The 57,671-nt window shown below is 68.3% G+C and carries 52 protein-coding genes and 1 pseudogene (2 of these 53 running past the window's edge); 40 read left to right on the forward strand and 13 right to left on the reverse strand.

Going from position 1 to position 57,671, the window contains the following annotated elements; translation table 11 throughout:
* A protein-coding gene (locus RPX00_RS23400) for a hypothetical protein (protein WP_406642457.1) crosses the window boundary here: on the forward strand, positions 1-285 show its 3' portion. Its footprint begins 93 nt before the window's first position; the window shows 285 of its 378 coding nt (coding positions 94-378); its start codon lies off the left edge, out of view; the stop codon is at positions 283-285.
* A 198-nt stretch (positions 286-483) separates the two neighbouring features.
* On the opposite strand, the gene RPX00_RS23405 is transcribed toward RPX00_RS23400, so the two are convergent.
* On the reverse strand, positions 484-924 hold the full coding sequence (locus RPX00_RS23405; RefSeq protein ID WP_406642459.1) for a MarR family winged helix-turn-helix transcriptional regulator: 441 nt from the start codon (positions 922-924) through the stop codon (positions 484-486).
* A 291-nt stretch (positions 925-1,215) separates the two neighbouring features.
* Here RPX00_RS23405 and ffh point away from each other — a divergent pair, with 291 nt between their 5' ends.
* From ffh to RPX00_RS23500, 19 genes are all read left to right on the forward strand, one after another.
* A complete protein-coding gene (gene ffh / locus RPX00_RS23410) occupies positions 1,216-2,757 on the forward strand; it encodes a signal recognition particle protein (RefSeq protein ID WP_406642460.1) in 1,542 nt (513 codons plus the stop codon).
* Positions 2,754-3,827: an amidohydrolase family protein gene (locus tag RPX00_RS23415; protein WP_406642462.1), complete on the forward strand. Its 1,074-nt coding sequence runs from the start codon at positions 2,754-2,756 to the stop codon at positions 3,825-3,827. The genes ffh and RPX00_RS23415 overlap by 4 nt, the downstream gene beginning before the upstream one ends.
* Positions 3,828-3,871: 44 nt before the next feature.
* Positions 3,872-4,594, forward strand: coding sequence for a lysostaphin resistance A-like protein (locus RPX00_RS23420; RefSeq protein ID WP_406642463.1), 723 nt, complete (start codon positions 3,872-3,874; stop codon positions 4,592-4,594).
* Between the two features lie 107 nt (positions 4,595-4,701).
* The gene (locus RPX00_RS23425) at positions 4,702-5,493 is read left to right on the forward strand and encodes a lysostaphin resistance A-like protein (protein WP_406642465.1); all 792 of its coding nucleotides are present in this window, start codon (positions 4,702-4,704) and stop codon (positions 5,491-5,493) included.
* Between the two features lie 177 nt (positions 5,494-5,670).
* Entirely contained in the window at positions 5,671-6,114 is a 444-nt protein-coding gene (rpsP, locus tag RPX00_RS23430) for a 30S ribosomal protein S16 (RefSeq protein ID WP_406642466.1), read from the forward strand.
* The gene (locus RPX00_RS23435) at positions 6,111-6,350 is read left to right on the forward strand and encodes an RNA-binding protein (protein WP_003103110.1); all 240 of its coding nucleotides are present in this window, start codon (positions 6,111-6,113) and stop codon (positions 6,348-6,350) included. The genes rpsP and RPX00_RS23435 overlap by 4 nt, the downstream gene beginning before the upstream one ends.
* A 27-nt stretch (positions 6,351-6,377) precedes the next feature.
* Positions 6,378-6,893, forward strand: a complete 516-nt coding sequence (rimM, locus tag RPX00_RS23440; RefSeq protein WP_406642468.1) for a ribosome maturation factor RimM — start codon at positions 6,378-6,380, stop codon at positions 6,891-6,893.
* A 10-nt stretch (positions 6,894-6,903) separates the two neighbouring features.
* Positions 6,904-7,611 carry a hypothetical protein gene (locus tag RPX00_RS23445; RefSeq protein WP_406642470.1) on the forward strand — a complete coding sequence of 236 codons (708 nt, stop codon included), beginning with the start codon at positions 6,904-6,906 and terminating at the stop codon, positions 7,609-7,611.
* Between the two features lie 5 nt (positions 7,612-7,616).
* On the forward strand, positions 7,617-8,363 hold the full coding sequence (gene trmD / locus RPX00_RS23450; protein WP_406643054.1) for a tRNA (guanosine(37)-N1)-methyltransferase TrmD: 747 nt from the start codon (positions 7,617-7,619) through the stop codon (positions 8,361-8,363).
* A 196-nt stretch (positions 8,364-8,559) separates the two neighbouring features.
* The gene (rplS, locus tag RPX00_RS23455; protein ID WP_009074470.1) at positions 8,560-8,928 is read left to right on the forward strand and encodes a 50S ribosomal protein L19; all 369 of its coding nucleotides are present in this window, start codon (positions 8,560-8,562) and stop codon (positions 8,926-8,928) included.
* A 31-nt stretch (positions 8,929-8,959) separates the two neighbouring features.
* Positions 8,960-9,886, forward strand: a complete 927-nt coding sequence (lepB, locus tag RPX00_RS23460) for a signal peptidase I (RefSeq protein WP_406642472.1) — start codon at positions 8,960-8,962, stop codon at positions 9,884-9,886.
* Between the two features lie 92 nt (positions 9,887-9,978).
* A complete protein-coding gene (locus RPX00_RS23465; protein WP_406643055.1) occupies positions 9,979-10,767 on the forward strand; it encodes a ribonuclease HII in 789 nt (262 codons plus the stop codon).
* Positions 10,764-11,087, forward strand: a complete 324-nt coding sequence (locus tag RPX00_RS23470) for a DUF2469 domain-containing protein (RefSeq protein ID WP_003096226.1) — start codon at positions 10,764-10,766, stop codon at positions 11,085-11,087. The genes RPX00_RS23465 and RPX00_RS23470 overlap by 4 nt, the downstream gene beginning before the upstream one ends.
* Before the next feature lie 241 nt (positions 11,088-11,328).
* Complete coding sequence (locus RPX00_RS23475; protein WP_406642474.1) at positions 11,329-11,709, forward strand: YraN family protein; 381 nt, start codon at positions 11,329-11,331, stop codon at positions 11,707-11,709.
* The gene (locus tag RPX00_RS23480; RefSeq protein ID WP_406642476.1) at positions 11,709-13,220 is read left to right on the forward strand and encodes a YifB family Mg chelatase-like AAA ATPase; all 1,512 of its coding nucleotides are present in this window, start codon (positions 11,709-11,711) and stop codon (positions 13,218-13,220) included. Before RPX00_RS23475 ends, RPX00_RS23480 begins: the two co-directional genes overlap by 1 nt.
* Positions 13,221-13,409: 189 nt before the next feature.
* On the forward strand, positions 13,410-13,628 hold the full coding sequence (locus RPX00_RS23485; protein WP_406642478.1) for a hypothetical protein: 219 nt from the start codon (positions 13,410-13,412) through the stop codon (positions 13,626-13,628).
* Entirely contained in the window at positions 13,625-14,797 is a 1,173-nt protein-coding gene (gene dprA / locus RPX00_RS23490; protein ID WP_406642480.1) for a DNA-processing protein DprA, read from the forward strand. The genes RPX00_RS23485 and dprA overlap by 4 nt, the downstream gene beginning before the upstream one ends.
* A gap of 51 nt (positions 14,798-14,848) precedes the next feature.
* Positions 14,849-15,868, forward strand: a complete 1,020-nt coding sequence (locus tag RPX00_RS23495; protein WP_406642481.1) for a tyrosine recombinase XerC — start codon at positions 14,849-14,851, stop codon at positions 15,866-15,868.
* 109 nt (positions 15,869-15,977) lie between these two features.
* Positions 15,978-16,826, forward strand: coding sequence for a FliA/WhiG family RNA polymerase sigma factor (locus RPX00_RS23500; protein WP_406643057.1), 849 nt, complete (start codon positions 15,978-15,980; stop codon positions 16,824-16,826).
* A gap of 559 nt (positions 16,827-17,385) precedes the next feature.
* Here RPX00_RS23500 and RPX00_RS23505 read toward each other — a convergent pair.
* Positions 17,386-17,883, reverse strand: coding sequence for a murein hydrolase activator EnvC family protein (locus RPX00_RS23505; protein ID WP_406642483.1), 498 nt, complete (start codon positions 17,881-17,883; stop codon positions 17,386-17,388).
* 1,097 nt (positions 17,884-18,980) lie between these two features.
* Here RPX00_RS23505 and rpsB point away from each other — a divergent pair.
* The 5 genes from rpsB to RPX00_RS23530 all read left to right on the forward strand — a co-directional run bounded on the left by rpsB (position 18,981) and on the right by RPX00_RS23530 (position 23,480).
* Positions 18,981-19,871 (forward strand): 30S ribosomal protein S2, encoded by an 891-nt coding sequence (rpsB, locus tag RPX00_RS23510; RefSeq protein ID WP_406642486.1) that lies wholly within the window; start codon positions 18,981-18,983, stop codon positions 19,869-19,871.
* 82 nt (positions 19,872-19,953) lie between these two features.
* On the forward strand, positions 19,954-20,769 hold the full coding sequence (gene tsf, locus RPX00_RS23515) for a translation elongation factor Ts (protein WP_406642488.1): 816 nt from the start codon (positions 19,954-19,956) through the stop codon (positions 20,767-20,769).
* 96 nt (positions 20,770-20,865) lie between these two features.
* Positions 20,866-21,612, forward strand: coding sequence for a UMP kinase (gene pyrH, locus RPX00_RS23520; RefSeq protein WP_101435129.1), 747 nt, complete (start codon positions 20,866-20,868; stop codon positions 21,610-21,612).
* A 48-nt stretch (positions 21,613-21,660) separates the two neighbouring features.
* The gene (gene frr / locus RPX00_RS23525) at positions 21,661-22,218 is read left to right on the forward strand and encodes a ribosome recycling factor (protein WP_037810317.1); all 558 of its coding nucleotides are present in this window, start codon (positions 21,661-21,663) and stop codon (positions 22,216-22,218) included.
* Between the two features lie 296 nt (positions 22,219-22,514).
* Entirely contained in the window at positions 22,515-23,480 is a 966-nt protein-coding gene (locus tag RPX00_RS23530; protein WP_406643059.1) for a phosphatidate cytidylyltransferase, read from the forward strand.
* A gap of 4 nt (positions 23,481-23,484) precedes the next feature.
* On the opposite strand, the gene RPX00_RS23535 is transcribed toward RPX00_RS23530, so the two are convergent.
* The gene (locus RPX00_RS23535; RefSeq protein WP_406642490.1) at positions 23,485-24,327 is read right to left on the reverse strand and encodes a VOC family protein; all 843 of its coding nucleotides are present in this window, start codon (positions 24,325-24,327) and stop codon (positions 23,485-23,487) included.
* Positions 24,328-24,439: 112 nt separating this feature from the next.
* On the opposite strand from RPX00_RS23535, the gene RPX00_RS23540 reads away from it, so the two are divergent.
* A complete protein-coding gene (locus RPX00_RS23540; protein WP_406642491.1) occupies positions 24,440-25,264 on the forward strand; it encodes a class I SAM-dependent methyltransferase in 825 nt (274 codons plus the stop codon).
* Here the strand turns inward: RPX00_RS23540 and RPX00_RS23545 are convergent.
* Complete coding sequence (locus RPX00_RS23545; RefSeq protein ID WP_406642492.1) at positions 25,198-25,866, reverse strand: PadR family transcriptional regulator; 669 nt, start codon at positions 25,864-25,866, stop codon at positions 25,198-25,200. The genes RPX00_RS23540 and RPX00_RS23545 overlap by 67 nt on opposite strands.
* Positions 25,867-26,036: 170 nt before the next feature.
* Between RPX00_RS23545 and RPX00_RS23550 the strand changes: the two genes are divergently transcribed.
* On the forward strand, positions 26,037-27,689 hold the full coding sequence (locus tag RPX00_RS23550; RefSeq protein ID WP_406642494.1) for a glutamate--tRNA ligase: 1,653 nt from the start codon (positions 26,037-26,039) through the stop codon (positions 27,687-27,689).
* 17 nt (positions 27,690-27,706) lie between these two features.
* On the opposite strand, the gene RPX00_RS23555 is transcribed toward RPX00_RS23550, so the two are convergent.
* Positions 27,707-28,351, reverse strand: coding sequence for a response regulator (locus RPX00_RS23555; protein ID WP_406642496.1), 645 nt, complete (start codon positions 28,349-28,351; stop codon positions 27,707-27,709).
* Entirely contained in the window at positions 28,336-29,580 is a 1,245-nt protein-coding gene (locus RPX00_RS23560) for a sensor histidine kinase (protein ID WP_406642498.1), read from the reverse strand. Before RPX00_RS23560 ends, RPX00_RS23555 begins: the two co-directional genes overlap by 16 nt.
* A gap of 182 nt (positions 29,581-29,762) precedes the next feature.
* Here RPX00_RS23560 and RPX00_RS23565 point away from each other — a divergent pair, with 182 nt between their 5' ends.
* On the forward strand, positions 29,763-30,161 hold the full coding sequence (locus RPX00_RS23565; protein WP_406642500.1) for a hypothetical protein: 399 nt from the start codon (positions 29,763-29,765) through the stop codon (positions 30,159-30,161).
* Here the strand turns inward: RPX00_RS23565 and RPX00_RS23570 are convergent.
* A complete protein-coding gene (locus RPX00_RS23570) occupies positions 30,145-32,508 on the reverse strand; it encodes a penicillin acylase family protein (RefSeq protein WP_406642502.1) in 2,364 nt (787 codons plus the stop codon). The genes RPX00_RS23565 and RPX00_RS23570 overlap by 17 nt on opposite strands.
* A gap of 96 nt (positions 32,509-32,604) precedes the next feature.
* Positions 32,605-33,870 (reverse strand): aspartate aminotransferase family protein, encoded by a 1,266-nt coding sequence (locus tag RPX00_RS23575; RefSeq protein ID WP_406642504.1) that lies wholly within the window; start codon positions 33,868-33,870, stop codon positions 32,605-32,607.
* 87 nt (positions 33,871-33,957) lie between these two features.
* Here RPX00_RS23575 and RPX00_RS23580 point away from each other — a divergent pair, with 87 nt between their 5' ends.
* On the forward strand, positions 33,958-34,860 hold the full coding sequence (locus RPX00_RS23580) for a LysR family transcriptional regulator (RefSeq protein ID WP_406642506.1): 903 nt from the start codon (positions 33,958-33,960) through the stop codon (positions 34,858-34,860).
* On the opposite strand, the gene RPX00_RS23585 is transcribed toward RPX00_RS23580, so the two are convergent.
* Positions 34,857-35,810, reverse strand: a complete 954-nt coding sequence (locus RPX00_RS23585) for an NAD(P)H-dependent flavin oxidoreductase (RefSeq protein ID WP_406642508.1) — start codon at positions 35,808-35,810, stop codon at positions 34,857-34,859. The two genes, RPX00_RS23580 and RPX00_RS23585, sit on opposite strands and share 4 nt — an antisense overlap.
* Positions 35,811-35,856: 46 nt before the next feature.
* Between RPX00_RS23585 and RPX00_RS23590 the strand changes: the two genes are divergently transcribed.
* Entirely contained in the window at positions 35,857-36,189 is a 333-nt protein-coding gene (locus RPX00_RS23590; protein WP_406642510.1) for a winged helix-turn-helix transcriptional regulator, read from the forward strand.
* A 36-nt stretch (positions 36,190-36,225) separates the two neighbouring features.
* On the opposite strand, the gene RPX00_RS23595 is transcribed toward RPX00_RS23590, so the two are convergent.
* Entirely contained in the window at positions 36,226-36,978 is a 753-nt protein-coding gene (locus RPX00_RS23595) for an LPXTG cell wall anchor domain-containing protein (protein ID WP_406642511.1), read from the reverse strand.
* A gap of 3 nt (positions 36,979-36,981) precedes the next feature.
* A complete protein-coding gene (locus tag RPX00_RS23600; RefSeq protein ID WP_406642513.1) occupies positions 36,982-37,557 on the reverse strand; it encodes a papain-like cysteine protease family protein in 576 nt (191 codons plus the stop codon).
* A gap of 264 nt (positions 37,558-37,821) precedes the next feature.
* On the opposite strand from RPX00_RS23600, the gene rlmN reads away from it, so the two are divergent.
* Together rlmN and RPX00_RS23610 are read left to right on the forward strand one after the other, a co-directional pair.
* Positions 37,822-38,928, forward strand: coding sequence for a 23S rRNA (adenine(2503)-C(2))-methyltransferase RlmN (gene rlmN, locus RPX00_RS23605; protein WP_134733182.1), 1,107 nt, complete (start codon positions 37,822-37,824; stop codon positions 38,926-38,928).
* Positions 38,929-38,958: 30 nt separating this feature from the next.
* A complete protein-coding gene (locus tag RPX00_RS23610) occupies positions 38,959-39,234 on the forward strand; it encodes a hypothetical protein (RefSeq protein WP_406642515.1) in 276 nt (91 codons plus the stop codon).
* 385 nt (positions 39,235-39,619) lie between these two features.
* On the opposite strand, the gene RPX00_RS23615 is transcribed toward RPX00_RS23610, so the two are convergent.
* Positions 39,620-40,141 (reverse strand): hypothetical protein, encoded by a 522-nt coding sequence (locus RPX00_RS23615; protein ID WP_406642517.1) that lies wholly within the window; start codon positions 40,139-40,141, stop codon positions 39,620-39,622.
* A 349-nt stretch (positions 40,142-40,490) separates the two neighbouring features.
* On the opposite strand from RPX00_RS23615, the gene RPX00_RS23620 reads away from it, so the two are divergent.
* The 6 genes from RPX00_RS23620 (at position 40,491) to RPX00_RS23645 (ending at position 54,650) form a co-directional block, all read left to right on the forward strand.
* Positions 40,491-50,285 carry a DNRLRE domain-containing protein gene (locus RPX00_RS23620; RefSeq protein ID WP_406642519.1) on the forward strand — a complete coding sequence of 3,265 codons (9,795 nt, stop codon included), beginning with the start codon at positions 40,491-40,493 and terminating at the stop codon, positions 50,283-50,285.
* Positions 50,285-50,704, forward strand: coding sequence for a toxin-antitoxin system YwqK family antitoxin (locus RPX00_RS23625; protein ID WP_406642520.1), 420 nt, complete (start codon positions 50,285-50,287; stop codon positions 50,702-50,704). The genes RPX00_RS23620 and RPX00_RS23625 overlap by 1 nt, the downstream gene beginning before the upstream one ends.
* Before the next feature lie 357 nt (positions 50,705-51,061).
* Positions 51,062-51,628: an endonuclease V gene (locus RPX00_RS23630; RefSeq protein ID WP_406642522.1), complete on the forward strand. Its 567-nt coding sequence runs from the start codon at positions 51,062-51,064 to the stop codon at positions 51,626-51,628.
* 1,268 nt (positions 51,629-52,896) lie between these two features.
* Positions 52,897-53,310: a hypothetical protein gene (locus RPX00_RS23635; protein WP_406642524.1), complete on the forward strand. Its 414-nt coding sequence runs from the start codon at positions 52,897-52,899 to the stop codon at positions 53,308-53,310.
* A 23-nt stretch (positions 53,311-53,333) separates the two neighbouring features.
* Complete coding sequence (locus RPX00_RS23640; RefSeq protein ID WP_406642526.1) at positions 53,334-53,720, forward strand: hypothetical protein; 387 nt, start codon at positions 53,334-53,336, stop codon at positions 53,718-53,720.
* Between the two features lie 408 nt (positions 53,721-54,128).
* Entirely contained in the window at positions 54,129-54,650 is a 522-nt protein-coding gene (locus tag RPX00_RS23645; RefSeq protein ID WP_406642528.1) for a hypothetical protein, read from the forward strand.
* On the opposite strand, the gene RPX00_RS23650 is transcribed toward RPX00_RS23645, so the two are convergent.
* Positions 54,626-55,564 (reverse strand): DUF4291 family protein, encoded by a 939-nt coding sequence (locus RPX00_RS23650; RefSeq protein ID WP_406642529.1) that lies wholly within the window; start codon positions 55,562-55,564, stop codon positions 54,626-54,628. The two genes, RPX00_RS23645 and RPX00_RS23650, sit on opposite strands and share 25 nt — an antisense overlap.
* 313 nt (positions 55,565-55,877) lie before the next feature.
* On the opposite strand from RPX00_RS23650, the gene RPX00_RS23655 reads away from it, so the two are divergent.
* Positions 55,878-56,723: a Hint domain-containing protein gene (locus tag RPX00_RS23655; RefSeq protein WP_406642531.1), complete on the forward strand. Its 846-nt coding sequence runs from the start codon at positions 55,878-55,880 to the stop codon at positions 56,721-56,723.
* Positions 56,724-57,392: 669 nt separating this feature from the next.
* Positions 57,393-57,671, forward strand: a pseudogene (locus tag RPX00_RS23660) (23S rRNA (adenine(2503)-C(2))-methyltransferase RlmN); its annotated part runs 147 nt beyond the window's last position; the annotation flags it as partial.

Consider the following 57,671-nt stretch of genomic DNA (forward strand, 5'->3'; position numbering starts at 1 on the left):
CTGCGCGGCGACGGATCCGCGGCCACCCTCGGCGAACTGTCCGACGTCGTCACTCAGCTCGTCGCCGGACAGCACGCGCTTTCCCACGCGCTCGCCGGTCTCGCCAGGCGCATGGACGTCCGCAACCCCGCGCTCGCCGCCGTCTCGCCGTCCGAGGTCGAGGTGCTCACCGAAGTCCTCCAGGCCGCCGCGTGCGCGGTGAGCTGCTCGGCCGAAGAACTCGCCGACGCGGAACCGCTTTTCGAGTTCACGAGCGAGTCCGCGGGTCCCGACACTCGCGTTTGAGTAGTCCTACTCAGTCCCGATTGAGGGACTTCACGCTGCCGTGCGCCCGGTCCCGGCAGGCAGACTTCTCCCCAACGCCGGGTGGTCGAGGGGGAACCGCTCCGCGTGCCCGCGGCGGAAGGCTCCCGGGGAGGTGAGTCCTTCCGCCACGGTTCCGGGGACGGCCGTGGGGAGCGGCCGCCCCGGAACTCCCGGGCCTCAGGAATCCGCGATCCGCGTCAGCAGTCCGGCCGCGAGCCGGAGCAGCTCCTGTTCGGTCGGGCTGAGCGTCCGTTCGAGAGCCGAGGCCAGCCAGGCCTCCCGCGCGGCCGAACAGTCGCGCAGCGTCCGCAGCCCTGCCGGGGTGATGTCGATCAGCGACCGCCGCCCGTCCGCCGGATCCGCGGTGCGCGTGATCAGCTCGCGTTCGGCCAGCGAAGCCAGGACCCGCGTGAGCGACTGCGGATGCATCCGCTCGGCCTCGGCCAGCTCGCCCGGCGTGTGCGTGCCGCCCTGGTGCAGCCGCGACAGCACCGCCAGCGCGGCGGGCCCGGGAGCGGGCGCGTCCGCCTCGGCGCGCATCCGCCAGTTCAGCCGCCCGACGCCCTCGCGCACCGCCCGGGCCAGCGTCGCCAGGTCGTCGGCGGGTTCGGTCTGCATACGGCCAGATTAGGCGGCTTCCCCGCGCGCCCGTCCCCGCCGGTTCGGCGAGCGTCGGACGCCGGGCAGTAGCCAATGTCATACGCCTGGGTTTACGGAATTCCGGAGCCGGTTCGAGTGGTTTCCGCCTGGTTGACCCAATGTCCTCAGCTCAGTTGGTAAGCCAGCGCGTAGTACCCTTCCCGTACCCGTGAAGGCCGGGCTGCCGGGGCGGCTACCCTCGGAAGATGCCGGGGGTGCCGAGCACCGCCCGGCACGCGAACTTTCGACCCAGCTGGAGCGTGCACCCCCGTGTTCGACACCCTCTCCGATCGGCTCACCTCGGCCCTGCAGTCGCTCTCGCGCAAGGGCCGGCTGTCCGACGCCGACATCGACGCCACCGCGCGCGAGATCCGCATCGCGCTGCTGGAAGCGGACGTCGCGCTCCCGGTGGTCAAGGCGTTCATCGCGAAGATCAAGGACCGCGCGAAGGGCGCCGAGGTCTCGCAGGCGCTGAACCCGGCGCAGCAGGTCGTCAAGATCGTCAACGAGGAACTCGTCGGCATCCTGGGCGGCGAGACGCGGCGGCTGAACCTGGCCAAGAACCCGCCGTCGGTGATCATGCTCGCCGGTCTCCAGGGTGCTGGTAAGACCACGCTGGCCGGCAAGCTCGCGATGTGGCTGAAGAAGCAGGGCCACGCGCCGATGCTGGTCGCCTGTGACCTCCAGCGCCCGAACGCGGTCAACCAGCTGCAGATCGTCGGCGAGCGCGCGGGCGTCACCACCTTCGCGCCGGAGCCGGGCAACGGCGTCGGCGACCCGGTCGACGTCGCCCGCCGCGCCATCGAAGAGGCCAAGCACGCGCAGCACGACATCGTCGTGGTCGACACCGCGGGCCGCCTGGGTGTCGACGAAGAGCTGATGAAGCAGGCCGCGGACATCCGCGAGGCCGTGCAGCCGGACGAAGTCCTGTTCGTGGTCGACGCCATGATCGGTCAGGACGCGGTCACCACGGCCGAGGCGTTCCGCGACGGCGTCGGCTTCACCGGCGTGGTGCTCACGAAGCTGGACGGCGACGCCCGCGGTGGTGCCGCGCTGTCCGTCCGCGAGGTCACCGGCCAGCCGATCCTCTTCGCGTCCAACGGCGAAAAGCTCGAAGACTTCGACACGTTCCACCCGGACCGGATGGCCTCGCGCATCCTGGGCATGGGCGACGTGCTGACCCTGATCGAGCAGGCCGAACAGCACTTCGACCAGGAGCAGGCCGAACAGGCCGCGCAGAAGCTCACCAGCGGGCAGCTCACGCTGGAGGACTTCCTCGAGCAGATGCTCGCCGTCCGCAAGATGGGCCCGATCGGCAACCTGCTCGGCATGCTGCCCGGCGCGGGCCAGATGAAGGACCAGCTCGCCTCGGTCGACGACAAGCAGATCGACCGGCTGCAGGCGATCATCCGCGGCATGACGCCCGCCGAGCGCGCCGACCCGAAGATCATCAACGGCTCGCGCAGGCTCCGCATCGCGAACGGCTCCGGGGTCACCGTCCGCGAGGTCAACGACCTGGTCAACCGCTTCTTCGAGGCGCGCAAGATGATGGCGCAGATGGCCGGCCGGTTCGGCTTCGGCGGCGGAGGCGGCGGGAGCAAGAACCGCAAGGGCAAGAAGGGGAAGAAGGGCAAGAAGGGCCCCACGCAGCCGAAGATGCGCGGCGGGATGCCCGGCGGCATGCCGATGCTGCCCCCCGGCGGCGGCATGCCCGGCGGAATGCCGGACCTGTCCCAGCTCGGCGGCATGAACGACGTGCCCGGCTTCGACCCGACCAAGTTCAAGCTGCCGAAGGACCCGAAGAAGAATTGAGCCCGCTGCACCTTTCCGGCACCGTTCTGCCCGACGGCGAACCGCGTGACCTCTGGATCCAGGACGGAAAGCTGTCGTTCGAGCCGGTTCCCGGCGCGGAAACGCTGTCCTCCGGCGGATTCGTGGTCCCCGGGCTCGTCGACGCGCACTGCCACCCGGGCCTCGGCCCGCACGGCGGACTGTCGGTGGCGGAGGCGGCGGACCAGGCCGCGACCGACCGCGACGCGGGCACCCTGCTGATCCGCGACTGCGGCCTGCCGCTCGACGTCCGGCCGTTGCAATCGCGCGCCGACCTGCCCACGATCATCCGCTGCGGACGCCACCTGGCGCTGCCCAAGCGGTACATCCCCGGGTTCGCGATCGAACTGGACGACCCGGCGCTGCTGCCCGAAGCGGTCGCCGAACAGGCCCGCGACGGCGACGGCTGGGTCAAGCTCGTCGGCGACTGGATCGACCGCGGCCAAGGCGACCTCGCCCCGCTGTGGCCGGACGACGTGCTCGCCGAAGCCATCCAGGTCGCCCACGACCTCGGCGCGCGCGTCACGGCGCACGTGTTCGGCGAAGCGGCGTTGCCGGGCTTGATCGGCGCGGGCATCGACTGTCTCGAACACGGCACCGCGCTGTCGCCAGACCAGCTCGCCGAACTCGCACGCCGCGACGTCGCGCTGGTGCCCACGCTCATCAACATCGAGAACTTCCCGGGCATCGCGGACAAAGCGGGCAAGTACCCGACGTACGCGGCCCACATGCGCGCGTTGCACGCTGGCGTCGCCGAGATGGTGTCCTCGGCGGTCGAAGCGGGCGTACGCGTCTTCGCGGGCACAGACGCGGGCGGCATGGTCGCGCACGGCCGTATCGCCGACGAGGTCGAAGCGCTGCACCGCGCGGGAATGTCGCGTACGCAGGCGCTCGCGAGCGCGTCCTGGGAAGCGCGCGAATGGCTGGGCCACCCCGGCATCGAGCACGGTGCTCCGGCAGACCTGATCATCTACGCGGACGACCCGCGCGCCGACCTCGCCGCACTGCGCCACCCGACCCACATCGTCCTGGGCGGCACCGTCTTCCACTGACCCCGCCTCGGCGCGCCACGGCACAAGCACATAGCGTTAACCCCGTGGCCGCGGACGGTGGGGGAAGGCGAATTCTGGGTGCCCATTGGGCCTTCGCCGTGTTCTTCCTCGGAGTCGCCGGCTACTACCTGGTCACCCTCCTCACCGCGTCCGCGTTCAACCGCCACGTCGGCGACGACGATCCGGTCGAGGCGTTCGCGGGACCGTTGCTGCTGCTGGCGTTCCTGCCGAACCTCGTGCTCGGCCTCGGCCCGGTGATCGGCTCCGCGCGCTACGGCCGCGGCCTCGAACGCGACTTCGGGCTTCGCGTCCGCGGCCGCGATCTCCGTATCGGCCTTGCCTGTGGCGCGCTCGCGCTCGTAGTCGGCTTCGTGCTCAACGCCGCCGAAATCGCCGTCTTCGGCGGCGACGAGGTGTCCGACAGCCCGCTCACCGACCTGCCCGACGTCTCGGGCGGCAGCCCGGTCTGGCTCGTCACCACGGCGCTGGTGCTGGTGATCGCCGTCCCGCTCACCGAGGAACTGCTGCTGCGCGGCGCGCTGTGGAACGCGCTGTCGCACTACAAGATCCCGCCGTGGGTGGTGCTCGTGCTCACCTCATTGGTGTTCGCGCTGCTGCACGGCGAGACCACGCGCACGATCGCGCTGTTCGGCCAGGGTCTCGTGCTCGGGCTGGCGCGGCACTATTCCGGCCGGACCTCGGCGAGCGTGCTCGCGCACGCGGCCAACAACCTGCCGCCCGCCGTGCTGCTGTTCACCGGGCATTGACCGGCACTGAGAAAACACCGGGAAACCAGTGACCGGCCGAGTACTGTGCGAAACCATTCCGGCCGCTAGGCTCGACCGGTGAGCAGAGCGAGCACGGGGAGGCGGGCGTGACCACATCACAGCCCCGTGAACCCCTCTCCAGCGCGCTCTCCCCGGAGGAATTCGTGGCCGAACCGACCGCGTTCCCGGCACATCGCTGGGGATTCGGGGCGTTCCTGCTGGTCGAGGCCGTCCTGCTGGCCTCGGCCGCGTTCATCGGCGCGCTCGCCGGGCCCACCGCCCCCGGCCGCCCGCTGCCGATCGGCACGGTGCTGCTCGGCACGATGCTGCCCACCATGATCGCCGCCGGCGTCGCGGTGCTGATCACCGTCGTCCGCGGCAACGGCCCGAAGCTCGACCTGCGCCTCGAATGGCGCTGGGCGGACGTCTGGACCGGCCTCAAATTCGGCGCGCTCGGCCTCGTGCTCACCACGCTGAGCGCCTACGTGTGGACCCAGCTGGTCGGCTCGGCGGACGCGACCTCGGCGATCAGCGCGCTGGTGGACGACCGCAAGATGTCCGTGCCCGCGGCCGCGGTGATGTTCGGCTACCTGTGGCTGCTCGGGCCGATCTGCGAGGAGATCATCTACCGCGGCCTGCTCTGGGGCGCGGTGGAGCGGCTGCAGTGGCGCAGCGAGCGGTGGGGGCGCGTGGCCGCGTTCCTGCTGTCCACCGCGGTGTTCGCGGCCAGCCACCTGGAACCGCTGCGCACCACGCTGCTGCTGGTGATCTCCATCCCGATCGGGCTGGCCAGGCTGTCCACCGGACGGCTCGCGGGCGGCATCGTCGCGCACGCGGTCAACAACTTCCTGCCCGCGGTCGCGATCCTGCTCGGCGCGCTCGGCCTCGCCTCCTTCTGACGCTTGCGGGGAGCCCCTGCGCAGGCACAACGACGGCGTCTGGCAGAATGTTTGCTTGCCCGCTTCCGCCGGACCCTCTCGCCGTGTGGAAGCTCCTGACCTCCGGGCGCCGCAAGCCTGTCCCCACGGGTTCCGCGCGCGCCCCGCACCACACAGCACTGAGGAGTACCCACACCCGTGGCCGTCAAGATCAAGCTGCAGCGCCTCGGCAAGATCCGTGCGCCGTACTACCGCATCATCATCGCCGACGCGCGCACCCGCCGGGACGGCAAGGCCATCGAGACGATCGGCAAGTACCACCCGAAGGAAGAGCCGAGCTTCATCGAGGTCGACACCGAGCGGGCGCAGTACTGGCTGGGCGTCGGCGCGCAGCCGACCGAGCCGGTCCAGCGCATCCTTGAGATCACCGGCGACTGGCAGAAGTTCAAGGGCCTGCCGGGAGCCGAGGGCACCCTGAAGGTGGCCGAGCCGAAGCCGTCCAAGCAGGACCTGTTCAACGCGGCGCTGGCCGCGGCGGGCGAGGAGCCCTCCACCGAGGCCGTCACGCCGAAGAAGAAGTCGGCCCCGAAGAAGGCCGACAAGGCCGAGGCCGAAGCGGCTGAGGGCGAGAAGTCCGAGTGAGCTTCCTCGCCGACTCCCTCGAGCACCTGGTGCGCGGGATCGTCGACAACCCGGACGAGGTCCGGGTCGAGCTGCTGACCACGCGCCGTGGCCGCACGCTTGAGGTGCACGTCCACCCCGACGATCTCGGCAAGGTGATCGGCCGGGGCGGGCGCACCGCGACCGCCCTGCGCACCGTGATGGGCGGCATCGGCGGCCGAGGCGTCCGCGTGGACGTCGTCGACACCGATCGCTGACCCGAGATCCTCGGAAGAACGGTCAGGATGGACGTCGTAGTCGGCCGCATCGCGAAGGCGCACGGCATCCGCGGAGAACTCGCGGTCGACGTGCGCACGGATTCGCCGCAGCAGCGGTTCGCGATCGGTGCGGCCGTCACGACGAAGCTGCGCGACGGCAGCAAGAGAGAACTCACCATCGCAGCCGCCCGCGAACACAGCGGGCGGCTGCTGGTGCGTTTCGAGGAAGTGCTCACGCGCGACGTCGCGGAAACCCTCCGCGGCGCCCTGCTGCTCGCGGACACCGAAACCCTCCCGCCCACCGGCGACCCGGACGAGTTCTACGACCACGAGCTGGCCGGCCTTCGTGCCGAGCTGACCGACGGGACCGTCGTAGGCAAGGTCGTCGAGGTGGTCCACTCGCCCGCCGGAGAGTTGCTCGAACTCGATCACGACGGGCGCTCGGTGTTGGTACCTTTCGTCCGCGCCATCGTTCCGGTGGTGGATGTCGCGGGGGGCCGGGTCGTGCTCGATCCGCCCGAAGGCCTCCTCGACGCTGACTGAGGGGGAGTTCGTGAAGTTCTGGGTGAAGGCCGCCTTCGCGGCCGTTTTGGCCACCGCATTCGCCGCGCCGCCCGCGCAGGCCGCTTCGCCGGTGTACGGCGACTTTTCGCTGATGTTCCAGCGCAGCGCCGGCCAGTACGCCCCGCCGGGGGAGAAGGCGTTCCAGTGGGCGTGGTCGCCGCAGTCGGCCACCGAATCGCAGATCACCTGGGGCGACCCGGTCACGTGGCCGCCGGCGACCGCCGAGCACTTCGTCCGCTCGGGCGACTGGGTGCTGCTCGACGGCTGGGACGGCAACGGCACGTACTACTCGCAGCGGGTCACCGAAGAGTCCGTCTGCAACGGCGCGACTTGCACGCCGATCCCGTCCGACGGCGGCCGCCAGCACTACGTGCGCTGGACCGTCCCGTCCGCTGACTACCGGCTCGTCGCGCGCGGCACGATCACCGAGCAGAGTTCGGGCAAGGTCGTCCACTTCGAGCACCTGCAGACGTGGGGCGCGCCCGCCCCGTGCTCGAGCGCCCGCTTCGGAGCGCGCACCTGCGTCACCCAGACCGAGACCTGGTCGGACGACAACGGGCTGCCCGCCGGGTCGCCGATCCGCAAGACGCTGCACCGCAGCATCAAGATCGCGAAGGGGCTCGGCATGGCCTTCGCGATCGACCAGGACGTCCCGAGCCCGTGGCACGCCGAGGCCACCGAGTACTGGAACTGGTAAACCGCTTGCGCATCGACGTCGTCACCATCTTCCCCGAGTACCTCGATCCGCTGCGCGCCGCGCTGCTGGGCCGGGCGATCGATCGCGGCCTCATCGAGGTCGGCGTGCACGACCTGCGCGACTGGACCCACGACGTCCATCGCGCGGTCGACGACGCGCCCTACGGCGGCGGCCCCGGCATGGTCATGAAGCCGCAGATCTGGGGCCCGGCACTGGACGACGTGTGCGGCGACGGGACCCGGCTCGTGGTCCCGACCCCGGCGGGCAAGCCGTTCACCCAGGAACTGGCGCACGCCTACGCCGAGGAAAAGCACCTGGTCTTCGCCTGCGGCCGCTACGAGGGCATCGACCAGCGGGTCGTCGACGACGCGGCCCGCCGGATGCCGGTCGACGAGGTCTCGATCGGAGACTACGTGCTGGTCGGCGGCGAGGCCGCGGTGCTGGTGATCGTCGAGGCCGTGGTCCGGCTGCTGCCCGGCGTGCTCGGCAACGCGCGGTCCGCGGCCGAGGACTCGTTCTCCGACGGCCTGCTCGAAGGCCCCAGCTACACCCGCCCCGAGGTGTGGCGCGACCTGGCTGTCCCGGACGTGCTCCGCTCGGGCAACCACGCGCTCATCGACCGCTGGCGGCGCGACCAGGCGCTGGAACGCACCGCGCGGCGGCGGCCGGATCTCCTGGCCCAGCTGCCCGAGGGCAGCCTGGACGAGCGGGACCGCGAGGTGCTCGACCAGCTCGGCGACCAGCCCGGATAGGCCCCGTGCGAGGTCCCCGGGGGCCTCTGCCATAATGGATTGGTTGGCGGAGTGCGCGGTTATTGCTTTATAACCGAACGGCTAATTAGGCCTGCGACGCCAGCTGTGAATGCCATCAGCCCCGGGCAAGTCGCAGTGCACTCCACTGCGCGCTCAAGCTGTACGTAAGCCACACGAATACGAGGACGGACCACCGATGAACACCCTGGACGCGCTGGACGCGCAGTCACTGCGTTCCGACATCCCGGACTTCCGCCCCGGCGACACGCTCAAGGTGCACGTCCGCGTCATCGAGGGCAACCGCGAGCGCAACCAGGTCTTCCAGGGCGTCGTGATCCGCCGTCAGGGCGGCGGCATCCGGGAGACCTTCACCGTGCGCAAGGTTTCGTTCGGCGTCGGCGTCGAGCGCACCTTCCCGGTGCACTCGCCGAACCTGGCCGAGGTCGAGGTCTTCAAGCGCGGCGACGTCCGCCGGGCGAAGCTGTACTACCTGCGCGAGCTGCGCGGCAAGAAGGCCAAGATCAAGGAGCGCCGCGAGAACCGCGAGACCACCTCCGCTTCCTGAGTGACGAACCGGTTACCGGTAGCCTGGCGACGTGGTCGAACCTGTGTCGCGGAACGCCGATGAGGACGACCCCGAACGCCCGGACGAGGACCAGGAACGGTCCGGCGGGCGTCGGGGGTCGCACCGGCGGGGCAAGCCCTCGAAAAAGCGGTCGTTCTGGAAGGAACTGCCGATCCTGATCGTGATCGCCCTGGTGCTCACGATCCTGATCCAGGCGTTCCTCGCCAAGGTCTACATGATCCCGTCGGGGTCCATGGAGTCCACGCTGCACGGCTGCCCCGGCTGCACCGGCGACCGGATCCTGGTCGACCGCGTCACCTACGACTTCACCGACCCCTCCCCGGGGGACGTGATCGTGTTCAAGGGCCCGCCCGCGTGGACCGAGAACGAGATCGCGCCGCAGGAGTCGAGCAACATCGTCGTGCGCGCGCTGCGCGGTCTCGGCTCGCTGGTCGGGTTCGCCCCGCCGGACGAGCGGGACTTCGTCAAGCGCGTCATCGCCACCGGCGGCCAGACGGTCCAGTGCTGCGACGACCGCAACCGGGTGATGGTCGACGGCAAGGCCCTCGACGAGCCCTACATCCACTGGGAAGACGACAACCACCGCGTGCAGGAGTCGTTCGCCCCGGTGAAGGTCCCGCAGGGCGCGCTCTGGGTGATGGGCGACAACCGCAACAACTCCGCCGACTCGCGCTACCAGGGCGGCGGCGGTCCCAACGGTGCCGTTCCGGTGGACGACGTCATCGGCAAGGCCCGCATCATCGTGCTGCCGCCGAGCCGCTGGGGCGGCATCACGGACCACAATCCGCAGGAGAACGCGCAGCCGGTCGCGCTCGGCGCGCCCGCGTGGCAGCAAGGGCTGCCGCTCGGCATCGGCTTCGCCACCGCGGTGCCGACGCTCTTCGTCGGCCGCCGGCTGAAAGCGGGCCTCCGCAAGGCGGCCGGCCGGAGACGGTAAGCGGTGCGCTCCGTCCGTGACTTCCGGGTGGTGCTTCGGTGACTCTCCCTCCTCCCCGCACTCCGGCAGAACCGCTGCGCCCGCCGCGCGCGGTGGTGCGCGGCGAGCTGTTCTGGGGTTTGCAAGGCGCACTCGAACGACGCGGCCTCGGCCCGGTCGCTGGGGTCGACGAGGCCGGTGCCGGAGCGTGCGCGGGCCCGCTCGTGGTCGCTTCGTGCGTGCTCCGTCCCGGCGACAGCGCCCGCCTGCCCGAGCTGACCGATTCGAAAATGCTCACCGCGAAGGCCAGGGACCGGGTTTACGACCGGGTCCTGCAACGCGCCCTCGACTACTCGGTGATCGTCATTCCTTCCGAGCAGGTGGATCTGCTCGGCATCCGGGTGATGAACCTGGAGGGCATGCGCCGCGCCGTCGCCGGCCTGCGCACTCATCCCGGATACGTCCTCACCGACGGTTTCCCGGTCCCCGGCATCCCCGCGCCGAATGTCGCGGTGATCAAGGGGGACCGCAGCGTCGCGAGCATCGCGGCGGCGTCCGTCCTGGCGAAGGTGACGAGGGACCGGATCATGACCGGCCTGCACGAAGAGCTGCCCGCCTACGGCTTCGACGTGCACAAGGGCTACAGCACCTCGGACCATCTGGCTGCGCTGAGCGAGCACGGCCCGAGCCCGGTGCACCGCTGGTCCTACACGAATGTCGCGACCGTTGCCCTCGCACACGGGCTCACTGCCCCGCATCCGGTCGTGCTGACCTACGCTGCACTGGAGAATGCGCTGGAAAAAGCGGGCGGGCCGGTCCGTGCCCCGGGCCGCTCGGTGGGTAAGAATGAACGCTCCGCCGCCGGAGCAGGACGAACGCGAGGAGGGGCGCGGATTTCATGAGCGCAGAGGATCTCGAGAAGTACGAGACCGAGATGGAACTGTCGCTGTACCGCGAGTACCGCGACATAGTGGGCCAGTTCTCGTACGTGGTGGAGACCGAGCGGCGGTTCTACCTGGCCAACGCAGTGGACGTCCAGGTCCGCGACGGCGGCGGCGAGGTGTACTTCGAGGTGCGCATGTCGGACGCCTGGGTGTGGGACATGTACCGCCCCGCCCGGTTCGTCAAGCACGTCCGGGTCATCACCTTCAAGGACGTCAACGTCGAGGAACTCGACAAACCCGACCTGCGGCTCCCCGAGGACGGCCCGTTCTCGGGCTGACCCCGCCTTTTCGCCACGAGGCCACCCGGCACTTGCCGGGTGGCCTTCGTCGTCTCCACCCGCCCCGCACACCGCCCCGACAATTCTCCGGTCTGCTTGCCCACGGACCGGGCTTTGATCCACAACCCCCGGCTTATCCACAGCTGACCGAAATCCCCCTGGCGCTGGGGCTGATCACGTTGCGATCGTGAAAGCACACGCACCGTGACCGGCGGTGCACCCGCTGTCCGAGGGGGACACCATGAACCACGGCCCGCACCCCGGTGCGCACTGGCGCCGGACGTTCGGCCGCTGGGGCGAGGACCTCGCCGCCCGGCATCTGCAGGCCGCCGGCATGGTCCTGCTGAGCCGGAACTGGCACTGCCGCGAAGGCGAACTCGACCTGGTCCTTTCCGAGGGCGACCGAGTGATCTTCTGCGAGGTCAAAACCCGCTCCAGCACCGAATACGGCACTCCCGCCGAGTCAGTGACGCCGGAAAAGATCGACCGCGTCCACCGAGCCGCGATGCGCTGGCTCAAGGAACACCGCGTCGGCTGGTGCCGTATTCGCTACGACGTCGTCACCGTCTACGCGCCTGATGGCGAAGAGCCGGTCGTGCGCCATCTCGTAGGAGCTTTCTGATGCCGCACGCCAAAACCTGGTCCGTCGCGCTGCTCGGCATCGAAGGCCGCGTAGTCGAAATAGAAGCCGACCTAGGCGGCGGCCTGAGCCGGGTAACCCTGGTCGGCCTGCCCGACGCCGGTCTCCGCGAGGCAAAGGACCGAGTCCGCTCCGCCGTCCGCAACTCCGGCCAGTCGTGGCCCGACGGCAAGATCACGCTGGCCCTGTCCCCGGCCAACCTGCCCAAAATGGGCTCCGGATACGACTTGGGCATCGCCGCCGCCGTCCTGGCCGCCATCGGCGCTGTTCCTGCCCGCAAACTCCTGCACACGATCCTCCTGGGCGAACTAGCCCTAGACGGCCGGATCCGCCCCGTCCGAGGCGTCCTCCCCGGCTTGCTCGCCGCCAAGGCCGCCGGCCACGAACGCGCCGTAGTCCCCAGCGAATCTCTGGTCGAAGCCGCCCTAGTAGACGGCCTGGAAGTCTCCGGCGTCACCCGCCTAGCCGACCTCATCGCCTGGCTCAAAGACGAAGCCGACCTAGAACCTCCCGCCGCCCCAGCCCCTGCGACCCCGGAAGCAGCCCCCGACCTAGCCGACGTCGTAGGCCAACCAGAAGCCCGCTGGGCCTTAGAGGTCGCCGCAGCCGGCGGCCACCACCTCCTGCTCACCGGCCCGCCCGGCGTAGGCAAAAGCATGCTCGCCAGAAGACTCCCCGGCCTTCTGCCCGACCTATCCCCAGCCGAGTCCCTGGAAGTAACCGCCATCCACTCCGTAGACGGCTCCCTGTCGAAGTCGTCGCCCCTGGTGACAGTCCCGCCCTTCGTCGCCCCACACCACTCAATCAGCCCACCAGCCCTCATCGGCGGCGGCACCGGCCTAGCGGCCCCAGGCGCGATCAGCCGCGCCCACCGAGGCGTGCTTTTCCTAGACGAGGCCTGCGAATTCGGCAACCAACGCCTCGACTCGCTCCGCACCGTCCTGGAGGAAGGAGAAGTCCGCATCGCCCGAGCCAAAGGCGTGGTCCGCTACCCCGCACAGTTCCAGCTGGTCCTGGCAACCAACCCGTGCCCCTGCGCCCCACCCCGCGAAACCGACTGCACCTGCTCGGTCCCCACCCGCCGCCGCTACCTGTCAAGACTCTCCGGCCCGCTCCTGGACCGAGTAGACCTCCGCGTCCGACTGCGCCCGCTCACCGCCATCTCCGCCCACCAATCCACCACCCCCGAACCGTCCGCCGCCGTCCGCACCCGAGTCCTAGCCGCCCGCGACCGCGCAAAACACCGCTGGCACGAACACGGCTGGCAGTCCAACACCGAAGTGCCAGGCCCCGTCCTGCGCCGAGATTTCGCCCTGCCACCACCCGCCACCGCAGTCCTGGACCGAGCCCTGGACCGAGGCCTCCTCACCGCCCGAGGAGCCGACCGCTGCCTCCGCATCGCCTGGACCCTGGCCGATCTGGCCGCCCTGTCCCAACCCGACACCGACCACGTCACCGCCGCCCTCGACTTCCGAGAACGCAAATCCGCCTAACCCGCCCCGATTGGCATATGCCATTTGACCGGACCACGAGCCGACATTTCGGACGCGCTCGAAATCCGGCGAGGATCCTGTCGGCCGAACCGCCGCGCTCGAACACGGGCACCCACCCCGCCTCAACGAGATGTCCCACTCCGGACCGGCAATCCCGCCCGCCCGGAACCTCAACGAAAGGAATCACCCATGTCTCACCACCGAGCCGTCCCCTCAACCTCGCCGCGCACCCGGCACCGCAGGCCGAAAACGCCGCAGCACAAGATCGTCCGGCATCTGCATCCGGTGCGGCGCAGGGAAGTCCGCCCCGAACACGACCCGGTCCGCGTCCGAGAACGGCTGGCGCTCCATCGCCATCTCGCCGTCGTGCCCAACGAGAACCCGGTTCGCCGAAGAGGTGCGGCATGACCGTCGCCGTCCAGGATCAGACCGCGGCGACCGACTCCGAACGGCTCGCCCGCGCGTATCTGCTCGGGGTAGCCGAACCACCGGCACCCCACCTGCTGGAGTTCGTCGGCGAGCACGGCCCGGTCGTCGCAGCCGAACGGGTTCGCGCCGCGGACTGTCCGCATCAGGTCCTCCGCGAAACGGCCGCGCGCCGGGAATCCGCCCTAGCGGAACAGGATCTTGAGGAAGCCGCCAAAGCCGGTGCCCGGCTCGTGGTTCCCGAAGACCACGAGTGGCCAGCCTGGCCGCTGCTGTCGATGGCCGTAGCGACCGGAAACGGCGTGAAACACGTGGCCGCTCCGCTCGGACTGTGGGTGCGCGGCAGCGTAAGCCTGGCCGAAGCAGCCGATCGCGCGGTCGCGGTAGTCGGTGCCCGGATGGCCACCGAGTACGGCGTGGACAACGCCCTTGAGATCGGCCATGCCTTGGCAACCCGCCAAGTACCGGTCTTCTCCGGCGCGGCGCTGGGTATCGACGCCGCAGCTCACCGAGGCGCGCTCACCGGCGGCGGGGTGACGGTCGCGTTGCTCGGATGCGCGGTCGACTATGCGTACCCGGCAGGAAACATCCCCCTGCTGAACCGCATCATCGACGAGGGCGGCGCGCTGGTCAGTGAGTACGCACCGAAGACTCCGCCCGCGCGGCACCGATTTTTGGTGCGCAACCGTCTGATCGCAGCTCTCACCGACGGCACAGTCGTTGTGGAGGCCGGAATCCGCAGCGGTGCGCGCAACACCGCCACCATCGCGGGTGCGCTCGGCAAGGTGGTGATGGCGTTGCCGGGATCAGTGCGTTCGGGCAGTTCAGCCGGTTGCCACGCGCTGATCCGGGACTGCAAGGCCACGTTGGTCACCTCAGTCGACGAGGTGCTCGAAACCGTAGGCAGGTTCGGCACGGTGGCTCCCGTGTCCGAGTCGAGCCGTCGTCCCACGGACAATCTCGGACCGGAGGCGTCGCGGGTTTACGACGCGCTGCTCCCGCGAGCCGGACGGGCTCCGGAGGAGGTCGCGGAAAGCGCTGGAGTGCCGGTTTCCCGAGTTCGGGCCTTGTTGCCGGCACTGGAAATCGACGGCTTCGCGGTGCGCGGCGAGACCGGCTGGCGGCAGATCGTCCGAACGGCCAACCGATGATGGGCGTGGCGATGCTTGACCAATGGCGATGGTTCGCGCAGCGTAATCGCCATGCCCTCAGCGAGTGCACGCGAGGACGCGGTCCCGCGTCCCGGTGGACACCGGAAACGCCCGCCACGACCCGATCTTCGTGCTCTCCGCGCCGAATTGCCGGAGTCCGCCGAGTCGGTGGTGGCTGGTTACGAACGGCATCTGTCGCTGGAGCGTGGGCTGTCGCCGCACACCGTGCGCGCGTACGTCGGCGACGTCGTTTCGCTGTTGGCGTTCCTGACCGTGGGGGAGGGCGACCGTCCCGCGCGGCGCTTTGAGGACTTGGACGTCACGCAGCTGCGCGCGTGGCTCGCGGGACAACGCTCGGACGGCGCCGGGCGCACCACTCTCGCGCGCCGCGCCGCGGCCGCGCGCACGTTCACGGCTTGGGCGCACCGCACGGGCTTGCTGAAGTCGGACCCAGGCGGGCGGCTGTCCGCGCCGCGCGCGCACCGGAACCTGCCCGGAGTGCTGCGGGCTGAGCAGGCTGGCGCGCTCATGGACGCCTCCGCGAAAGGGGCGGCTGAACGGGATCCGGTTGCGCTGCGTGATCGCGCGTTAGTCGAGTTGCTGTACGCGACCGGCATTCGGGTGTCGGAATTGTGCGGACTGGACGTCGGCAGTGTGGACTTTTCCCGGCGCGTGGTTTCGGTGGTGGGCAAAGGAGACAAAGAGCGGACAGTTCCGTTCGGCGTCCCGGCTGCCGAGGCGCTGACCGCGTGGCTGGAGGACGGACGGCCCGCGCTGGCTGGGGAAACGCCGCCGGCGGCGCTTTTCCTGGGCGTTCGCGGCAAGCGCCTGGACCCGCGCGCGGCGCGCCGGGTGGTGCACGAGGCGGTGGCCGCGGTGCCGGGCGCAACCGACATGGGGCCGCACGGGCTAAGGCATTCCGCCGCGACGCATCTGCTCGAAGGAGGTGCCGATCTCAGGAGCGTTCAGGAACTGCTTGGTCACGCTACGCTGGCCACGACCCAGCTCTACACTCATGTGACCGTCGATCGGCTGAAGGCGATCCATGACCGAGCACACCCGCGGGCCTGAAGGGGCCGGCGGCGGCTCGGCCGAGGACGGCAGGGCCGAACCGCCGGCGCACGCGCATCCGCACGAGCACGGAGACCACACTGAGCAGCACGCCGAGAACGACCGTGCAATGACTTCCACATCGCAGGTCACGGAAGCCGGGGCGGACCGCCCCGGCGTGCAGGACGCCGTCAACGGGGACGGTCGTCCTGGTCAGGACGTCGACGCGGGGATTCAGGCGCTGTGGCAGCAGTTCGCCGACAAACCGGACCAGACCTCGCGCGACCGGCTGGTGCTGCACTACGCCCCGCTGGTGAAGTACGTCGCGGGCCGGGTCGGCACCGGTCTGCCGACGCACGTAGACGTCGGCGACCTCGTGCAGTCGGGCATTTTCGGCCTGGTCGACGCGATCGAGAAGTTCGACCCGGAACGCGGCCTGCGCTTCGAGACGTACGCGATGCAACGCATCCGAGGCGCCATCCTGGACGACCTGCGCTCCCAGGACTGGGTCCCGCGCGCGGTGCGCAGCAAGGCCAAGGAAACCGCCCGCGCCCTGGAGCGCCTGGGTGCCCGCCTGCACCGCACCCCGACCGACGCCGAACTCGCCGGCGAAATGGGCATCAGCCTCGACGACCTGCGCGATTTCTACGGCCAGCTCCGCCTGACCAGCGTGGTGGCGCTGGAAGACCTCGTCGCCGCGGGCAAGGACGCCGGCTCGCTGGTCGACACCCTCCCCGACGACGGAGCGGTCGACCCGGTGGCCGTCCTGGTGGACCAGGACAACCGCCGCCAGCTGGCGGAAGCCATCGCGCAGCTCACCGACCGGGACAAGATCGTGGTCAGCCTCTACTACTTCGAAAGCCTGACCCTGGCGGAAATCGGCAAGGTCCTGGGCGTCACGGAATCGCGCGTGAGCCAGCTCCACACCCGCGCCGTGATGCGCCTGCGCGCCAAGCTGATGGAACAACCCAGCGGCTGACCTCCCCGGGCCGACGATCGCTCAGCCGGGGATTGCCCGGCTGCAGGTGGCCTGGCCGACTTGCTCCGGTTGGCGTTCGCTTGGCCGAGGATTGCCTGGCCGCTGGTGGCCTGGCCGACTTGCCCTGGTTGGGATTCGCTTGGCCGAGGATTGCCGGGCTGCCGGTAGTCCGGCCGACTCGCTCCAGTTGGCGATCGCCTGGCCAACGATTGTCCGGCTGGCGATGGCCCGCGGCTGGGCTTCGCGCGGTGCCCGCTGCGGCTGGGAAGCGCTGCCTCGGGTGGTTGGGATGGTTCGGACTATTGGCCTCCTTGGCGTTGAGTGCCGCGCAGCAGCGCAGCGGAATGGGGTGCTTCGCGCTGACGAGGCGAGATGCGGTGCCGCGTCAGTAGCGAGGCCGGGTTGTCCCAGCTGTGAACAGGGTTTCGGCGGATCGAGCCACCCGGGGCAGGGACTTCTGAGGTCAGGGGCGCTGTGGGCACGGCTGGAGACTTCGCATGTCGGACTGGTGTTGTCTTGTGCTCACCTCGTTTCTTCGGCTAGGCCCCGGCGGGCGGAGTCAGGGGCCTTCTGCCCACGGCTTGAGGCGAACTCGGCTTGGGTCGCCCACCAAGGCGAGCGGGTCGATGTACTCCGTGCCGCGGCGGGCGCCCCAGTGCAGGCAGGCGGCGGAGGGGCAGCCGGGGTGGCCTGGGGTTGCGGTTCCCAGTGGTTGGCCGCGGTAGATCTGGTCACCGGCGGTGACTGTCGGGGTGATGGGGAGGTAGGTCGTGTGGAGGTCGCCGTCGTGGTCCAGTGCGACTACTCCCTGGCCGGCCACTTGGCCTGCGAACACGACTACGCCCATGTCGGCGGCCAGGACTTGTTGTCCGGCGGTCGTTTCCAGGTCTACGCCTCGGTGGCCTGGGCCGAACGGGGTCGCGGGTGGTTCGAAGGTGCGGGTGACGTGGGGGCGCGGGGTCAACGGCCAGGCTAGGCGGCCTGGCTGCTCCGGGGTGGGTTGGAGCGGCGTGGCGTCGGCTCGGGAGTTGAACAGGGCTGCTGAGCTTGCGGACACGACGAGCACTGTTGCCAGGATCAGCCACGTTCGGGTGCTTTTGCGGGTGCGTCGGCTGAACAGGGGGAGTGCGCCGCTCGTTCCCGCCAGGCGGAGTGGCGGGTGGCCCCAGGCGAAATCGCAGGGGAGTGAGATCCGGATTCTTGTCAGGAGAGTCGTCGCCGTTCGGGGGATGGGCGGGCGGAGGAGTCTGCGGACTGTGGAGGTCGCGCGGCGGAGGGCAGTGCGGGTTCTGGATGGTCTGGCGGGTGGTCGGCGGTGGCGGCCGCGGGGGAGCGTGGTGGCAGGAATTGAGGAGGAGAGCGGGTCGCCGGGGGACAGCAGGGTGGTTGCCGCGGGTGGGTTCTGAGCCAGCAGGGCGGTGGTTGCCAGGACCACCGGATGTGGTTCCGACGAGGGCGTGGGGCTGGACTGGCTGCTTGCTTCGCGGTCCGGGCGAGGGGCGGGCGACGGCGTGGAAGGACGAGGGGTGGGCGAGGGTGCTGAACTGGCTGGACCGGTAGGCGCAGGTCTGGCAGGACGAGCGGCTGGCGAGGGCACTGGACTGGCAGGACCGGCAGGCGCTGGCGCGGGACTGGCAGGACGAGTGGCGGACGAGGGCGTTGAGCTGCCGTAACTCCTCCCGGCACCGGAATCGGCGGAGCGGGCGGAAGCAGCGGCGGCGGGAAAAGCGCGTGTCGTGGTCATGTCCTCCATCGTCGCCGTCCGGCTGACCGGAACCGGCGTTCCGGAGGTGGTTGTCCACAGGCGGGCGCGGTTGTGGACAACCTCGGGCCGGGCCAAGGCTGCCCGCAGGGGCGGGCCTGGTGGCAGGGGGTAGAATCAGTTCCGCAGCCCACTCGCTGGGCTGACTTCGCGTGCACGTGCGCGCGTTCCCCGGACGGGCCGCTTCTGGCGGGAACCCGGACGGAGGGGCGCACGGTGTCCGGCGGTCCCTGGGGTTTCGCACTACCGAACCCGCGGGTCCGGGCATCGGCTACGGCACCAGGGCCCACGACCTCCCGGTCGCGGGCGACTAACCGGAACAGCGCCTCCGCGGGCGGGATCCAACTCCGACAGCGGGAGCGCGCGACTACAGAGAAGGTGTGATTCCGGCAATGGCCGTCGTCACCATGAAGCAGCTGCTCGACAGCGGCGTGCACTTCGGGCACCAGACCCGTCGGTGGAACCCGAAGATGAAGCGCTACATCTTCACCGAGCGCAACGGCATCTACATCATCGACCTGCAGCAGACGCTGACGTACATCGACCGTGCGTTCGAGTTCATCAAGGAAACCGTCGCGCACGGCGGCACCATCATGTTCGTCGGCACGAAGAAGCAGGCGCAGGAAGCGATCGCCAACGAGGCCGCGCGCGTGGGCATGCCCTACGTGAACCAGCGCTGGCTCGGCGGCATGCTGACCAACTTCCAGACCGTCCACAAGCGCCTTCTCCGCCTGAAGGAACTCGAGGCCCAGGAGCAGACCGGCGGTTTCACCGGGCTGACCAAGCGCGAGATCCTCACGCTGACCCGCGAGAAGGACAAGCTCGAGAAGACCCTGGGCGGCATCCGCGACATGGCCAAGGTGCCGTCCGCGGTGTGGATCGTCGACACCAAGAAGGAGCACATCGCCGTCGGCGAGGCTCGCAAGCTCAACATCCCGGTCGTCGCGATCCTCGACACCAACTGCGACCCGGACGAGGTCGACTACCCGATCCCGGGCAACGACGACGCGATCCGTTCCGCCGCGCTGCTCACGAAGGTCGTCGCCGAGGCGGCCGCCGCCGGGCTGATGGCCCGTTCGGGCCGCAACGGCGCTTCGGCCGACGCGAAGCCGGAGACCGGCGCCTCGGACGAGCCGCTGGCCGAGTGGGAGAAGGAGCTGCTCGCGGGCTCGGAGACCGCCGCGGCCGACGCGACCGAGGCCGCCGCCGCGACCGAGACCGCCGAGACCGCCGCGACCGAGACCGCGGAAGCGACCGGCGAGCAGGCTCCGGCCAACTCCTGATCCACCCCGTCCGGGCGGTCCGCGCAGGGCCGCCCGGACGGCGCTCACCGCACACGTACCTGAAACGGACGGATTCAACACGATGGCGAACTACACCGCCGCTGACGTGAAGCGCCTGCGCGAGATGACCGGCGCGGGCATGATGGACTGCAAGAAGGCCCTCGAGGAGAACGACGGCGACTTCGAGAAGGCCGTCGAGTTCCTGCGCATCAAGGGCGCCAAGGACGTCGGCAAGCGCGCCGAGCGCGCCACCGCCGAGGGCCTGGTCGCCGGCGACGGCGGCGTCATGATCGAGCTGGACTCGGAGACCGACTTCGTCGCCAAGAACGACGACTTCCAGCAGCTCGCGGCGAAGATCGTCGAGACCGCGAAGGCGCTGAAGACCAGCGACGTCGAGGCGCTCAAGGCCGCCGACCTGGACGGCAAGCCGGTCAACGAGGTCGTGCAGGAGCTGTCGGCCCGCATCGGCGAGAAGCTCGAGCTGCGCCGCGTGGTGTCGTTCGAGGGCCAGACCGCGACCTACCTGCACCGCCGCGGCTCCGACCTCCCGCCCGCCGTCGGCGTGCTGGTCGAGTTCACCGGTGACGACACCGACGCCGCTCGCGGCGCCGCGATGCAGGTCGCCGCGCTGCGCGCGAAGTACCTGACCCGCGAGGAGGTGCCGGCCGAGATCATCGAGAACGAGCGCCGCATCGCCGAGCAGACCGCCCGCGAGGAAGGCAAGCCCGAGCAGGCGCTGCCGAAGATCATCGAGGGCAAGGTCAACGCGTACTACAAGGACAACGTGCTGCTCGAGCAGCCGTCGGTCAAGGACAACAAGAAGACCGTCAAGGCCCTGCTCGACGCGGCCGGCGTGACCCTGACCCGGTTCGCCCGGTTCGAGGTCGGCCAGGCCTGAGCGAGGCACTGGGACTAGGTTCTGGCACTGTGCCCCGTCTCCGCGCGTCGGGGACGGGGCACAGTCGGGTCTACCGAGGGGCAGGAGGCGACAGACATGGGTGAGGACCGGGTCGAGGGCGGATACCGCCGGGTGCTGCTGAAACTGGGCGGAGAGATGTTCGGCGGCGGCGCGGTGGGCGTCGACCCCGACGTCGTGCACTCCGTCGCCCAGCAGATCGCCGACGTCGCGCGCACCGGGGTGCAGATCGCGGTGGTGATCGGCGGCGGCAACTATTTCCGCGGCGCGGAGCTGTCCCAGCGCGGCATGGACCGCGACCGCGCCGACTACATGGCGATGCTCGGCACCGTGATGAACTGCCTCGCGCTGCAGGACTTCCTCGAGAAGGAAGGCCTGCCCACGCGCGTGCAGACCGCGATCACGATGGGCCAGGTCGCCGAGCCCTACATCCCGCGCCGCGCGGAACGGCACCTGGAGAAGGGCCGCGTCGTCATCTTCGGCGCCGGCGTCGGCATGCCGTACTTCTCCACCGACACCGCCGCCGCGCAGCGCGCGCTCGAACTCGGCTGCGAGGCCGTGCTGATGGCGAAGGCCGTGGACGGCGTCTACACCGCGGACCCGAAGACCGACCCGGACGCGAAGATGTTCCACGAGATCAGCCACCGCGAGGTGCTCGAGCGCGGCCTCAAGGTCGCCGACGCCACCGCGTTCAGCCTCTGCATGGACAACAAGATGCCGATCATCGTGTTCAACCTGCTCACCGAGGGCAACATCGCCCGCGCGGTCGGCGGTGAGAGGATCGGCACGCTGGTCTCCACCCCCGCCGACGAGGCGTCCGCCTAGACCTGCTGGGATCAAGCCAGGTCCGACAACACAACACCGGGAGTAGCCGTGATCGACGAGACCCTCCTCGACGCCGAGGAGAAGATGGAAAAAGCGGTGTCCGTCGCGAAGGAAGACCTCACGTCGGTGCGCACCGGGCGGGCCCACCCGTCGATGTTCTCCCGCATCGTCGTCGAGTACTACGGTGCGCCGACGCCGCTGAACCAGCTGGCCAGCGTCAACGTGCCCGAGGCCAGGATGGCCTTGATCAAGCCTTACGACCAGACGCAGCTGAACGCCATCGAGAAGGCGATCCGCGAGTCCGACCTCGGCGTCAACCCGAGCAACGACGGCAACGTCATCCGCATCGTCATCCCGCAGCTCACCGAGGAGCGGCGCAAGGAGATGGTGAAGGTCGCGAAGGGCAAGGGCGAGGACGCCCGCGTCTCGATCCGCAGCGTCCGCCGCAAGGCCAAGGAAGAACTCGACCGCATCGCCAAGGACGGCGAAGCGGGCGAGGACGAGGTCGCGCGCGCGGAGAAGGAACTGCAGAACCTCACCGACACCTACGTGCATCAGGTCGACGAGCTGGTGAAACACAAGGAAGCCGAGCTGCTCGAGGTCTGATGAGCCAGGTGAGCGAGGAACGCGACGAGCGGGTGGGCGACATCCCGCCACCGGACCCGGCCGCCGGGCCGGACCCGGTGTCGCGGCCGGAACCGGCTGCGGAAACCCCTGCTGGGCAATGGAAAACGGGGTCCGCGGCGAACGGGCGCGCGGAATCCGGTGCTACGGCAGGGAATCCCGCGGAGTCCGGGGGCGAGTCGGCGAAGGGTGCGAAAGGCGTTCCCGCGTACGGGCCGGGCCAGGGCGGGAAAGCCGCGGGCGAGCCGGGCCAGGGCGCGCAAGCCGAAGGCGGCTCCGTGAAAGGCGGTCCCGCGGGCGGGTCGGCGAAGGGCGCGCGAGCCGAAGGCGGCTCCGTGAAAGGCGTTCCGGCAGGCGGATCGGCCAAGGACGCGCAAGCCGCGGCCAAGGGCGAACTCGCGGACGGTGCGAAAGCCGAGCCGGAGAAGAAGGCGTCCCGGGCCGGGCGCAATCTTCCCGCGGCGATCGGCGTCGGGCTGCTGCTCGGGGCCGCGATCATCGTTTCCCTGCTCACCGTGCGGTTCCTCTTCATCGGGGTCATCGCCGCCGCGATCGCGGTCGGTACGTTCGAGTTCTCCGGCGTGCTGCGCCGGGTCGCGGACACCAAGATCGCGCTGATCCCGGTTCTCGTGGGCGGGCAGGCGATGATCTGGCTGGCCTGGCCGTTCGGCCGGGAAGGCGCGCTCACCGCGTTCGTGCTCACCGTCCTCGCCTGCCTGCTGTGGCGGTTGCCCGGCGGCGCGAAGGGCTATGTGCGCGACGTCAGCGCTTCCGTTTTCGCTGCCGCATACCTGCCGCTGTTCGGCGCGTTCGCGGCCATGCTCGTGCCGCCGGACGACGGGGTCGGGCGTGTGCTCACCTTCCTGATCGCCGTGGTCGCCTCCGACACCGGCGGCTACATCGCCGGCGTGCTCGGCGGCAAGCATCCGATGGCGCCCACGATCAGCCCGAAGAAGTCCTGGGAGGGCTTCGCCGGTTCGATGATCGCGGGCATCGCCGCGGGCGTGCTCACGATCAGCCTCATGCTGGACGGCCACGCCTGGCAGGGCGTCATCTTCGGCGCGGCCATCGTGCTCACCGCGACGCTCGGCGACCTCGTCGAATCGCTCATCAAACGCGACCTCGGCATCAAGGACATGGGCACGCTGCTGCCCGGCCACGGCGGCATCATGGACCGCCTCGACTCGCTGCTGCCCTCGGCCGTCGTGTCCTGGCTGCTGCTCTCGGCCTTCGTCCCGGCCTGAGTTCTCAGTCGTCGTACGGGTCGTCGACCTCGGCGCGGCCCACGTCTTCCAGCACCCGCGAGTGGTCGATCACCGCGAACACCGCGCCGTCCTGGTCGGCGAGGATCGCGGTGCGGCCGAACGGGGTGTCGTACGGCTCGATCACCACCGAACCGCCCAGCATCAGCGCCTCGCCCGCCGCCGCGTCCGCCCCGCGCGCGGGGTCGACCTCGAAGTACACGAGCCAGTGCGGGGGAGTGTCCCGGCGGTACTCGGGACCCATGACGTAGCGGTACAGCACCGCCGTGTGCTCAATCGAATATTCGACATAGTCGACGCTCTCGCCGTCGCCGACCTGACGGCTCGAGTAGTTGAACAGCTTGGTGTAGAAGTGGTCCGCGGCCACGCCGTCGTGCGTGTTGAGGTCCGCGCCGCTGAAGGTGTTGGGCACGCCGCCCGCGAACTGCCAGTCCGGCGGGGCCTCCCAGAACACCACCGGCGCGCCGCACGCGTCGATCGCGTGCACGATGCTGCCGCGTTCGGGGATCGCGACCGGTCCGAGCGTCACCTGGCCGCCGAGGTGTTCCACCCATTCGGCCGCGCTCGCCGTGTGCGGCACCGCGAGCTGCATCGTCCAGCCGGGCGCGCTGCGGGCCCCGGCTTGGTACAGACCACCGGCGGGCACGCCGTCGCGCGAGGCGATCGAGTACCGGCCGGTCGGCGCCGCGGGGTCGCGCCGGGTTTCGTACTCCCAGCCGAAAAGCCGGGAGTAGAAGTCCTGCGTCCTGGCTTCGTCGTGGCACGCCACCTCGACCCAGCAAGGCAAGCCTGCCGGGATCGTGCGGGTTCCGGGCCAGCCGATCGACATGGTGCGTCTCCTCCCCGATGAAGGGAGAAGTGTATTCGGATCAGCGGCGTTCTACGCTCTGAGCGGGAAAAGCTGCCGCGCCCGCCGGCGCCCCGGACCGGAGAGGAGTGCCGTGCGCTGGTTCTTCCGCGGCCCGGCGGCGTCCGAAGAAGTCGTTCCCAGCCCGAACATTTGGTACCACCAGCACGTTTACGACGTGGAAAACCGGGCGCAGGACGCGGACGGCGACATTTGGCGCGTGCTGCGCGAGGAGAGCGACTGGACCGGACGCGACGTTCTCGATCTCGGCTGCGGTGACGGATACCACTTGCCGTTCTTCGCCGCCGACGCGCGATCGGTGCTCGGAATCGAACCGCACCCGCCGCTCGCGCGGGACGCGGAGCGACGGGTGCGGGATCTGGGGAACGTGCGGGTACGCCTGGGGCGAGCGCAGCAGCTGCCGGTGGACGACGCCAGTGTGGACATCGTGCACGCGCGCACTGCGTATTTCTTCGGCCCTGGATGCGAACCGGGATTGCGCGAAGCGGAACGGGTGCTGCGGCCCGGAGGATCGATCGTGATTGTCGACCTCGACGTGACCAGTGAGCCGTACGGCGGGTGGATGCGGGCAGACCTGCCGCACTACGACCCGCCTGCGGTGGAACGCTTCTTCGCCGCGCACGGCTTCAACTGTCGGCGCGTACGCACGCGTTGGCGCTTCGCGGACTTCGTCGCGGCGGAATCAGTGTTGAAGATCGAGTTCAGCGCGAAGGTCGCGCAGCGGGCGATCGCTGACACGCGCCGGCTGAACCCGGGATCGGGCGAGGTGACGCTGCCGGTGGGCTATCGCGTGCATTGCCGCGTCAAGCCCACCGGCCTCGTCCTGCCCGGTCACTCGGCTGCCTTGCCGGAATCCCCGGCCTCATCGGAGTCCTCGACCTCGCCGAGGATCGAGTAGAGCGAACGGCGTGCCTCGTTGAGCACGTCCACCGCGCGGGCCTGCTGGTTCTCGCTGCCGGCGCGCATCACCTGCACGACGGCCGCGGCGAGCGTCGCGCCTGCTTTGCGCAGGTCGTGCTCGACCGGTTCGACGTCGTCGGTGAAGTGCTCCCACGGCGGGGTCCCGGTCTGCTGCTCGGCGGCGGAGCGGCCCTCTTCGGTGAGTTCGAAGAGCTTCTTCCCGCTCTCGTCGCGGCTGACGACCAGGCCCTCGTCGGCCAGCATCTGCAGGGTCGGGTAGATCGAGCCGGGGCTGGGCGTCCAGAGCCCGCCGCTGCGCTCGCCGATCTCGCGGATGATCTCGTACCCGTGCCGCGGCTGTTCCGCGAGCAGGGTGAGGATCGCCGCCCGCACGTCGCCGCGCCGTCCGCGCCGGGAGCCCCGGCGTCCGCCCGGACCGTGGCCGCGCCGTCCGCGCCCGCCCGGCCCGAAGGCGAACTCCCCGAATTCCCGGCCCCAGGGGCCGAACGAGGACCGTCCGCGCTGGTCGTGCTCTCCGTGTTCGTGATGTCCGCCGGGGAAGGAGTGTCCGCCGGGGAACGGGTGTCGTCGTCGGTTCATGGTCGTGATTCCTTTCTCGAACTGCTGCGACACGTTCACGATATATCGGAAACGGTCGGTTGGCAACCTCAACGACAACGCGGGGACCTGAGCGACCGCCGGAGACGGCGGTCGGCGATACTCGAAGCACTAGCGAAAACACCCGAACGACCTGGGAGACCCGACCTCCGATGCTGGACCGTGCGGTCATCGACGCCCTGTTCCCCGCGGATCTGCCCGAGCCTGAGCACTGGGAACAGCGCTATCCGGCCCGGCAGCTGCCCGACGGTGCGAAGGTGACCCGGTTCGGCCCGTCGCCGACCGGGTTCGTGCACATCGGCGGCATCTACGTCGCGACGATCGACCAGGACGTCGCGCGCCGTTCCGAAGGCCGCTACCTGGTGCGCGTCGAGGACACCGACCAGTCGCGCGAGGTCGAGGGCGCGCTGGAGCAGTTCGAACGCGGCTTCGCGTACTTCGGGCTGCAGGCGGACGAGGACGCGGTGCGCGGCGGCGAGTACGGCCCGTACCGGCAGTCCGAGCGCGAGCAGATCTACCTCACCTACGTACGCCACCTGCTGCGCGAAGGCCGCGCGTACATCGACTTCGCGACGAAGGACGAGCTGGCGTCCATCACCGCGCGGCAGCAGGCCACGAAGCTCCCGACGGGCTACTACGGCTCGTGGGCGATCTGGCGCGACGCCGACCCGGCCGACGTCCAGGCGAAGCTCGACGCGGGCGAGCCGTGGGTGGTCCGCTTCCGCGCGCCCGACGACACCGGGCAGCGCGTGCGCTTCACCGACGCGATCCGCGGCACCATCGAGGCCGAGGCCAACCGCAACGACGTGGTGATCCTCAAGAGTTCCGACCAGAGCCCGCGGCTGCCGACCTACCACTTCGCGCACGCGGTCGACGACCACCTGATGCGGGTGAACCTGGTGATCCGCGGCGACGAGTGGATCTCGTCGGTGCCGACGCACCAGCAGCTGTTCGAAGCACTCGGGTTCGAGCCGATCCAGTACGCGCACATCGCGCCGCTGATGAAGCAGGAGGGCGGCAGCAAGCGGAAGCTGTCCAAGCGCAAGGACCCGGAAGCGTCGGTCGACTTCTACCTCGAAGCCGGCTACCCGGTCCCGGCGGTGCTGTACTACCTGCGCGGCCTCGCGAACGGACGGCTCGCCGAGATGCCGCTCGCCGAAGCGCTCGACGCGCCGATCAACCTCGACGAATGCGGCGTCGCCGGTCCGCTCGTGGACCTGGTGAAGCTGGACGACCTCGCCGCGGACTACGTCGCGACGCTGTCCGGCGAGGAGATCCTCGCTTCGGTGCTGGAGTGGGCGCAGCGGTTCGATCCGGAGCTGAAGGCGGTCCTGGAGTCCTCGCGGGAGCTGGCGCTGCGTGCGCTGTCGGTGGAGCGCGAAGGCGTCGAGAACCCGCGCAAGGACCTCAAGAAGTGGAGCGATTTCCGCGCCGTCTACGGGTTCTTCTTCCCGCAGCTGCACCAGGCGGCGACCGGTCCCGACGACGAGCGGATCGCGGCCCTCGGCGTCGCGCCGGACGTCGTGCGCGCGGTGGCGGCGGACTTCGTGTCCGCGTACCGGCAGCTCGACGACGGCCAGGAGTGGTTCCAGCAGATCCGCGAGGTCGCGGCGAAGCACGGGTTCGCCAAGAACGCCAAGGAGTTCAAGAAGGACCCGGACGCCTACCCCGGTTCGATCCGCGAGGCCTCGCAGATCATCCGGATCGCGATCACCGGGTCCACCCGGAGCCCGGACCTGCACTCGATCACGCAGGCGCTGGGCGCGGAGGAAACGTTGCGGCGCTTCGACAATCTGGTGTCGTGAGTGTCCGGCCTAGGCACTCACGAGTTGAGGTAGGTCAGCACGGCCAGGACGCGCCGGTTGCCGGTGTCGTCGTCGGTGATGCCGAGCTTGCCGAACAGCGACGTCGTGTACTTGCTGATCGCGCTTTCGCTCAGGAACAGCCGTCCGGCGATGGCCGTGTTCGACAGGCCTTCCGCCATCAGTTCCAGCACCGAACGCTCGCGGTCGGTCAGCGCGGCGAGGCGCTGGTCCGGTGACCCGCTGGTGAGCAGTTTCGAGATCACCGCCGGGTCCATCGCCGTGCCGCCGGCCGCGACGCGTTCGAGGGCGTCGATGAACTGTTCGGCTTCGAAAACGCTGTCCTTCAACAGATATCCGACGCCGCTGGCCCCGTCGGTGAGGAGTTCGCGGGCGTAGAGCTGCTCGACGTGCTGCGACAGGATCAGCACCGGCAGCCCGGGCGTCTCGCGGCGCGCGGCGAGGACCGCGCGCAGGCCCTCGTCGGTCTGCGTCGGCGGCATCCGGACGTCGACCACGGCGACGTCCGGCCGGTGTTCCCGCAGCACGGCGACGGTTTCCGGACCGGTCGTCGCGGTCGCCACCACCTCGTGGCCGTAGGCCTGCAGGAGCCGGACCAGCCCGTCCCGCAGCAGGTAGAGGTCTTCGGCTACGACGATGCGCATGGCACCATCATCCACGCTCGGGTTGGCCCGCCCGCCGGGCTGGTGACCTCCACGGTCCCGTCGAAGACCGCGAGACGGCGGCGCAGCCCGGCGAGCCCGCCGTCGGGGCGGATTTCGGCACCGCCGACGCCGTCGTCCTCGACCTCGGCGCAGAGCTGATTCCCTTCCTGCAGCAGGGAAATCCGTACGTGCGACGCGTGCGCGTGCTTCACCGCGTTGGTGAGCAGTTCGGCAATGCCGAAGTACAGCGCGGACTCGATCGGCGGGTCGAGCGGCTGCGGCAGGTCGGCTTCCACCGTCACGTCGAGCGGCAGGTCCATCGCCATCGCGCGGACCGCGTCGACGAGACCGCGTTCGTTCAGCACCGGCGGGCTGATGCCGCGGACCAGTTCGCGCAATTCGGTGAGCGAGGTGGCGGCACCGGCCCGGGCGTCGCGCAGCAATTCCTTGGCCTGCTCGGGATTGGTCTCCATCAGCTTCTCCGCCGTCGCCAGCGCGAGGCCGAGCGCGACCAGGCGAGCTTGCGCGCCGTCGTGCAGATCTCGTTCGATGCGGCGGATTTCCGCGGCCTGCGCGATGGTCGTGTCCGCGCGCAATGCGGTCAGCGTGTCCACTCGATCGGCCAGCTCCATCGTGGCGGACGCGCCCAGGAACCGCGTGGCCACCGGGACGACGCTTCGCCACGCGTACGGCGCGGTCGCGATCGTCACCAGCAGACCGGCCAGGTACCAGCTGGGGAGGTTCGTCAGCGCCAGGAAGGCCACGACGACGCCGAGCAGCGGAACGAGGCAGACCAGGCCGAACGAGAACGGCGCGACGAGGACGAACCGCAGGTCGCGCCAGGTCGCCGGGTCGTGGCGCCAGTTCTTCATGCGCTGCTCGCGCCGGCCTTCCTCGCTGGTGCGCGAGTAGGAGTGGCCGTTCCACCAGTATCCGGTCGACAGCTGGGTGATCGGCGGCAGTTCGCGATAGCCGGGCGGGAGCACGATGCCGGTCCACCTGGCGACCCGCACGCGGGTCATCCGGCACACCGGCCGCGCCAGCAGCAGCGTCCCGATCGCCGCCCAGGCGAACGGCGCGATCCACGACCACGCGCTGCCGCCCCAGAGCTGCCACAGGCCCACCGCGGCCGCCCACACCGCTGGGACCAGCATGGCCACGTACGCCGCCTGGGCGGCTCGGCCGAACCCCGCCCCGCAACCGCGTAGCCAGGACCGTAGTCGTCGCATCGTTCGTTCCCCCTGTCCATCCGGCTTCGCGGTCCACTGTGCACCACGAAACGCCGGATTCCCGCCGATGCGGGGCAGGAGTGGGTCCAGGCCCACCCGCTCGTGCGGCCAGACCCATACCGGGCCCGGCCGCGGCTTCCTAGCGTTGCTGGCACAACGGGAAACCACAAGGGAGAACAGTGATGCAGACCATCGAACGCCCCGCCGACCGGGACCGGCTCAGCTTGGCGAAGGGGTTCGTCGTGGCTTACGGAGTGGTGAGCGCGGTCGTTTTCGGAGCGATCGCGGCACTGGCCCTCTCCGGCGGAGAGGCGTCCAGCTTCATGTGGATCCGGTCCGGGGTCGTCCTCGCCAGCGCCGTGGTCGCGTGGTGGCTGCTCGCGGCCGCGGCGCGGGGATCGCGCAAGGCTTACGAGCGGATGCGGTTCGTCGCGATCGTCGCGCCGGTCGCGATCGTCGGGGTCGACCTGATCCCCGGCGTGTGCCCGCTCTGGTTCCTGCTGGCGCAGACCGGCTGCGCGATCGTGCTGGCGGGCGCGGCGTATCCGCTCGTCCGGCTGCGGGCTAGCTTCCCGAAGTGAACCTCGGGACCAGCCGGATCCGGGCGTCGAGGTTCCGTTCGACCGCCGCGCGGCTCGACAGCAGGGGGAACGAGCCGCCGGAGGCCCACAGGCCGTTCAGGTCGCGGTAGTGCGGGCTGCGCGGATCGCCGGACTGGCCGGGCGCGTTGATCGCCCGCGACGCGTCCCAGTCGCCGACGTCGAGCGCCATCTTGAAGGTCGCGCCGTTGAGCTGCTGGTAGGTGAACGGATGGAAGAACGACGGGTGGACGGTCTGGTAGTCGCCGCCGACCGGGACCGGGCCGACGTTCGGGCCGCCCGCCGGGTGCACGAACTCCTGGTACTGCAGCGAGCCCCAGCGCCACTTCGCCGGGTCGCCGCCGAGTTTCGCGGCGACGTCGCGGAACGCGAGCGGGAGCGTGTCGAGGATCAGCTTGTCGCGTTTGGCCGCGCCGCCGGGGCCGAACCACGCGTCCGGGTCGGCGAAGGACGCGAGCACGAGGCTGAAGTCCGGATTGATGGTGCTGGCGAGGACATCCGCGGCGCCTTGCGGGAGCGTCGCGTGCGCCCAGCCGCTGTGGAGGTACTTCAGCAGCCAGGTTTCGTACAGCGGCGCTGGTGCGGAATCGACCGAGGCGACGCCGTCGAACCCGCGCAGGAGTTCGAGCGCCTTCGCGGTGTCCGGGTCCGTCGAGGAGAGGTTCCGCAGGAACGGGATGAGCCGGGGAGCCAGCAGGGACTTCTCGTCGCGCTGGACGGCGAGCGAATCGGCGACCCGGTTGCGCGGCGTCGACTTGATCAGCTCGTCGATCCGCTCCTTGCGGTACGGCTGCTGCCATTCGTAGTTGGACACCACGGGGAAGCCCGGCGGGAGGTTGTAGTCGTTGGCGGAGGCGAAGAATCCGGCCGGCGGGTTGTGCTGCCACGGGAGTTCGGAGTTGGCGTGGAAGCCGTTCCACTCGTAGCGGCCGTCGCCGGGAACCGGCAGCAGGCCGTCGTAACCGGCTCCGGTGCGGCGCGGGGTCAATGCGCCGGGGACGTAGCCGATGTCGCCGTGGACGTCGGCGTAGACGAGGTTCGATCCGGGCGTGCCCCAGGTGCGCATTCCGGCGGTGAACTCGGTGAAGTCGCGGGCTCGCTGGAAGTTGAGGCTGCCGAGGTAGGCCGCGCTGCCCGGTTCGGTCCACGCGGTGCGCACGGCGAACGCCCGGTTGGCCGCTTCGTCGACCTTCACGATCGGGCCGTGCCGGGTGAAGGACAGTTCGCGGGTCACCGGCTGGCCGCCGAGCACCGGGATGGATTCGGTGACCTTGGTGATCGGCTCCCAGCCGCCGCGGTAGCGGTAGCGGCTGTGGTCGGCGGGGTCGAGGTCGTAGACGTAGAGGTCGGTCTGGTCGACCGGCAGGTTCGTCAGGCCGAACGCGACGGAATCGTTGTGCCCGATGGCGATGCCCGGGTTCCACGGCTCGCCCGCCCCGATGAGGTTCAGCCCGGGCGCGGAAAGCTGGGCGACGTAACGGCCGGACGGCAGCGAGTCGGAGCGGCGGTGCGGGTCGCTGGCGAGGATCGGCCGTCCGGTGGCGGTGCGGCCGGGCCCGATCGCCCACGAGTTGCTGCCGCTGGTGGCGTCGGCGATGTCCTGGGACCCGGCGACGCCCTTCGGGAACGTGACGGACGCGGTCGCCTTGTTGTACACGGAAAGCACGTCGCCGGGGACTGAACAGGGGTCGAGGCCTTCGGGCACCGCGGCCTCGTGGTCGGGGTGCAGGCTGCGGAGGTATTTGCTCGCGCCCGGCCCGGCCTGGCACACCATTTGCGCGCGGGCGACCTCCCAGGTGAGGTTCTCGCCGATCGCGTGCGTCCGGATGCGGACGAGGTCCTCGGGCCGCCAGTGCGACGGCTGGTACCCGAGCTTGCCGAACTCCGGCGGCACCGCTTCGGGATGCTTGGCGAGCCAGTCGACGTAGGAGTTGATGCCCTCGGCGAACCGGGTCGCGGCGAGCTTGGCTTCGGGACCGTAGGACGCCCATTCCTTGTGCATGTCGCCGCGGTAGAGGAACAGCCGGGCCGCGCGGTCCTGGTCCGCATAGGACTCGCCGAGGACCTCGCTGAGGAGCCCGAGCCCCCGGCGGCGCCAGGTGTCGAGCTGGAAGAGCCGGTCGCGGGCGACGGTGAAACCCTGTGCGTAGAACAGGTCCGAGGTGTTGGCCGCGTAGATGTGCGGGACGCCCCACTTGTCGACGAGCAGGTCGACCGGGCGGGAAAGACCGTCCAGGGCGACGGTGTCGGAGGGGGTGCGCGCGGAAGCGGCTGGGGCGGTGCCTAGCAGGGTCAGAACGAGTATCAGGACGGTAGCTTTGGACCGCATTTCCTCACCCCCGGCTGCAGTGTTGACCTCGCGCACGCTAATCGCGGACGGGGGCGGGACCCACCCCTGAACCGGGACGGGTAGGGGGCAATCGGGTCAGCTTCGCGAAACGTCCCCGATCGCCTCGTCCAGAATGGACAGTCCGAGGTCGATCTCGCTTTCGGCGGCGGTCAGCGGCGGCGCGATCCGGAACACCCCGCCCATCCCGGGCAGCTGCACGATGTTCATGTGCAGCCCGAGTTCGAGGCATCGCTGCGTCACGCGGGCGCCGAGTTTGTCCGCGTCCGGTCCGCCGCCGCTCAGCTCCAGTCCGGCGAGCAGGCCCCGGCCCCGGATTTCGCCGACGGTCTCGTGCCGGGTCGCGATCTCGTCCAGCCCGGTGCGCAGCCGGTCGCCTAGCTGACGGGCGCGTTCGTCGAGGCGGTCGCGGATCAGCACGTCCAGCACGGTGTTGCCGACCGCCGCCGGGAGCGGGTCCGAGACGTGCGTGGTGAAGAACAGGTACCCGCGTTCGTGGGCTTCCTGCTCGATTTCCGCGCTGGTCAGCACCGCGGCGAGCGGCAGCCCGGCGCCGAGCGTCTTGGACACGGTGAGGATGTCCGGGACGATGCCGTCGTGTTCGAAGGCGTACCAGGTTCCGGTGCGGCACAAGCCGGTCTGGGCCTCGTCGAGGATCAGCAGCATGCCGCGTTCCCGGCATTTCCGGTGCAGCGCCTGGAAATACCCCGGCGGCGGCACGAGGATGCCGCCGGAGCTGAGGATCGGCTCCACCAGGCACGCGGCGAGGCTGCCGACCGACTGCGCGTCGATCAGCTCGAACGCCAGGTCCAGCTGCTGCGGCCACTCCGGCCCGTTCGGCACCGGAATCGCGAAGTTGCCCGGGGCACCGGGGCCGTAGCCCTTGCGGCCGGCGCTGTAGGTCGCGCTCGCCGCGGCCTGCGTCATCCCGTGCCAGGACCGGGCGAACGAGACGATCTCGTGCTTGCCGGTCACCAGCTTGGCCATCCGCAGCGCGGCCTCGTTCGACTCGGCGCCGGTGGTGAGCAGCAGCGCCTTCTCCAGCGGGTCCGGCAGCGTTTCGGCGAGCCGGCGCGCGAGGTCGACCACGGGGCGGCTCAGCATCCCGCTGAACAGGTGGTCGAGTTTCGCGGCCTGCTTCCGCACGGTCTCGACGATCTCCGGATGCGCGTGCCCGAGGATCGCGCTCATCTGCCCGGACGTGAAGTCGAGGATCCGCCGCCCGTCCTCGGCGAAGACGAAACTGCCCTCGGCGCGGTCGATGATCTCGCCGGTGAACGAGCCGGGGCTGGCGTAGCGGACGAGGTGCCGGTCGACGTCGGACCAGAAGGTGTCGGTGGCCATGGCTTCGACGGTAAGGCCGTGCCGAGCGCCGCGTCCATCTCACAGTTTCCGCTTGCCTGTGCGATGGCGTCGAACAACGATGAGTCCATGTTGAACCCGTGGCGGTTGCGGTTGCTGAGCCGGCTCGCCGTGCTCGGCACGGTGCGCGCGGTCGCGCAGGACGTGAATCTCAGCGCTTCCACCGTGTCGCATCAGCTCGCGCTGCTCGAAACCGAAACCCGCACGCGGCTGCTGGAACGCACCGGCCGTCGAGTCCGGCTGACGCCCGCCGGGGAGAAACTGGCCCGGCAGGCGCGCGCGATCCTCGACCACCTCGACGCGGTCGAAGCCGAACTGCGCGGCGACGAACCGGCCGGGCTGGTGCGGATCGGCGCGTTCCAGAGCGCGATCCACACCTTCGCCGTACCTGCGGCGACCCGGCTCGCCGAGACCTATCCGCGGCTGGAAACCGAACTGGCGGAACGGGAACCGCACGAAAGCGTGCCCGCGCTCCGGGCCGGGGACAGCGACGTCGTCATCACCACCACCGATTTCGCGGACCTGCCGCTCGGCCCCGACCTCGAGATCATCCGCCTGGCGACCGATCCGATCGTGCTGGTCACCGCGCTCGGCAGGCCGGATCCGCCCGGTCCCGCCGTGCTCGCGGACTACGCGGGCGAACCGTGGGCGCTGGACATTCCGCCGTCCTACATGGCGAATCTGACGCTGCGGCTCTGCCGTGAGTCGGGCTTCGAGCCGCGCGTGGTGTGCCGGTTCAGCAATTACCTGATGACGCTGCAGCACGTCGAGGCCGGGCTGTCGATCGCGTTGCTGCCCGGGCTGGCGGTGGACCCGCGGTACCGGGTCGCGACGAAAGCGCTGGCCACGCCGGTCACGCGCACGATCGTCGCGGTCACTCGGCGAGGTTCGCCGCGACGGGCGGCGGTGAACGCGGTGCTGGCGGCGTTGCGGGAGCCGGTCGCGCTTCCGGCGACGGTGGAACGGGCTTAGCCGACGAGGTCCGCGACGATTTGCGCTGCCGGAGCTACGTTTCGGACCAAGCCCGCGGTTTGCCCCGCGTAGTGCGCTAAAGCTTCGAGGTCGCCGGTCATGCCCGGCACGGGAATCATGTCGTCGTACCGCCGCCACGGGTTTCCGGCCGCGTCTTTCGCCACGAGGTCGCCTTCGCCCGGGCGTTCTGTGCGTGGTTGGCCTGCGGCTTCCCAGCGCGTCAGCGTCGAATTACGCAACGCACGGTGTGGCGCGTTGGGCCAGCCGCCGTCGAAACAACGGGTGTGGACGGCGTCCTCGAGTTCGGCGGACAGCACGGCTTCGCGGTAGGAATCGTGTGTCGCCGCTTCGGTCGCGGTCAGGAAGCGGGTGCCGAGCCAGCCGCCTTGCGCGCCGAGGGCCAGTACTGCGGCGAGCCCGCGGCTGTCGGCGATTCCGCCGGCCGCGAGCACCGGAATCGGGCCCACCGCATCGACGACAGCGGGCACCAGCACGAGCGTCGACGCTTGGCCGCGGACGTGTCCGCCTGCTTCCCAGCCTTGCGCGACCACGACGTCCACGCCCGCTTCCGCGGCTTGGCGTGCTTCGGCGACGGAGCCCACGGTGTGGATCAGCTGCGCGTCCTTCGCGCGTGCGGCGACCTTGGCGGGGTCGCCCCAGAACGTCGAGATGATCGGGACGTCCTCGGCCAGGCACGCGTCGAGGACGTCGTCGACCGGGAAGTCGAGCACGAGGTTGACCGCGAACGGCCGGTCCGTGCGGCGGCGCACCTCGCGGATCCGGCGGACGGCCTCGTCAGGGCCGGTCCAGGTGAGGGCGAGCGTCCCCAGCCCGCCCGCGTTCGACACCGCCGCGGCGAGGGCGGGGGTCGCCGCCGAGCCGATCGGCGCCTGCACGATCGGAGCCTCGATGCCGAGGGTGCGGCAGATCTGCTTCGGAAATCGAATCATGGCGGCCGATGTTAGTGTTTCGGAAATCGAAGCACAAGGAGGGCGGATGGCGACGCCGAAACCGGGGCAGCCGGTCCGGGGCTCCACGACCGGCCGTCCGCTGATGGCCGCGCTCGACCTCTTCGGCAGGCGATGGTGCCTGCGGATCGTGTGGGAGCTGCAGGTCGACGCACTGGGCTTCCGAGCGCTCCAGCAACGCTGCGACGGCATGTCTTCGAGCGTCCTGCGGCAGCGCCTGGTCGAACTCGCCGACGCCGGTTTGGTGCGGCAGACCGACGAGTCGCATTACGCGTTGACGACGCTGGGCCGGGAGGCGTTCGACGCGCTGCGGCCGCTCGTGTCGTGGGCGGACCGATGGGCGGCGGCGCTCGGCGAGTGAAGTCCGGCAGGGGCGCGGGGCCCCTGCCGGAGTGAATCACTTGCTGTGCTGGGAACGGCGGCGCAGGAGGAACGCGCCGCCCGCGGCCGCCACGGCTGCCCCGCCGATGGCGAGAGCGGTGGCCGGGCTGTCCGTGCCGGTGTTCGGTGCCGGAGCTGCGTAACCGCCGCCCGCGCCGGTCTTGTCGTAGGTGGAGCCGGGGAGTTTGTCGCCGTAGCGTTTGTGGAGTTCGGCCTGGTAGGCGGCCAAGGTGACGCGGGTGCCCGCCGGGACGCCGGAGACCGAGCCGTCGAGGACGGTCACGGTGTCGCCGTTGACCGAATACCAGGCGTTGACCTGGGGTTCGTGCAGCAGGTAGCCGCCGTGTGCGGCTGCGGCGTGGACCTGTTCGTCGTTGCCGGAAGCGACGTTGATGACCTGCCAGCCGGATGCGCTGGGCTGAGTCCAGACGGTCGCGGCCCGGCCGTCGGCGAGACGGGCCGGGGACGCGACGTAGGCGAGTGCGCCGGGAACGTCGGATTCGCCGTTGACGAAGGCCGCGGTGGGTTCGTAAACCGGGATCTGCGTGCTGGTGTCGGCGGCGGCGCGGGTGGCGTGCGCGGCTGCCGGGGCCGCGCCGGGGAACTTCGTGTGCGCCAGGCGGGCCGCGGTGTCGGGGCTGGCGAGCAGCCCGGAGATCGCGGCCGTGTCCGAAGCGGACGGGCCGGTGGGCGCGGTCGCGGCGTACGCGGGGCTCGCGGCGAACACCGCGGCGGCGACGGCTCCGGTGAGGACGAGGGTTCGCTTCATGGGTCAGCCCACCATTCCGTAGACGGTGTGGGTCCAGGCGAATTGGTTGTTCGAGACGTACGAGCTGTAGTTCATCGAGTTGTAGCGATTGTTCGCCGGCCAGGGATCGCCGTATTCGACCACGCTGCGGCCGTTGGAATCGTCGTAGCCGTAGAGGACGTGCATGTGGCCGCCGCCGGAGGTCCAGCCGATGCGGGTGCCGATGGGCTGCCCGGCGTTGATCTGGTTCTTGATGCCGGAGAACGAGAGCCGGTAGCCGCCGGAATTGTAGGAGCCGGTGCTGCGGAAGCCGAGATAGCGGAAAACTCTTTGCTGGTCGCTGAGGTAGCCCTGGTTGTTGGCGCAGTCGCTGCCGGACTCGTTGTGCGCGATCTGGCAGAACCGGGTCTGCGTCAGGGAATAGCCCCAGAACGCGGCGATGGTGTTGCCGCTGGCGTCCCAGCACCAGTTGCTTTTCTGCTGGGCTTGCATCGAGATGTTGGTCTCGCCGGCGACCGCGGCGGCCGGAACGGCGAGCGCGGTGCACGCCGCGGCCGAGATCAATGCTATTCCGCGCAGAATCGAAGAACGCACTCTCACGGTTTCCTCCAGTGGGGAAGGGGTGATCGTCCGGAACGGTACGCGCGCGCGGATCGCGGCGGCTAGCGACTAATGTCGGTATTTCCCGATATCCATATTTCCGCGTCGGCGGATTTACTGGAAACAATTCCGCAAGCCGACCTTCGTAGGGTGTTTTTCCGTTGAATCCGGCCCGTCGTTCGTCGGGCGGCCGCCGCTCGCCGCCGGCCCGGTCCGGGCGCCGGGGGCGCGCCGGTTTCGCGCGTATGAGACACTTGATCGGTCATGACTGCCCTCCCTCTTGTTTTCGACGCGCCCAAGCGCGGCCTGCCGCCGCGCCATCTCGCCGACCTCACGGTGGCCGAGCGAGCCGAGGCGGTCGTCGAACTGGGAGAGAAGGCGTTCCGCGCCAAGCAGCTGTCGAACCACTACTTCTCGCGGCTCACCGTCGACCCGGCGGAGATGACCGACATCCCGGCCGCCTCGCGCGAAAAGCTCGTGGCCGACCTGATGCCGCCGCTGCTCACCGAGGTGCGCGCGCTGGCCGCGGACGGCGGAGCCACCCGCAAGACCCTGTGGCGCGCGCACGACGGGACGCTGCTGGAGAGCGTGCTCATGCGCTACCCGGACCGCGCGACGCTGTGCATCTCCAGCCAGGCGGGCTGCGGAATGGCGTGCCCGTTCTGCGCGACCGGCCAGGGCGGCCTCGACCGCAACCTGTCCACCGCGGAGATCGTGGACCAGGTCCGCGACGCCGCAGCAGTCATGCGAGACGGCTCCATGCCCGGCGGCCCCGGACGGCTGTCGAACATCGTCTTCATGGGCATGGGCGAGCCGCTGGCGAACTACAAGCGCGTGGTGGCGGCGGTGCGGCGGATCACTGATCCCGCGCCGGGCGGTCTCGGTATCGGTCAGCGCTCGGTGACGGTGTCGACGGTGGGTCTGGCTCCGGCGATCCGGAAGCTGGCGGACGAGCGGATGCAGGTCCGTCTCGCGGTTTCCTTGCATACGCCGGACGATGAGCTGCGGGACACGCTGGTGCCGGTGAACAACCGGTGGTCGGTGGACGAGGTTCTCTCTGCTGCCCGGTACTACGCCGATACTTCCGGCCGCCGGGTGTCGATCGAGTACGCGCTGATCCGGGACATCAATGACCAGCCGTGGCGGGCGGAGCTGCTGGCGAAGCGGCTGCGGAAGCACCTGGGCCAGCTCGTTCATGTCAACGTGATCCCGCTGAACCCGACGCCGGGTTCGAAGTGGGACGCATCGCCGAAGCCGGTGGAGCGGGAGTTCGTGCGCTTGGTGAATGCGGGCGGGGTGGCGTGCACGGTCCGGGACACGCGTGGTCAGGACATTGCGGCGGCGTGTGGCCAGTTGGCTGCTGAAGGCTGAGTTTGTTCATTCGATGATGGAGTGTTTGTCGTGATGTATGCCCCCAGCCTGCTGGAACCGGCTGCGGAGGAGCTGCGGCTCGCGGATGTGTGCGGCCGTGGTGCTACTGAGGTGGCGCGTGAGGCGCGGACGTTGTTGGGTGAGCGGTTCAGCTCGGTGACGTTCATGTACGTGCTGATGCGTGCGTTCGAGGTGGACTACGCGGCGGCGCGGGATGCTTCGCGGTGGCACGAGTTCCATGGTGGTCCGCGGGCGTTGTCGGATGCTGATCTGGAGAAGCTGCTCGCTCCGTGGCTTGCCCGCTGACCACTGCGGGAACAAGCTGAGAAGTACTCAGCACGAGTGCGTAGCGGATCGTCTTGCCTTGATCGCAGCTTGGGTCACGTAGTGCTGTTCCCATGGCTCTCCTTGACCGAGAAGCAACAGAAGTACCCAGCTGGCGGACTGAGGTCGCGGCTGCCTCTCGCAGCGATCGGCGACCTCAGTGACGAAGTCGATGCGGCCAGCGGTTGCTTCGAGCACTTGGAGGGGCTGTGCCGACCAGACCTCATCGTCGAGACCGGCCACGAACGCCCGCCTGCCGGATGAGGACGGCATCTCGACCGGGAACGGCTTCGATCAGTGCCTGCCAGAAATCAGACGCGAGCAGAAGGCGCGGATCGTGCGTCCGGGTATGCGGAGTCGAGCGTGGTCAGTGTGCAGGTGACGCAGTGTTGGCTGCTGCGAGGACGGCGGCTGTGAGGTCCGCCGGCTGTGCGGGCATTGCTGCGACATTCGCCGGGCCGTCCGGTTTGTCGAGCGTGATGAAGTGCTGGGTTGCGTGGCTTTTCGCCGCGGATGTCAAGGGCGCGGTGAGGTCGTGTCCGGCACCGATGATGAGTCCGCAGCGCAGGGCGATCAGGCTGTTGACGTAGGGGACGAGCTGCGTGTCGGTGCCGGCGGGCGCGGTGACGCGTTCGGCGTTGATCGGAGCGTGTGCGGTCGCGGCTTGGATTGCGGGCCACACGCGGCTGGCGTCCGCGGTGTCCTTGGTGGTGGTGAGCATGCAGACGCGGAAGTTGCGGGAGACGTTGGCGTAAGCCACTGCCGCCGGTTCCGAACTGGTTGTCAGGATTATGGCCGTGACGGCCGCGCCGACCGTTGCGACCCCAATAGGGGCGGTGATTTTCCAGTGTTTCAGAAGGGCGGAAAAAACCCGTCGTGCTTTCTTCACTGTCGCCCCTGTGTTCCGTCGTGCGAGCTTTACTGTCGCTTCGATTGCTCCGTTTCCTGGTTGGACGGTAGTCGCGGAAAGGCCTCGCGCGAAGCTGGAACCGTTGGTACATCAGAATGAATCCTGTTTGCTGGACAACGTCCGCTACGGTCCGCTGAGTCCGTATTGCACTGCTCCGAATGGTCTCAACCGCTGCGGGGAAACGGAAAATAAGCCGATCTAATCGGCGGCCGTGAATCCTTTATTACCGTGATGTGCGGCACAGTTGATTCGCCTGTGGTGCGCGTGTGGAATCCGTTGCGGCGCAACTCCATGGGGGAGGGGCCCACGGGGCGAGAGGGACGCGGCGATGGCTGCTTCGAAACGCTGGGTCACGCGCGGGCATGAGGGCATTCCGGTGCTGCGAGGGGCTTTCGCCCGCCGCGTTCTGACTCTCGTGACCGTCGTGCTTGTGTTGGTGTCGCTCAGCGGGCAGTCGTCGTGGGCGTCGACACCGGCGCAGGCAATGCCTTCGACGCCGCAGCAGCGCTCGAGTTCCGCGGCAGAGGCACCGCATACGGCGGACAATGCGCTCGGCTCGACGAAGAAGGGTGCCGCCCCGGCAACTCCGGCGGGTGCGGCAGGGGAATCCAGTTCGCACACCGCAACACCGGACCCGCATCTGTCCAATGTGAGCGGCAATGCGGACGCCGGCACCGCGGCGGCTCGGCAACGGTCCGCGCCGCCGGCGAGCACGGGCAAAGAGCTGACTGCGGAACGGACCGCGACGAAGTCGGTGTTCGAGAACACGGACGGGACCCAGACCGCCAAGGTGTACACGCGGCCGGTGCATTTCCGTGACACCACCGGAAACTGGGCGGACATCGACACCACGCTGACGCAAGGCGGCAGTGGCCGGTGGGGCGAGAAGGCGGACTCGACGTCGACGACATTCGCGCCGGCCGCGGACGATCCCGCGCTGGCGTCGATCCCGATCGGGCCGGGCAAGAGCATCGCGTTCGCGCTTCAGGGTGCTGCTCGCTCGACCGGGCGGGTGTCCGGGTCGACGATCACCTATCCCGGCGTCGCGGCGCACTCGGACTTGAGTTATCTGGCCACCGTCACCGGCGGGGTCAAAGAGACATTGACGCTGAACTCCGCGGACGCGCCCGCGACGTGGGTGTTCCCGCTGACGTTGTCCGGGGTGACCCCGTCGGTGAACGCCGACGGCGCGGTCGTGTTCACGGACGCGGGCGGGCAGGTCGTGGACACCGTCGCGCACGGATTCATGCGCGACTCGAACATCGATCCCCATTCCGGAGACGGGGTCTTTTCCACCGGCGTGACTTACGCGCTGACAACGGTCAACGGCTCGCCCGCCTTGCAGGTGAGCCTGGACTCGGGCTGGTTGCACGACCAGGCGCGCGTGTTCCCGGTGCAGGTGGACCCGTCGGTCGCGAACCTCAACACCTCCGGCTCGACCTATGTGATGTCGCCCTACAACAACGACTACAGCGGCGACACCGAGCTGAACGCCGGCACCTATGACGGCGGTGGGCACGTCGCGAACTCGTATCTGAAGTTCGACGTGAGCGGCATCAACAACACCTACATCGAAGCCGCTTCTCTGAACCTGGACGAAATCTGGTCCTATTCCTGCCAGGCCCGGCCGGTGTACGTCTCGCCGATCACCTCTGGCTGGAGCGTCGGCGGCAACAAGACCTACCCGTGGGTGTCGACCGGCGGGGCGGTCGGCTGGAGCAACGTCGCGGTCGGGCACGACTCCGGCTGCCCTGGCCCGTCGTGGGTAACGGTCGACCTGGGCGACAATCCCACCGCGGCGGGCACGCAGCTGATCGAGTCGTGGACCCACGGCGGGGCGAACAACGGCCTGGCCGTCACCGCGGACGCCCACGACTCTTACGGGTGGAAGAAGTTCGCGAGCTTCAACTCGCCCAATCCGCCGTACCTGTCGATCACCTACAGCCCTTGGGGCGCTGCCTACAGTTCCCCGGCGAACTACACCCAGCCGACCGGAACCAGCAGCGGTTCGCAGCAGGTCACCGTCACGAACCTGGGCAACAGCACGTGGACCACGGCGAACAACCACCTTTGGTACCAGCTCTACGACATGAGCTGGAAGAACCTCCGGATCACGAACCCGCCTGACGCGTGGACGAACCTGCCGGGATCGGTGGCTCCGAATCAGACGATCACGATGACCGGCAATATCGGGCCGGTCACGCCCGGTCAGTATTACCTGTGCTGGGACATGTTCAACGGCAACACCTCGTTCAACATCAGCTACGGCGTGAACTCGCCGTGCGAAGTGATCAACTCGGCGAACACGCCGCCGCAGATCGACAGCGCCAGTCCTCCGTCGAACACGGCCTTGTCGTCCCTGCAACCGCAGTTGTTCGCCACCGGGCACGATCCGGACAATTACCCGAACAAGGGCGTCACCTACGACTTCCGCGTCTACTCGATCCCGACCGGAGGCGGAACACCCGTCCTGGCAGTGGATTCCGGGGCGTTGCCGGTCGGGAACTACCGGGTTCCTGCCGGGAAACTCGCCTGGAACCAGTCCTATTACTGGACTGTGTCCGACAGCGACACGGTCGGATCCTCGAACTGGTCCACTCCGGCCTATTTCACCACCGCGGTACCGCAGCCGCTGATCACCGCGCACACTGGCGCCAACACCAGCAAGCGGAACTTCGACCCGGGCGTCGGCGATTACACCACCTCCGCGACCGACGCGAGTGTCGCGACCGCGGGTCCCGCGCTGGGGATTTCCCGGTCGTACAACTCGATCGATCCGCGCGGCGGCGGTTTGTTCGGTTCGGGCTGGTCGACGGTGTACGACATGGCGGCCGTTCCGGACGCGGACGGTTCGGGCAACGTGGTGGTCACGTATCCGGACGGGCACACTGTCCGATTCGGACTGAACCCGGACGGCACGACCTACACGCCGCCGCAGGGGACGTACGCGACGTTCGGCGGCCTCACCGGCGGGGGTTACACGCTGACCGCGCGCGGCGGCTCGGTGTACAACTTCGCGCAGCAGTCCGGGAACGCATGGAAGCTGACGTCGATCACGGACTCGTCCGGGCGCAGCCAGACGCTGTCGTACGACGCGAACGGCAACCTCGCGACCGTCGCTAACACCGGCGGCAACCGATCGCTGCACTTCAGCTGGTCCGGCGGGCACGTCGCGACCGTCGCCACCGATCCCGCTACCGCGGGCGGGCAGCCGCTGACGTGGACCTACGGCTACAGCGGCAACAGCCTGACCACGGTGTGCCCGCCGACCTCGGCCACGGCGTGCACCGCCTACAGCTACACCGGCGGCAGCGCACCGGGATCGCATTACCGCTCGACAGTGCTGGACGCGCAGCCGTATGCGTACTGGCGGCTGAACCAGGCCTCGACCGGGACGACCGCGGTCGATGAGGTCAGCGCGAATCTGGGTGCCGCCAACGGAACTTTCACGACGGTGTCGCCGAGCGATTCGACGCCGCACGCGGGTTCGCCGAGCGCATCGAGCTGGTTCAACGGCGCGGGTTCGCTGCAACTGCCGAACAACCTGGTGGCGCAGGCGACGTACCTGTCGGTGCAGATGTCGTTCCAGACCACGCTCAACGGCCCGGCCGGTGTGCTGATGTCGACCGGGCACAGCGCGATCGGGTCGGCGAACCCGAGTTCGGGTGCGATGCCGGTGCTCTACATCGGCACGGACGGCAAGCTGTACGGGCAGTTCTGGACCGGCAGCGTCGCGCCGATCGTGTCCGCGGGCAAGGTGAACGATTCGGCGTGGCATTCGGTCACGCTGGTCGGGCAGGGCAACACGCAAGCCATGTACCTCGACGGCGCGCTGGTGGGCACACGCGCCGGGACTCTGTCCAATCAGGACCCGATGAACTTCGTCGGAGCCGGCTACGTCAACGGCTACCCGTGGACCAACGGCCCGGCCATGGGATGGAGCCATTTCACCGGCAACGTCGCCGACGTCGCGTTCTACACCCACGCGCTGGGCGCGCCCGCGATCGCGCAGCAGTACGCCGCCGGAACCCAGCCCGCGGCCGAGCTGACCGGGATCACCACCGCGGCGGGCAACACCCACGCTCAGGTCCTTTACGACAACATCCTCGACCGCGCCACGAAGGTCACCGACCAGAACGGGGGAGCGTGGACGCTGGCTCCGCCGACCTCGAGCGGTTCGTCGGCGCAATACCGGGGCACGGTGTTCGCCGGTGATCCGACGGACTTCTGGCCGCTGACCGACACCACCGGAACCCAGGCGGTCAACCAGGTCCCGACCGGCGCGATCAGCGCGACCGCCGACGGGGACGGCACCTACGCCAACGTCACCCTCGGCCAACCGGGGCCGATGCCGTCCACCGGGGACACCGCGGTCTCGTTCAACGGCACCAGTTCCAGCCTCACGATCCCGGTGCAGAGCACCGCGTGGACTGTGGGCGCCAAGTCGATCGGGATGTGGTTCAAGTCCTCCACGGCCGGCGGGGTGCTGACCGGGTGGGGCGGGAACGCACTGCTCTACATCGGCACCGACGGGAAGCTGTACGCCTGGTACGGCAGCGGATACCTCCACACCCCGGGCACCGTCACCGACGGCAAGTGGCACTACGCCGTGGTGTCCCAGGCCGCGGACTTCCCGCACAACAGCATCTCCGAAACCGAATTCCTCGACGGGAAACCCGCGGCGACCGCGACCGCCCCGATCATCAACGCGCCAGGCCTGACCACCGCGACCATCGGCTCGGGTGCCTGGGGCACCGGCGCACCGGCGGGCAACGCGACCGCGAACCCGGGCGGCTACTTCACCGGATCGGTCGCCGACGTCGCCTTCTACAACACTCTGCTCACCCCCGCAGCGGTCACCGGTCTCTACACCGCGGCGCAGAACGCGAACACCGGCCCGACGCCGGTCACCACCGCGACGGTCACCGATCCGGGCGGCCACGCCCTGTCCTACCGCTACGACCCGGTCAACGGCTCCCGGCTCGTCGCCTCGACCGACGGCCTGGGCAACACCACCCACTACACCTTCGACACCAACGGATTCGGCTACACGACCACCGCCCCGGACGGCAACTACGTCACCGACACCCACGACCAGCGCGGCAACACGCTGTCGCGCACGATCGGGGACTCCAGCGGTTACGCGGCCACCACATACGCGACCTTCCCCGCCGCGGGAACGTATCCGGCCACGGATCCACGCAACGACGAACCGCTCACCACGCTGACCGCCGATTCGTCCGGGCCGAGCGACACGACGTATCGCACGAGCTACACCTACAACGCCGCGGGCGCGCTGCTGACCACGACCACGCCCGCCGGATCGGTCACCACCAACACCTACACCGCCGGCACCGAGCCCGCGGCCGGCGGCGGCACCGAACCCGCCGGTCTGCTCGCCACGCAGAAGGACCCGCTCGGGCACACCACGACCTACAGCTACACCGCCGCCGGAGACACCGCCGGCATCGTGGCCCCGTCGGGGCTTTCCACCACCGCGACATTCGACGCGCTCGGCCGGAAACTCACCAGCACACAAACCTCGGACACCTTCCCGAACGGCGTCACCACCGGCTACGCCTGGGACGGACAGAACCGGCTGAGCACCCAGACCGGCCCCGCCGCCACCGACGCGGTCACCGGCACCACCCACACGCCGCGGACCAGCTACACCTACGACGCCGACGGCAACGTCCTCACCCAGGCGACCGCCGACACCACCGGCGGCGACGCGACCCGCACCACCACCAACACGTTCAACCCACACGACCAGCTCGCCAGCACCACCGACCCGGCCAACCGCACCACCAGCTACGGCTACGACAGCTACGGCAACCGCACCAGCACCACCGACCCGGCCGGCAACACCTACAGCGACAGCTTCGACGCCAACCGCCACCGCACCGCCACCACGCTGACGAACTGGACCGGCGACCCGAACAACCCCATCGCGGCCACGAACCTCGTGCTCGACTCCCGCGCCTACGACCCGGACGGGCTGCTGGCGTCCGACACCGACGCGATGGGCCGCACCACCCGCTACACCTACGACGACAGCGGACGCCTGCTGTCCGCTGTCCTGACGAACTACCACGACCGCTACGGCACACAGGTCCCGGTCAGCGTTGCCACCGCGCTCTACGACCCGGCCGGACACCCGACCTCGCAGTTCGACCTCGCGTCTGCTCCCGGGGCGACCACGAAGACCTACGACCCGGACGGCCGCGTCACCACCAGCACCGACCCCGACGGCCACGTCACCACGTTCGCCTACGACGCGAACGACCAGGTCACGACGAAAACGGTCGCGAACGGGTCCGTCACCGAACAGACCGACTACGGCTACGACGCCCTCGGCGACCGGACCACCCAATCCGTGCACAACGGCACCACCACCCTCACCACCACCGCCACTTACGACCAGCGCGGCAAGCTGACCGGCGTCACCGACCCGCGTGGCAACGTCACCGGCGCGAAACCCGGCGACTACACCACGACCGTCGCCAGCGACGCCGCCGGCCGGATCTCCACCGTCATCGCCCCCGCCGTGGCCACCGAAACGAACGGCGGGACACCGACCTCCACTCATCCGATCAGCCAATACGGCTACAACACCTTCGGCGACGAGACCACCGTCTCCGATCCCGACGGCAACATCACCACCAGCACCTACGACGCGGACTCCGAACTGCTCGGCGTCTCCCAACCCGCCTACACCCCACCGGGTTCCACGACGTCGATCACCCCGTTGACCAAGTACAGCTACAACCCGCTCGGCCAGCAAACCTCCACCACCGACCCGCTCGGACACACCACCAGCTACACCCTCGACCAGCTCGGCGACCGCGTCACCACCACCCAACCCGCCGTCGGCGGCACCACACCGGTCTCGCGCGCCACCTATGACACGGACGGCGAACAGCTCTCGGCCACCGACCCCACCGGCGCGCAAACCCAAGCCACCTACGACGAACTCGGCCAAACCGTCACGACCACGCAGATCGTGCGCCAGCCGACCAGCGCCGCGAACACCTCCACCCTCACCTACGACCCCACCCAGACCCTGGGACCCGCTCCGCTGGGCAAACCGCTCGCGGTGACCCTGCCCGGCGGCCAGAAAACCCAATTCGGCTACGACAAAGCCGGCCAAACCACGTTGGTCACCGACGCCAACAGCCACACGACGCGCACCGCCTACGACGCGGACGGTCACCTCACCCGGACCACGCTCCCGGACGGCTCCGCCGCCACCGCGACGTTCGACCCGGCTGGCCGCAACACGTCGACCGTGCAACTGGACACCGCCGGTGCTGTCGTGCGCACGCTCGGCACCGGTTACGACCCGGCTGGCAACAAGGTCTCGGCGACCGACTCGAACGGCATTACGACGACGTTCGCCGTCGACGCGGGCAACCGCCTCACCCAGCAGGTTCAGCCCGTCTCGAATACCGCGTCGATCACCACCGGCTACGGCTACGACGCCGCGGGCCAGACCACCCGGTACACCGACGGCAACAACCAACGCACGATCTACACCTACAACTCCCTGCGGCTGCCCGAATCCACCGTCGCCCCCACAGTCCCGGGCTACACCACCGCAGCCGACACCACCACAACCCGTACCTACGACGCCGACAGCCACCTGACCAGGCTGACCGAACCCGGCGGGGTCGCCCAGACCCTCGGCTACGACGAACTGGGCCGGCTGACCTCGCAAGGCGGTACCGGCGCCGAAGCCGTCACCGCAGGCCGCACCCTGGGCTACGACCTGTCCGGACGGCTTACCTCCGCCAGCGCGCCCACCGGCACCAACACGTTCACCTACGACGACCGCGGCCTGATCCTCTCCGCGGCCGGACCGTCCGGCACCGCCAGCTACAGCTACAACACCAACGGCCAGCTCACTTCACGCACCGACACCACCGGCACCGCGGGCTTCGCCTACACGCCGACCGGCAAACTGGCCAGCGCCAGCGACCCGCTGACCGCCACCACCGCCAGCTACGCCTACAACTCCCTCGACCAGCTCACCGGCATTGGCTACGGCACCGGCAACGCCGCGCAGACCAACGCCTACGACACCGCGCACCGGCTCGCCACTCAAACCCTCACCGCACCCGGCGGCACGACCGAAGCCTCCATTGCCTACGGATACGACGGCAACGGCAACCTCACCAGCAAAACCACCACCGGCACCGCCGGGGCCGCAACCAACACCTACACCTACGACCAGGCCGCCCGGTTGACGTCCTGGGCCAACGGCACCGCCACCACCAACTACGCCTACGACAACGCCGGCAACCGCACCCAGGCCGGCCCGTGGAACTACACCTACAACGCCCGCGACCAACTCGTCACCGCTGTCAACGGCAACACAACCAAGACCAACACCTACGACGCCCGCGGCGCCCAAACTGCCACCACCGACGGCAGCACCACTCAGACCTACACCTACGACGCCTTCGACCAAATGGCCGCCTACAACGGCGCCACCACCTACACCCACGACGCCCTCGGCCGGCTCACCACCGCCGGAACCAACACCTTCGCCTACGACGGCACCGACACCACACCCGTCGGCGACGGCACCCAAACCTTCAGCCGAGACCCCAACGGACAACTCCTCGCCGTCGGCACCAGCACCGGAGCCTCCGCCGCCTTCGCCGACCAGCACGACGACGTCACCGGTCTGTTCGCCCCGACAGGGGCCAGTCTCACCGGATCCAAGGCCTTCGATCCCTACGGCAATCCCATCGCCAGCAGCGGCACCCAAGCCGACGTCGGCTACCAAGGCGGCTGGACCGACACCGCCACCAACCTCGTCGCCACCGCCAGCCGCTGGTACGACCCCGCCCAAGGCGACTTCACCAGCCACGACACGATCAGCACCATCACCGGCACCGCCGCGGCCGCCAACCCCTACGCCTACGGCAACGACAGCCCACTCATCGGCAAGGATCCCAGCGGGCACTACGCCGTGCCTTGCTTGGACGAGCCGATCTTGTGCACCGCTGGCGCTGGCGTCGCGGAGGGGGTCGTAGACGCCGGGCCCATCGCCTGGATTCTGGGCGCGCTCGGCGGCCTGCTCGCCGCGGACGACTACCACGGAACCAACAATCCCGACCCGACACCGTCACATCGCGCACCGACGCGTCCCCAGCAGTACAACGAATACGACTACTGGCTCGACGACTACGACTACTCATCCGACGCGTTCTCTACCGGAGACCTCCTTTACTGGCCGGACAGCCCAAGCGGCCACGGCAACGGACGACACCGCCCCACCAACCACCGGCACGGCCGAGTCGATCCGCACCACCGGGGCCACGTCACGACGCCCCGGCCCAAACCGCCGACGCACGACCAGATCATCGCCGCCCGCGTCTACCAGCCACCGCTGAACCAGCGCCCCAGCGGGCAGATCACCGGCCCCGGAATTGTCCCGCAGCTCGGCACGAAGGGCCCCGACACAGGTCTCTCCGACTCGCCCATCATCACCAACCTCGTAGCCAACACCAATCCCAGCGAAGTACCGGCGACGTTCGACCCGCAGGCTCAGCCAGGCAGCCCGGAGTCCTGGCCAGGAGGCCTTCCCCCAGCCCAGGCCACCTACGACGACGGTGCCTGCACCGGCGGGCAATGGCGCTTCGACGGCGAAAACTGGTCAAAGAGCGCACTAAGCTGCGCCGGTGGTGGTGATTCGGAGCCGGCTGGTGCCGATGTAGGCTATGCGTCGAAGTTGCCAGCAGCGGTGAACGCGGAAGCGGCACGCGTCATTGCCGAGGAATCAAATCGACTGAGAGGTCCGGTTTTGACTGGCGCGATGGACCTTGTGACCGGTGAAATATTTTTTGGTCAGAACACTGGCATCCCGGATCCGCTGCACCCGCTCATTGCGACTGCTTTGAGCAGCTTCGTGGGGCCGCCCGCATACAATTACGGAATACCTGGAGCGCACTCCGAGTTCAATGCCCTCAACAAGGGCCTGTTCGCTCGCGATGGGGCCAAAATTGGCGACTTCGTCTTTTATAGTGTTCGCCTAAGGGGTTCCAGGAAGATGGATCAAATCCTAAAATGCCCAAATTGCTCTCAGGTTCTGACGGACGCGGAGGACCTTCAGTAGTGGATGAACTGCCGATCGTTCCAGATGCAGAGCTGGAATTCGATTCAGATCTGATCTTTACCTATCAAGGCAGGCCATTTAGCGGAGTGGCGTACGAGGAGTCTCAAACACTTGGTCGTTCGGAGGTCTCCTACTGCGAGGGCGTTCAGGAGGGATTGGCTCGCGACTGGTATCCGTCTGGAATTCTCAAAGCCGAAACAAGATTCGCTCGAAATGACCGGCATGGTCGATATTCTGAGTACGACGAGTCGGGAAATCTTGTGGAGGAGGGGCTTTGTGAGTATGGCATCTTGGTCAGGAGAACACGCTTTGACTCGGATGGAAATGCTGTAAGCAGCTTCGCGATTGACCACACAACCGACCTTGGCGGGATGCTCGATCGACTGCGGCGTGAAGACGGTCGACGCGATGAAGGGTGAGGCTTTTACTCTTTTAAGCCGGGGTTTGCGAGCGCCATCTGGCGGTGTCGAATTATTTTCTCCGGGTGACCGGAAACGGGTCGAGACATGGTATGAATCATTGATTTGAGTACGGGTTGAGAGTCTTTCTGTGGGGCATGTGGAAAGCGGCTGAAAAGCCGGCTGGCGTCCGTGGGCTGGTGCGGGGATGGTGGCAGCTTTCTGTCAATTGTGTATGGTAGCAGTGAGCGGAACGACGTCGCCGGAGGAAATGTGCTCCCTGTATGGCCGGACACGGAGGAGGCGGCCCTTGCCGAGCAGCAGCGGCTGCGTGCACTCGTCGACCCGACGGGGCCTGGGGTCCGCGACGGTGCGCTTGTGGCCGGTGTCGATGTCGCGTACGACGATCCCAGGGGGGTCGTGGCGGCGGCAGTTGTGCTGATCGATTTCGCGTCGCTGGAGTCGGTGGAGGAGGCGACGGCGGTTGGCGCGGTCAGCTTCCCTTACGTACCTGGCTTGCTCGCCTTCCGCGAGCTTCCGTCGATTCTGGACGCTTTGGCTAGCCTGCGTCACGTCCCAGATCTCATCATGTGTGATGGCTATGGCTTCGCTCATCCGCGCCGTCTCGGCCTGGCCAGTCATCTCGGTGTATTGACGGACCTGCCGACGGCGGGGGTTGCAAAGAATCCATTCATGTTCTCTTATAGTCAGCCAGGTCAGGATAGAGGCGACTGGTCCGCGTTGATGGATGGGGCGGAAGTGGTTGGACGGGCCCTGCGTACCAGAGCGGGGGCGAAGCCATTGTTCGTATCGGTTGGCCATCGGATCGGCATCGCGGAGGCAAGTGATGCCACGCTAGAGCTGGCGCCGAAATACCGTCTGCCGGAAACCACGCGACGCGCCGACGCGCTGTGCCGCAGGACATTGGCCGAATCGCTGCGTTGAGGCGAAAAGTCCAGACGGTTGCAAGGGGTGTTCTGGTCTTTGCTGCCGCGGGCCGACTGTTGCAACTGTGAGTTGCCTGCGTCGGTCCTGACCGCGGTGCCGACACCGCACCCGTCTGCGACGGCACCCAAACCTTCAACCGCGGCCGAACGGACTGCTCCTCGCCGTCGGCACCAGCACTGGAGCGGTCGCCGCGTTCACCGACCAGCGCGACGATGTCGCCGGTCTGTTCAGCCCGACCGGTGCCAGCCTCGCCGGATCCAAGGCTTTCGACCCCTGCGGCAATCCCATCGCCAGCAGCGGGACTCAAGCCGATCTCGGCTATCAGCGCGGCTGGACCGACGCTGCCACCAATCTCGTCGCCACCGCCAGCCGCTGACATGACCCCATTCAGGGGGACTTCACCAGCCGCGACACGATCAGCACCATCACCGGCACCGCCGCGGCCGCCAACCCCTGCGCCTACGGCAACGACGACCCGCTCACCTGCAACGACCCCAGCGGCCACTTCAGCGTCAGCACGATCTGCGAGGAGGGGCTCGGCAAAGCAGCGGGCGAAGCGCCTCTCGCTGGAGATGTCGGAGACCCTCTAGGCGGTGGCGCAGTCGCCGGGGGCGGCGCAGTAGCCGGATGCGCCATCTGCCAGCTCGGGTCCTTGCTGTGGAGGCTGTGGGGCTCGGCCAGCACTCCCACCTCGGTGCCCGTCCCCGCAGGCGCTGCAGGACTTCAACGACGCCGGAAACTCCTTCTGGCACGGCCCGAATCACTACAGAAGCGGTCGCGGCAGACCAGGCCGCCCGCCAATGCACACGCCACGAGTACCGCGCAGAGGCCACGGAGCCGGTCCCGGCATGATCGTCTGGCGCCACGTCGCGCCAAGGCCGCCGGCCCACGACGAGATCGTCGCCGCTCGCGTCTACCAGACACCCATCAACCCCCGGCCCAGCGGCCAGGTAACCGGTCCAGGCATCGTGCCCCAGCCCGGCACCCAATCCGCGGCCACCAGCCTCCGACTCGCCCATCGTCACCAACCTCGTAGCCAACACCAATCCCGGCGAAGTACCGGCGACGTTCGACCCGCAGGCTCAGCCAGGCAGCCCGGAGTCCTGGCCAGGAGGCCTTCCCCCAGCCCAGGCCACCTACGACGACGGTGCCTGCACCGGCGGGCAATGGCGCTTCGACGGCGAAACCTAGCCTGCGGCAGCACCTCACCTGCTGGCGATCCGCTGTACGCTGCGGCTGACCGGAACGTCGCGACGGATGCGATCATGCCGGAGTCCGTGTGGCGAACCGATCGCGATCCGTTGTACCGACTCGACGACCGCACACCGGCGATGATTTTCGAGGAAGGGCTGAAGCCATGGGATGCTGCTGACGGACAGTACGATCTGAAGAAGTATGTTGCGAAAAACCAGCCCTCTCCGTTTGTCAGCACTACGTATGACCGGACCCTGTACCAGCGTTGGAACAAGGATTATGTATATGAAATCGACGCGCCGGGTGGAATCAAAGTAAATGCAACGATCGGCCAGCATAAGTTTTTTGATCAGAATGAAGTCGCCTTCCCCGGCGGCTTGGACCGCCGGTTCATTGTGGGTGCGCGCGAAGTCGAATCCGACGGGATAACACTCGGACCGCTCATTGAAAACCCCGCACTACAGACCTTAGTGGAGAAAAAATGAAATCCGGGTCCAGGGAGATTCGAATGGTGCGCGGTAGCGAGTCGCGCGCAGGACTGGTCGACTGGTCGAAAGAGCTTACCGAAGAGGGTCGTACTTTATATACAGTTCGGCTCGAGTGGGATGGCGAGACCGTCAGTGGCGCAGCTGGCGACATGTTCGAGGCTCTGGTCGAGATACGACGTCAAGTCGAGCCGAAAGGCTGGCTCATGGCAATTCAGGGATCTCGGCTCGATGCATATCCAAGCGGAATGGCCCGGGACATGGGGGGTGGCGAGAAAATCTACGTGCTTCGTCCGGGGCAGCCAGCGCTTCTAGCCGATTTGGTCGACACTTTAGCCGATGCGTCGATAGACGATCTCGCCACTGTGGGCGAGCAAATCAAATTCTTCGAAAGCTGGGAAAAACTGTAGCCGGATGAATCTGCATGCCGTAATTCGTTGCGTATGTCGACGGCAGTCGGTCTGAACGAGCTGCGTTTTCTGGCGGACGCTGTGATCGCAGGTGTCGGGAGGAGCGGCTCAGGTAGGGAAGGTTGTGGCGGGACCGATGGGGCGGTGCTTTCCTGAGCTTTGGCCAAGAGGGTCGGGCGCTCTCCTGGCTTGAGTATCGACTGGAGCGGGGGTCTGAGGGACGCAGATTAAGACGTTTAAGGTGCCGACATCCCACGTCGACGATTGCGTGCAGGGGCCGTTCCAAAGTCAATGGTGCGCCGGTCCATCGGAAACCAATTTTGTCATGTACGTAAATCAATTCTGTCTTCGACCGGAACAGTTCGGAAATCTGCTCGACAATATTGTTCGGGGCAGCGGAGAGTTGTGGTGATTGGTCCCGAGGAACGACGGCACCTGATGAGCGGCCCGCGTTCTGGCCAGGTGGCCGGCGGGGTCGGCACTGTTGATGTCCTCGCTTGCGAAGGCAACGGCACCGAGATCCTCAGCCGGGCTCAGGCCGTGTTGCTGACGATCCTGGAGTATTCCGAGGCAGAGTGGCCGGCTGTGGAGGAATGGAGGGCGCTCCTTCCGTCCTGGTTCGTAGCCGCGTGCGGTGAGGAGATGCGGCGTGAGGACGCTGAACGCTGGTTGACCTGGTGGCGCACTTTGGGACCTGCTGACAAGGTCAGAGCGGAATCTGAACGTCGATGGACTTTGGCGGACTGGCTATACTGGCTCAATCCGTTGGAGCGCCAGTGGTTCTGGTGGGATGCCAAGGCAGAGCAAGACGGCACGCTCCGAGTGACCGTCGAGGTTTCGGGCTGGCCGACGGCTCTAGGTGCTCTGGACTGGCTGCTGCGAGCCGCTGGTGCCGTTGAGATCGTTCATGAGGAGAGCTGGCCGGGCTGAGGTTCGCTGGCGCCGATGAGACCGCGAATAGGTGCGGGCACGGGGTAGACCTGTTCGATGGGCAGTTCTTCCTGGGCGGCGTCGAGACGGCCGGAGCTGACGTAGCGGTGGACACGCGCGGCGAGCGGAGTGACATCCGTGATCCTGGTGATCCACTGGTTGATGTAGCGGTCGACAGCGTCGCCGGAGAGCCCGATCTGGATGGCGCGCCGGTTGAGCGGAGCGAGGGTTGCCGAGCGGTCGGGATCCCATTGGATGCGGACCGGACTGGTGTGCTTGCGCTCGGCCCAGTGCTGTCGGCTGGCGTAGGTGCCGGGTTCGTAGCTGCTGAGGGCGGCATGGGCGAGCGTCCATTCGAAGCCGTCCCTGGTGAGCTGGATTTCCAGGATACGTTCCTGGCCGGGCTTGGTCGCCCATCCGGACCGGTACATCATCCACAGGAACGAGGGCTTGATCCAGGTCATCCGGTCGCGCTTGAACGGTGCCACGAACGTCTGGGATTCGACTGCCGCGTCGGCAATTTGCGGTGAGTACGCCTGGTAAACGGTGATGGTCTGGTCGGTGAAGCTTGCCCGCACGTCACGGCGTGGCGCGCTTGGCAGGCCATCACGTTGCTTCGCCTGTGACGAAGCAAGGTTTGGCGATGATCGTGGCGAGTTCGTTGTCAGCCAGTCGACCCCTGAAGCGGCTGTCGCGGGCCTGGATATCCCGTCGTTCGTTACGAGGTGATCGACGGTCGTGTTGAGGACCTCGGCGAGGAAAATGACCGCTTCGCGGCTCGGTATGTCTTCTCCCGTTTCGTAGCTGTTGACCTGACTGGCGTCGCTGCTGATTTTCTCTGCGAGTTCTGCCTGGGTCAGACCGGCCCGGGTTCGCAGGTCGCGAAGGCGGTTGGGAATGAACTGGCCAGACACGTGGTTGCCTCCGTGGTTGTAGGGTAAGGCTCATTGTGCCTTGCCAGCAATGGCTGTGGCGCTTGTGAATCATCTCTGGAGCGCAGTTGGGCCGGAACTCCCGGCAAGTGTCGCCTGCGCCATCGGTGACAATCCCAGCTGTCTCGTGCGCCATCGTGGCCGCGGCGAACCTGACCGTGCACGACCGAGGAGCTTTGCTTCGTGGGCGACCCGGCGGATCTTGCGAGCCGCCCCTGGCCGACTGTGGCGATTGGATCGAGGAACGCTGCGCCGTCAGCCTGTCCTCCGGGACGCGGCACAAGCCATCCGCATCGTGGACGACGTTGTCAAGGACGAGAGCAAGGCCGCTGAGGGTGCGATCGCCCTTGGAATTTCCTGTCCGATCGCGCATAGCTTCACCGGCGACACCCCGGTATTGCTGGCGGACGGCTCGACCAAACCGATCTCCGAGATCAAGGTCGGCGACATAGTTGCCGACAGCGACCCAACGACAGGTCATGCGCAACAGCATCCAGTGACAGCGGTCCATGTGACCAGCGGTGATCGTGACCGGGTAGAGCTTGATCTTGCCGATGCCGACGGTCGCCCGTTGCGGACGACTGAGCACCACCAGATTTGGGAAGCTCAGACAAAACACTGGGTCGAAGCCGGGCAGTTGCAACCAGGTGATCGAGTGTCCGTACCCGGCGGCACCGCAACGATCCGGCGAGTTGCGCGCTACCAAGACAGCGGCTTGACCTACGACCTCACGATCGACGGCTTGCACACGTATTATGTGCTGGCAGGCCTTGAACCAGTCCTGGTCCACAACACCGGCTGCTTCAGCCTGACCGACCTCGGCGGCGGGAAGCTCCAAACACCCGAAGGCCTTGTTTACGGGCCGATGAAAGGAGGAGAAGGGCATCGGATATTTCATGTCGGAGCCCACGCTTCGGAGAGTGCTAATCCGAATAAGCTGAACCATAGCATCTTCACTGGTCAACAAAGTCCCCTTGAGTTGGTTGACGAGGCATGGGCGAGGCGTGGCGCGGCAGAGCCGGGTGATCCAGGCGCATACGTCGTTCCAATGGGAAGATCCATCGGGAGCGGCGGCGAAACATCGATTCGTGTCGTGGTCAAGCCGGGAACGACGGAAGTTATTACTGCATATCCATACTGAGTGCGAACGGAAGATGAGAAATGGAATGCCCAAGATGTCATCAGGGAATTCTTGGAAAAGTTAGGACGACTCGATTTTCTATCACTATTGTTAAATGTCCCGAATGTGATGCAATCTGGCCAGAAGACGGAGTCTTCCGGTCGGACAATTTTGTTCAGTTTCAGTTGTTCCTGGACATTCTGGGAGAGTCTGAGATGACTACCCGCTACGAGGAACTCGGCTCACCTTCGTAAGTAAACAGAGGCCGCATCCGCGGCGTGGCTGTGCTCGAGGCATGTCAAGCGACTGATCGGTGCATCGGGCGCGGCCGCAGATCTGCTGGTTCACAGCCCTCGGGCGGTTGTGCGCCATGGGGAGGCGAGAGCGGCTCCCTCGTGTGAGCCGAGGTAGATCGGGACATCTGAGAAGTCCCGGGTTCGCGGCGTAACTCAACCAGAATGTTGTGTGAAGTGTTGACATATCGGGCCGCGGAGCTGTTCTTCCTCGGTGGGCTGAAGGTGGAGGTCTTGCTCCCGTCGTCTAGGGATGAGCACCATTCGGTGAGGGTTGGCTCGGGCTAGTCGAAGATCGTAAGGTGGCCGGGACGGAGTAGCTGTGACACGTCGCACAGCGGGAAGATTCTCCGTGCCTGAGCTGTGTTAATGCGCGCCGTCACGGTGTTGTAAAAGAGTAGGCATGGGTGGGCCGCTGGCGAACTACAAGCGCGTGGTGGCGGCGGTGCGGCGGATCACTGATCCCGCGCCGGGCGGTTTGGGTATCGGTCAGCGTTCGGTGACGGTGTCGACGGTGGGTTTGGCTCCGGCGATTCGGAAGCTGGCGGACGAGCGGATGCAGGTTCGGCTGGCGGTGTCGCTGCACACTCCGGTACTACGCCGATACCTCGGGTTGCCGGGTGTCGATCGAGTACGCGCTGATCCGGGACATCAATGACCAGCCGTGGCGGGCGGA

Origin of the sequence: Amycolatopsis sp. WGS_07, assembly GCF_045278895.1 — a bacterium.
Taxonomy (GTDB): Bacteria; Actinomycetota; Actinomycetes; order Mycobacteriales; family Pseudonocardiaceae; genus Amycolatopsis.

Coding starts and splice junctions, on each gene's coding strand:
- RPX00_RS23405 (WP_406642459.1), bottom strand. CDS start 924: ATGCAGACCGAACCCGCCGACGACCTGGCGACGCTGGCCCGGGCGGTG.
- rimM (WP_406642468.1), top strand. CDS start 6,378: ATGGACGTCGTAGTCGGCCGCATCGCGAAGGCGCACGGCATCCGCGGA.
- rplS (WP_009074470.1), top strand. CDS start 8,560: ATGAACACCCTGGACGCGCTGGACGCGCAGTCACTGCGTTCCGACATC.
- RPX00_RS23470 (WP_003096226.1), top strand. CDS start 10,764: ATGAGCGCAGAGGATCTCGAGAAGTACGAGACCGAGATGGAACTGTCG.
- RPX00_RS23475 (WP_406642474.1), top strand. CDS start 11,329: ATGAACCACGGCCCGCACCCCGGTGCGCACTGGCGCCGGACGTTCGGC.
- RPX00_RS23480 (WP_406642476.1), top strand. CDS start 11,709: ATGCCGCACGCCAAAACCTGGTCCGTCGCGCTGCTCGGCATCGAAGGC.
- RPX00_RS23485 (WP_406642478.1), top strand. CDS start 13,410: ATGTCTCACCACCGAGCCGTCCCCTCAACCTCGCCGCGCACCCGGCAC.
- dprA (WP_406642480.1), top strand. CDS start 13,625: ATGACCGTCGCCGTCCAGGATCAGACCGCGGCGACCGACTCCGAACGG.
- RPX00_RS23495 (WP_406642481.1), top strand. CDS start 14,849: ATGCCCTCAGCGAGTGCACGCGAGGACGCGGTCCCGCGTCCCGGTGGA.
- RPX00_RS23500 (WP_406643057.1), top strand. CDS start 15,978: ATGACTTCCACATCGCAGGTCACGGAAGCCGGGGCGGACCGCCCCGGC.
- rpsB (WP_406642486.1), top strand. CDS start 18,981: ATGGCCGTCGTCACCATGAAGCAGCTGCTCGACAGCGGCGTGCACTTC.
- tsf (WP_406642488.1), top strand. CDS start 19,954: ATGGCGAACTACACCGCCGCTGACGTGAAGCGCCTGCGCGAGATGACC.
- pyrH (WP_101435129.1), top strand. CDS start 20,866: ATGGGTGAGGACCGGGTCGAGGGCGGATACCGCCGGGTGCTGCTGAAA.
- RPX00_RS23535 (WP_406642490.1), bottom strand. CDS start 24,327: ATGTCGATCGGCTGGCCCGGAACCCGCACGATCCCGGCAGGCTTGCCT.
- RPX00_RS23545 (WP_406642492.1), bottom strand. CDS start 25,866: ATGAACCGACGACGACACCCGTTCCCCGGCGGACACTCCTTCCCCGGC.
- RPX00_RS23550 (WP_406642494.1), top strand. CDS start 26,037: ATGCTGGACCGTGCGGTCATCGACGCCCTGTTCCCCGCGGATCTGCCC.
- RPX00_RS23555 (WP_406642496.1), bottom strand. CDS start 28,351: ATGCGCATCGTCGTAGCCGAAGACCTCTACCTGCTGCGGGACGGGCTG.
- RPX00_RS23560 (WP_406642498.1), bottom strand. CDS start 29,580: ATGCGACGACTACGGTCCTGGCTACGCGGTTGCGGGGCGGGGTTCGGC.
- RPX00_RS23565 (WP_406642500.1), top strand. CDS start 29,763: ATGCAGACCATCGAACGCCCCGCCGACCGGGACCGGCTCAGCTTGGCG.
- RPX00_RS23570 (WP_406642502.1), bottom strand. CDS start 32,508: ATGCGGTCCAAAGCTACCGTCCTGATACTCGTTCTGACCCTGCTAGGC.
- RPX00_RS23575 (WP_406642504.1), bottom strand. CDS start 33,870: ATGGCCACCGACACCTTCTGGTCCGACGTCGACCGGCACCTCGTCCGC.
- RPX00_RS23580 (WP_406642506.1), top strand. CDS start 33,958: ATGTTGAACCCGTGGCGGTTGCGGTTGCTGAGCCGGCTCGCCGTGCTC.
- RPX00_RS23585 (WP_406642508.1), bottom strand. CDS start 35,810: ATGATTCGATTTCCGAAGCAGATCTGCCGCACCCTCGGCATCGAGGCT.
- RPX00_RS23590 (WP_406642510.1), top strand. CDS start 35,857: ATGGCGACGCCGAAACCGGGGCAGCCGGTCCGGGGCTCCACGACCGGC.
- RPX00_RS23595 (WP_406642511.1), bottom strand. CDS start 36,978: ATGAAGCGAACCCTCGTCCTCACCGGAGCCGTCGCCGCCGCGGTGTTC.
- rlmN (WP_134733182.1), top strand. CDS start 37,822: ATGACTGCCCTCCCTCTTGTTTTCGACGCGCCCAAGCGCGGCCTGCCG.
- RPX00_RS23620 (WP_406642519.1), top strand. CDS start 40,491: ATGGCTGCTTCGAAACGCTGGGTCACGCGCGGGCATGAGGGCATTCCG.
- RPX00_RS23635 (WP_406642524.1), top strand. CDS start 52,897: ATGCCGGAGTCCGTGTGGCGAACCGATCGCGATCCGTTGTACCGACTC.
- RPX00_RS23640 (WP_406642526.1), top strand. CDS start 53,334: ATGGTGCGCGGTAGCGAGTCGCGCGCAGGACTGGTCGACTGGTCGAAA.